General features: G+C 59.4%; 50 protein-coding genes, 2 pseudogenes and 1 riboswitch (1 of these 53 running past the window's edge). Of the genes and pseudogenes, 26 read left to right on the forward strand and 26 right to left on the reverse strand.

Annotated features, from left to right (window positions below; all coding sequences use genetic code 11):
- Positions 1 to 178: 178 nt before the first annotated feature.
- The 3 genes from ACTQX9_RS07260 to thiM are packed head-to-tail and all read right to left on the reverse strand — an operon-like array spanning position 179 to position 2,055.
- Positions 179 to 874: a thiamine phosphate synthase gene (locus ACTQX9_RS07260; protein WP_427719763.1), complete on the reverse strand. Its 696-nt coding sequence runs from the start codon at positions 872 to 874 to the stop codon at positions 179 to 181.
- Positions 871 to 1,212, reverse strand: a complete 342-nt coding sequence (locus tag ACTQX9_RS07265; protein ID WP_427719764.1) for a thiamine-binding protein — start codon at positions 1,210 to 1,212, stop codon at positions 871 to 873. Before ACTQX9_RS07265 ends, ACTQX9_RS07260 begins: the two co-directional genes overlap by 4 nt.
- A gap of 3 nt (positions 1,213 to 1,215) precedes the next feature.
- Positions 1,216 to 2,055, reverse strand: coding sequence for a hydroxyethylthiazole kinase (thiM, locus tag ACTQX9_RS07270; protein ID WP_441041834.1), 840 nt, complete (start codon positions 2,053 to 2,055; stop codon positions 1,216 to 1,218).
- A gap of 51 nt (positions 2,056 to 2,106) precedes the next feature.
- Positions 2,107 to 2,217: riboswitch (TPP riboswitch) on the reverse strand.
- A 161-nt stretch (positions 2,218 to 2,378) separates the two neighbouring features.
- On the opposite strand from thiM, the gene ACTQX9_RS07275 reads away from it, so the two are divergent.
- The 4 genes from ACTQX9_RS07275 to ACTQX9_RS07290 all read left to right on the forward strand — a co-directional run bounded on the left by ACTQX9_RS07275 (position 2,379) and on the right by ACTQX9_RS07290 (position 6,933).
- Positions 2,379 to 3,287: an HAD-IIB family hydrolase gene (locus ACTQX9_RS07275; protein ID WP_441041835.1), complete on the forward strand. Its 909-nt coding sequence runs from the start codon at positions 2,379 to 2,381 to the stop codon at positions 3,285 to 3,287.
- A gap of 10 nt (positions 3,288 to 3,297) precedes the next feature.
- Positions 3,298 to 4,194 (forward strand): LysR family transcriptional regulator, encoded by an 897-nt coding sequence (locus ACTQX9_RS07280; protein ID WP_441017188.1) that lies wholly within the window; start codon positions 3,298 to 3,300, stop codon positions 4,192 to 4,194.
- Positions 4,195 to 4,342: 148 nt separating this feature from the next.
- Positions 4,343 to 5,476 carry a 5-methyltetrahydropteroyltriglutamate--homocysteine S-methyltransferase gene (locus tag ACTQX9_RS07285; RefSeq protein WP_441540902.1) on the forward strand — a complete coding sequence of 378 codons (1,134 nt, stop codon included), beginning with the start codon at positions 4,343 to 4,345 and terminating at the stop codon, positions 5,474 to 5,476.
- Between the two features lie 122 nt (positions 5,477 to 5,598).
- Entirely contained in the window at positions 5,599 to 6,933 is a 1,335-nt protein-coding gene (locus tag ACTQX9_RS07290) for a uracil-xanthine permease family protein (protein WP_427794246.1), read from the forward strand.
- Between the two features lie 58 nt (positions 6,934 to 6,991).
- Here the strand turns inward: ACTQX9_RS07290 and ACTQX9_RS07295 are convergent, their stop codons facing one another.
- Positions 6,992 to 7,657: an alpha/beta hydrolase gene (locus ACTQX9_RS07295; protein ID WP_441055726.1), complete on the reverse strand. Its 666-nt coding sequence runs from the start codon at positions 7,655 to 7,657 to the stop codon at positions 6,992 to 6,994.
- A gap of 136 nt (positions 7,658 to 7,793) precedes the next feature.
- On the reverse strand, positions 7,794 to 9,107 hold the full coding sequence (locus tag ACTQX9_RS07300; RefSeq protein WP_441041839.1) for an NCS2 family permease: 1,314 nt from the start codon (positions 9,105 to 9,107) through the stop codon (positions 7,794 to 7,796).
- Positions 9,108 to 9,300: 193 nt separating this feature from the next.
- Here ACTQX9_RS07300 and ACTQX9_RS07305 point away from each other — a divergent pair, with 193 nt between their 5' ends.
- Complete coding sequence (locus tag ACTQX9_RS07305; protein WP_154517060.1) at positions 9,301 to 9,720, forward strand: peptide deformylase; 420 nt, start codon at positions 9,301 to 9,303, stop codon at positions 9,718 to 9,720.
- Positions 9,721 to 9,964: 244 nt separating this feature from the next.
- Positions 9,965 to 10,930: a choloylglycine hydrolase gene (gene bsh, locus ACTQX9_RS07310; protein WP_427719772.1), complete on the forward strand. Its 966-nt coding sequence runs from the start codon at positions 9,965 to 9,967 to the stop codon at positions 10,928 to 10,930.
- 79 nt (positions 10,931 to 11,009) lie between these two features.
- Here bsh and ACTQX9_RS07315 read toward each other — a convergent pair whose 3' ends face one another.
- From ACTQX9_RS07315 to ACTQX9_RS07325, 3 genes and pseudogenes are all read right to left on the reverse strand, one after another.
- Positions 11,010 to 11,171 carry a hypothetical protein gene (locus ACTQX9_RS07315; protein ID WP_441540969.1) on the reverse strand — a complete coding sequence of 54 codons (162 nt, stop codon included), beginning with the start codon at positions 11,169 to 11,171 and terminating at the stop codon, positions 11,010 to 11,012.
- Between the two features lie 38 nt (positions 11,172 to 11,209).
- Positions 11,210 to 11,353, reverse strand: a pseudogene (locus ACTQX9_RS07320) (KUP/HAK/KT family potassium transporter); the annotation flags it as partial.
- A 267-nt stretch (positions 11,354 to 11,620) separates the two neighbouring features.
- The gene (locus ACTQX9_RS07325) at positions 11,621 to 12,532 is read right to left on the reverse strand and encodes a DMT family transporter (protein WP_441540905.1); all 912 of its coding nucleotides are present in this window, start codon (positions 12,530 to 12,532) and stop codon (positions 11,621 to 11,623) included.
- A gap of 118 nt (positions 12,533 to 12,650) precedes the next feature.
- Between ACTQX9_RS07325 and ACTQX9_RS07330 the strand changes: the two genes are divergently transcribed.
- Both ACTQX9_RS07330 and ACTQX9_RS07335 read left to right on the forward strand, forming a co-directional pair.
- Entirely contained in the window at positions 12,651 to 13,508 is an 858-nt protein-coding gene (locus ACTQX9_RS07330; protein ID WP_441537314.1) for a LysR family transcriptional regulator, read from the forward strand.
- 202 nt (positions 13,509 to 13,710) lie between these two features.
- A complete protein-coding gene (locus ACTQX9_RS07335) occupies positions 13,711 to 15,192 on the forward strand; it encodes an aminotransferase class I/II-fold pyridoxal phosphate-dependent enzyme (protein ID WP_427747912.1) in 1,482 nt (493 codons plus the stop codon).
- Positions 15,193 to 15,418: 226 nt separating this feature from the next.
- Here ACTQX9_RS07335 and ACTQX9_RS07340 read toward each other — a convergent pair whose 3' ends face one another.
- Positions 15,419 to 15,829, reverse strand: coding sequence for a peptide deformylase (locus tag ACTQX9_RS07340; RefSeq protein WP_441540907.1), 411 nt, complete (start codon positions 15,827 to 15,829; stop codon positions 15,419 to 15,421).
- 214 nt (positions 15,830 to 16,043) lie between these two features.
- On the opposite strand from ACTQX9_RS07340, the gene ACTQX9_RS07345 reads away from it, so the two are divergent.
- Entirely contained in the window at positions 16,044 to 16,943 is a 900-nt protein-coding gene (locus ACTQX9_RS07345; protein WP_441540909.1) for a hypothetical protein, read from the forward strand.
- 389 nt (positions 16,944 to 17,332) lie between these two features.
- On the opposite strand, the gene pdxT is transcribed toward ACTQX9_RS07345, so the two are convergent.
- The gene (pdxT, locus tag ACTQX9_RS07350) at positions 17,333 to 17,920 is read right to left on the reverse strand and encodes a pyridoxal 5'-phosphate synthase glutaminase subunit PdxT (protein WP_441540911.1); all 588 of its coding nucleotides are present in this window, start codon (positions 17,918 to 17,920) and stop codon (positions 17,333 to 17,335) included.
- Positions 17,921 to 17,940: 20 nt separating this feature from the next.
- Complete coding sequence (pdxS, locus tag ACTQX9_RS07355) at positions 17,941 to 18,831, reverse strand: pyridoxal 5'-phosphate synthase lyase subunit PdxS (RefSeq protein WP_154517081.1); 891 nt, start codon at positions 18,829 to 18,831, stop codon at positions 17,941 to 17,943.
- 145 nt (positions 18,832 to 18,976) lie between these two features.
- Here pdxS and pdxR point away from each other — a divergent pair, with 145 nt between their 5' ends.
- Together pdxR and ACTQX9_RS07365 are read left to right on the forward strand one after the other, a co-directional pair.
- Positions 18,977 to 20,407 carry a MocR-like pyridoxine biosynthesis transcription factor PdxR gene (gene pdxR, locus ACTQX9_RS07360; RefSeq protein ID WP_441540913.1) on the forward strand — a complete coding sequence of 477 codons (1,431 nt, stop codon included), beginning with the start codon at positions 18,977 to 18,979 and terminating at the stop codon, positions 20,405 to 20,407.
- Positions 20,408 to 20,953: 546 nt separating this feature from the next.
- Positions 20,954 to 21,826, forward strand: coding sequence for a hypothetical protein (locus tag ACTQX9_RS07365; RefSeq protein ID WP_441540915.1), 873 nt, complete (start codon positions 20,954 to 20,956; stop codon positions 21,824 to 21,826).
- Between the two features lie 250 nt (positions 21,827 to 22,076).
- Here the strand turns inward: ACTQX9_RS07365 and ACTQX9_RS07370 are convergent, their stop codons facing one another.
- Positions 22,077 to 22,637, reverse strand: a complete 561-nt coding sequence (locus ACTQX9_RS07370) for a ferritin family protein (RefSeq protein ID WP_154517090.1) — start codon at positions 22,635 to 22,637, stop codon at positions 22,077 to 22,079.
- Between the two features lie 376 nt (positions 22,638 to 23,013).
- Here ACTQX9_RS07370 and ACTQX9_RS07375 point away from each other — a divergent pair.
- The 6 genes and pseudogenes from ACTQX9_RS07375 to ACTQX9_RS07400 form a co-directional block, all read left to right on the forward strand.
- A pseudogene (locus ACTQX9_RS07375) lies at positions 23,014 to 23,559 on the forward strand (iron-containing alcohol dehydrogenase); the annotation flags it as partial.
- Between the two features lie 8 nt (positions 23,560 to 23,567).
- Positions 23,568 to 24,947: an aldehyde dehydrogenase gene (locus ACTQX9_RS07380; protein WP_441540917.1), complete on the forward strand. Its 1,380-nt coding sequence runs from the start codon at positions 23,568 to 23,570 to the stop codon at positions 24,945 to 24,947.
- 123 nt (positions 24,948 to 25,070) lie between these two features.
- The gene (locus tag ACTQX9_RS07385) at positions 25,071 to 25,397 is read left to right on the forward strand and encodes an HIRAN domain-containing protein (protein ID WP_117655201.1); all 327 of its coding nucleotides are present in this window, start codon (positions 25,071 to 25,073) and stop codon (positions 25,395 to 25,397) included.
- Positions 25,398 to 25,415: 18 nt separating this feature from the next.
- Positions 25,416 to 25,595: a hypothetical protein gene (locus tag ACTQX9_RS07390; protein WP_154517096.1), complete on the forward strand. Its 180-nt coding sequence runs from the start codon at positions 25,416 to 25,418 to the stop codon at positions 25,593 to 25,595.
- A 51-nt stretch (positions 25,596 to 25,646) separates the two neighbouring features.
- The gene (locus ACTQX9_RS07395; protein ID WP_441540919.1) at positions 25,647 to 26,207 is read left to right on the forward strand and encodes a metallophosphoesterase; all 561 of its coding nucleotides are present in this window, start codon (positions 25,647 to 25,649) and stop codon (positions 26,205 to 26,207) included.
- A gap of 150 nt (positions 26,208 to 26,357) precedes the next feature.
- On the forward strand, positions 26,358 to 28,115 hold the full coding sequence (locus tag ACTQX9_RS07400) for a DUF2130 domain-containing protein (protein ID WP_441540920.1): 1,758 nt from the start codon (positions 26,358 to 26,360) through the stop codon (positions 28,113 to 28,115).
- A gap of 79 nt (positions 28,116 to 28,194) precedes the next feature.
- Here ACTQX9_RS07400 and ACTQX9_RS07405 read toward each other — a convergent pair whose 3' ends face one another.
- The 3 genes from ACTQX9_RS07405 to ACTQX9_RS07415 form a co-directional block, all read right to left on the reverse strand.
- Positions 28,195 to 30,876 carry a DEAD/DEAH box helicase gene (locus ACTQX9_RS07405; RefSeq protein WP_441540922.1) on the reverse strand — a complete coding sequence of 894 codons (2,682 nt, stop codon included), beginning with the start codon at positions 30,874 to 30,876 and terminating at the stop codon, positions 28,195 to 28,197.
- Positions 30,877 to 31,143: 267 nt separating this feature from the next.
- Positions 31,144 to 32,025 (reverse strand): tRNA (guanine(46)-N(7))-methyltransferase TrmB, encoded by an 882-nt coding sequence (gene trmB, locus ACTQX9_RS07410; protein ID WP_154517108.1) that lies wholly within the window; start codon positions 32,023 to 32,025, stop codon positions 31,144 to 31,146.
- Positions 32,026 to 32,144: 119 nt separating this feature from the next.
- Complete coding sequence (locus ACTQX9_RS07415; protein ID WP_441057144.1) at positions 32,145 to 33,017, reverse strand: class I SAM-dependent methyltransferase; 873 nt, start codon at positions 33,015 to 33,017, stop codon at positions 32,145 to 32,147.
- 267 nt (positions 33,018 to 33,284) lie between these two features.
- On the opposite strand from ACTQX9_RS07415, the gene ACTQX9_RS07420 reads away from it, so the two are divergent.
- From ACTQX9_RS07420 to ACTQX9_RS07435, 4 genes are all read left to right on the forward strand, one after another.
- Entirely contained in the window at positions 33,285 to 34,001 is a 717-nt protein-coding gene (locus ACTQX9_RS07420; RefSeq protein ID WP_441540924.1) for a helix-turn-helix domain-containing protein, read from the forward strand.
- Positions 33,998 to 34,897, forward strand: coding sequence for a DUF4097 family beta strand repeat-containing protein (locus ACTQX9_RS07425; protein ID WP_441540926.1), 900 nt, complete (start codon positions 33,998 to 34,000; stop codon positions 34,895 to 34,897). Before ACTQX9_RS07420 ends, ACTQX9_RS07425 begins: the two co-directional genes overlap by 4 nt.
- Positions 34,898 to 34,995: 98 nt before the next feature.
- Entirely contained in the window at positions 34,996 to 36,903 is a 1,908-nt protein-coding gene (locus ACTQX9_RS07430; protein ID WP_441540928.1) for an elongator complex protein 3, read from the forward strand.
- A complete protein-coding gene (locus tag ACTQX9_RS07435; protein WP_441540930.1) occupies positions 36,904 to 37,779 on the forward strand; it encodes a spermidine synthase in 876 nt (291 codons plus the stop codon).
- Positions 37,780 to 37,983: 204 nt separating this feature from the next.
- On the opposite strand, the gene ACTQX9_RS07440 is transcribed toward ACTQX9_RS07435, so the two are convergent.
- The 8 genes from ACTQX9_RS07440 to ACTQX9_RS07475 form a co-directional block, all read right to left on the reverse strand.
- Positions 37,984 to 40,428 carry a DEAD/DEAH box helicase gene (locus ACTQX9_RS07440; RefSeq protein WP_441540932.1) on the reverse strand — a complete coding sequence of 815 codons (2,445 nt, stop codon included), beginning with the start codon at positions 40,426 to 40,428 and terminating at the stop codon, positions 37,984 to 37,986.
- Between the two features lie 116 nt (positions 40,429 to 40,544).
- On the reverse strand, positions 40,545 to 41,843 hold the full coding sequence (locus tag ACTQX9_RS07445; protein WP_441042131.1) for an ATP-binding protein: 1,299 nt from the start codon (positions 41,841 to 41,843) through the stop codon (positions 40,545 to 40,547).
- Entirely contained in the window at positions 41,836 to 43,596 is a 1,761-nt protein-coding gene (locus tag ACTQX9_RS07450; RefSeq protein ID WP_441540934.1) for a TerB N-terminal domain-containing protein, read from the reverse strand. The genes ACTQX9_RS07445 and ACTQX9_RS07450 overlap by 8 nt, the downstream gene beginning before the upstream one ends.
- An 88-nt stretch (positions 43,597 to 43,684) precedes the next feature.
- Positions 43,685 to 44,401: a DUF554 domain-containing protein gene (locus tag ACTQX9_RS07455; RefSeq protein WP_427794195.1), complete on the reverse strand. Its 717-nt coding sequence runs from the start codon at positions 44,399 to 44,401 to the stop codon at positions 43,685 to 43,687.
- 88 nt (positions 44,402 to 44,489) lie between these two features.
- A complete protein-coding gene (locus ACTQX9_RS07460) occupies positions 44,490 to 45,449 on the reverse strand; it encodes a hypothetical protein (protein WP_441540936.1) in 960 nt (319 codons plus the stop codon).
- A 712-nt stretch (positions 45,450 to 46,161) separates the two neighbouring features.
- Positions 46,162 to 46,764 (reverse strand): hypothetical protein, encoded by a 603-nt coding sequence (locus ACTQX9_RS07465; protein WP_427796119.1) that lies wholly within the window; start codon positions 46,762 to 46,764, stop codon positions 46,162 to 46,164.
- 87 nt (positions 46,765 to 46,851) lie between these two features.
- Positions 46,852 to 47,361, reverse strand: a complete 510-nt coding sequence (locus ACTQX9_RS07470) for a hypothetical protein (protein WP_427719604.1) — start codon at positions 47,359 to 47,361, stop codon at positions 46,852 to 46,854.
- The gene (locus tag ACTQX9_RS07475) at positions 47,358 to 47,654 is read right to left on the reverse strand and encodes a hypothetical protein (protein ID WP_154517147.1); all 297 of its coding nucleotides are present in this window, start codon (positions 47,652 to 47,654) and stop codon (positions 47,358 to 47,360) included. The genes ACTQX9_RS07470 and ACTQX9_RS07475 overlap by 4 nt, the downstream gene beginning before the upstream one ends.
- Before the next feature lie 344 nt (positions 47,655 to 47,998).
- On the opposite strand from ACTQX9_RS07475, the gene ACTQX9_RS07480 reads away from it, so the two are divergent.
- The 3 genes from ACTQX9_RS07480 to ACTQX9_RS07490 are packed head-to-tail and all read left to right on the forward strand — an operon-like array spanning position 47,999 to position 51,624.
- Positions 47,999 to 49,600 carry an FAD-binding oxidoreductase gene (locus tag ACTQX9_RS07480; RefSeq protein ID WP_441540938.1) on the forward strand — a complete coding sequence of 534 codons (1,602 nt, stop codon included), beginning with the start codon at positions 47,999 to 48,001 and terminating at the stop codon, positions 49,598 to 49,600.
- 2 nt (positions 49,601 to 49,602) lie between these two features.
- Entirely contained in the window at positions 49,603 to 50,418 is an 816-nt protein-coding gene (locus ACTQX9_RS07485; protein ID WP_441032803.1) for an electron transfer flavoprotein subunit beta/FixA family protein, read from the forward strand.
- Positions 50,419 to 51,624: an FAD-binding protein gene (locus tag ACTQX9_RS07490; RefSeq protein WP_441540940.1), complete on the forward strand. Its 1,206-nt coding sequence runs from the start codon at positions 50,419 to 50,421 to the stop codon at positions 51,622 to 51,624.
- Here ACTQX9_RS07490 and ACTQX9_RS07495 read toward each other — a convergent pair.
- Positions 51,621 to 52,433: an HD domain-containing protein gene (locus ACTQX9_RS07495; protein ID WP_441540942.1), complete on the reverse strand. Its 813-nt coding sequence runs from the start codon at positions 52,431 to 52,433 to the stop codon at positions 51,621 to 51,623. The genes ACTQX9_RS07490 and ACTQX9_RS07495 overlap by 4 nt on opposite strands.
- Positions 52,434 to 52,947: 514 nt before the next feature.
- Here ACTQX9_RS07495 and ACTQX9_RS07500 point away from each other — a divergent pair.
- Both ACTQX9_RS07500 and ACTQX9_RS07505 read left to right on the forward strand, forming a co-directional pair.
- Entirely contained in the window at positions 52,948 to 53,970 is a 1,023-nt protein-coding gene (locus ACTQX9_RS07500; protein ID WP_427719609.1) for a 2-keto-3-deoxygluconate permease, read from the forward strand.
- A gap of 473 nt (positions 53,971 to 54,443) precedes the next feature.
- Positions 54,444 to 55,271, forward strand: coding sequence for a GGDEF domain-containing protein (locus ACTQX9_RS07505; RefSeq protein WP_441540944.1), 828 nt, complete (start codon positions 54,444 to 54,446; stop codon positions 55,269 to 55,271).
- Here the strand turns inward: ACTQX9_RS07505 and ACTQX9_RS07510 are convergent.
- Both ACTQX9_RS07510 and ACTQX9_RS07515 read right to left on the reverse strand, forming a co-directional pair.
- The gene (locus ACTQX9_RS07510) at positions 55,268 to 56,113 is read right to left on the reverse strand and encodes a hypothetical protein (protein ID WP_441540946.1); all 846 of its coding nucleotides are present in this window, start codon (positions 56,111 to 56,113) and stop codon (positions 55,268 to 55,270) included. The genes ACTQX9_RS07505 and ACTQX9_RS07510 overlap by 4 nt on opposite strands.
- A 135-nt stretch (positions 56,114 to 56,248) precedes the next feature.
- Positions 56,249 to 56,369 carry the end of a DMT family transporter gene (locus ACTQX9_RS07515; RefSeq protein WP_427728283.1) on the reverse strand. The gene runs 815 nt beyond the window's last position, so the window shows 121 of its 936 coding nt (coding positions 816-936); its start codon lies beyond the right edge, outside the window — the gene reads right to left on this strand; its stop codon occupies positions 56,249 to 56,251.

Raw genomic sequence — 56,369 nt, forward strand, 5'->3', positions numbered from 1 at the left:
CGGTGAGCCCGGCGCCGCGAAGCGCCCTGGCCCTCTCCACCATTCTCCTACTGTATGCCATGCGGACTCCGTTCCGGACCTCAACGGTCCAACTTTTTGTCCGCAGTCCCGGTCCAAACTGGGATGCGCTTTCCGCTATTGAAGATATGAGGCTGCGAATCAGCTGCTCGGCCTATGCCTATGCCTGCTGCCAGGTGTCGACAAGCTCCTTGGCTGCGGCGTGGGGGTCGTCAGCGCTGCAGACGGCGCTCACTACAAAGAAGCCCTCGACGCCGGTGGCCTTGAGCTGCGGCAGATCGGCTTTTTTGACGCCGCCGCCGACCACGATGGGAACGGGGCTTGCCGCATGGAGCGCGGCCAGGTCCTCAAAGCTCTTGGTGATGATGGAGCCATCTGCCGCGCGTCCACAGTCGCGCTTGGTCTCGGTCTCGTGGAGCGGGCCGATGCCCAGGTAGTCGACTAGGCTCATGTCGGCGGTCTTGACGTACTCGAGCATTTCCTCGCAACGGGCCGAAAGGCCCACGATGGCATCGGGGCCCAGAAGCTTGCGGCAGACATCGACGGGAATATCGCTCTGGCCCACATGCACGCCGTCGACGGCGATACCCTGTTCGCGTGCGGCGAGTACGCAGTCCAGACGGTCGTCGATAAGCAGGGCGACCTTGCCGGTCTTGCCGGCGCGAGCGATAGCCTGCGCGGCGTCGCCCGTCAGCGCGATGATCTCGCGGGCACTTGCCACCTTGGAGCGCACCTGGATGCAGGTAAAGCCGGCATCCAGCGCCTGCGCTACCACATCGCCCACGGGACGTCCCAGCGTGTTTTCGGGGCCGAGTACCAGATAGGCCGAGATATCAAGGTTGTCGCGGATGCTCATCGTGCTTCCTCCTGCTTTTTGATCTGCGCTTCCATGCGCTCGAGTTTGCCGGTCATGGTGTCGGTAAACCCGGGTCGAATATCGGCTTTGAGCACGACTTCGGTGCGGATGCCCTTGCTTGCCAACACAAAGGTTGCGTCGCGTACGACCTGCATGACCTCGTCCCAGTCGCCCTCGATCTCGGTGAACATCGAGGTGGTGCGGTTGGGAAGGCCGCTCTCGCGAATGACGCGCACGACCTCGGCGACCTCGGCGGACAGCTCGTCGCCTGTGCCGCACGGGGCGATGGCTACGGCGACGAGCGTGTTCATGTCGGCAGCGGTTGCGGGTTCGGACATGGCTTATGCCTCCTCGAGCTCGAGGTGGTTATTCGCAATATCCTGAGCGGTCGCGCGGTAGAGTTCGTCGATAAAGGCGACCTTAAAGCTTGCCGGGGCATCGGCGACAGAGGCGGCACGCGTGCCGGCAACGTTGTAGACAGCGGTACCGCAGATGGCTGCCGTAAACGGATCGGCGGCGCAAGCGTACACGGCCAGGACGCCGCCCTGCGAGCAGCCACAGCCGGTAATCTTGGACATGAGCGGGCTGCCGCCGTGGGACTTGGCCACGGTCGTGCCGTCGGTAATCAGGTCGACTTCGCCCGAGACCACTACGGCGCCGCCGGTGTAGCGGGCGAGTGCCACGGCAGCGCCGCGGGCGGCGTCGACCGTATCGGTGGTATCGACACCGCGCACGCGGCTCAGGTCAGCCGCCTCGCCTTCAAGACCCCATAGGCCGGCGAGCGCGATGATCTCGGAGGCGTTGCCGCGCACGATGGCGGGCTTGTACTGCTTGAGCTCGTTTACCAACTGGGTGCGCAGACTACCGATGCCCAGGCCCACCGGATCGAGCACCCAGGGCTTGCCGGCGTCGTGTGCCGCCTTGGCCGCACGGGGAATCGTCTGCTCGTAGATGGGGAAGAGCGTGCCCATGTTGAGATAGATGGCGCCGCCGCCGGCAACGAGCGCCTCGCCCTCGTCGGGCAGATAGACCATGGCGGCCGAACCGCCTACGGCGAGCTGCGCGTTGGCGACAAAGTCGATCGTCACCGTGTTGGTGATGGAGCCGGCCATCGGGTTGGTGGCGCGAATCTCCTCCACGGCCTTGACCACATTTTGTTTAAGCTGTTTCGAATCAATCACTGCACATGCCTCCTTGGCATAGAAAAGGGGCGCTGTGCATAGACAGCGCCCCTGTAAAGGCGGCATGCTCCCTACGCCAGCATTAACTGACAGGTTCAAAGGATTGGGCCCCATGCCCTCTCAGCCTTGTGGTTTGCACCGCCGGCACTCCCGCATCGAATCTGTTGTTCCCTATACTAGCGCACCTGCCAAAAAGGGACAGGTTTATTTTGGTAGGTGGCAACTGGGGCGTCGCATTTTCCCAGATAAAACCTGCCAAAATAAACCTGTCCCTTATTGGCAGGTCGCTACAATGGATACGGTGAAAATGACTGGGGGACTCTATGATCAAACTTGTGCTGACCGATATGGACGATACGCTGATTCCAGCCGGGCATGACGGCGCCAGCGACTACGCCATCGAGGGCATTCATGCCATGCAGGCGGCGGGCCTGCACTTTGGCCCGGTTTCGGGCCGTCAGCCGTCCGCGATGGGCTGGATGTTTCGTAATCGCTCCGAGTGCTTCTCGACCGGTGCGTTCTGCAACGGCCAGGTCATGTTTGTCGACGGCGAGGTGGTAGCCTCGCATGCGACCGACAATACCGCCCTTATTCGCTTGGCTGACTACTTGGAGCAAGAGACCGATGATACCTATCTGAAGGTCTACAGCCTGGGTGATGACTTTTGGGACAATGACGCCTATTGTGTGACGAGCGACCCCGAGCGCGTGCATCGCGCTATGGAGTCGGGCGGCAACGCGTGGCTCAAAGGCGAAGAGGCCCCGTGCCGTCCCGTTGTCGGTGACGCGCCGGTGTTCAAGGCGAATATCTGGAGTGCCCGTTCGCGTGAAGGGCTCGCGGAGCTACGCGAGCGCGTTGCCGCCGAGGTGCCGGAACTCTCGCTTGTGTTTCCCAACAACCGAGTGCGCCTGTTTGACATTCTTCCGGCTGGTTGGGACAAGGGCTGTGCCACGCTGGAGCTGGCGCGTGCTTTGGGCCTAACGCCCGACGAGGTGGCGGTGTTCGGCGATTCCGATAACGATCTGCCCATGATTAATGCCGTTCCCAACTCCGTTGCAGTCGCCAATGCCAATGAGGCCGTCACGGCTTCCGCGCGTTGGCATATCGGTGCTGCGGCAGACGATGCGGTTGCCGGGGCTCTGCATGAGATTGCCGCCTGCGCCGCGACGGGGGCGATGCCGTCGTTTATGCGCCAGGTGGACGCGACGGGTCATGGCGTCACGAACGTCTAGGGAGAAAGTCATGAAGCTTCAGCAGCTCAGGTATGTTGTTAAGGTTGCCGAATGCGGCAGCATTACCGAGGCCTCGCGCCGGCTCTTTGTGTCGCAGCCTTCGATTACCGCGTCGATTCGCGATCTCGAAAACGAGATGGGTGTGCACATCTTTGAGCGCACCAACAAGGGCGTCATTGTGTCCGAGGAAGGCGAGACATTCTTGGGCTACGCGCGCCAGGTACTCGATCAGGCCGACCTGCTCGAGGGCAAGTACAAGGGCGCATCCGAGCAAGTGCCGCACTTTAGTGTGAGCTGTCAGCATTATTCCTTTGCCGTTAATGCGTTTGTCGACGTGATCCGTGAGTTCGATGCCGCGCGCTACGACTTTACCCTGCGCGAGGAACAGACTCACGAGATCATCGAAGATGTCGCGCACATGAAGAGTGAACTGGGCATTCTGTACTTATCCGAACATAACCGCGAGGTTATCGAGCGCATGCTGGCGGCCAACGAGCTCGTATTCGAAGGACTCTTCTGCGCCACGCCGCACGTCTTTGTATGCGCCGACCATCCACTGGCGGACCACGCCAGCGTGACGCTCGATGACCTCGAGGAGTATCCGTTTTTGTCCTACGAGCAAGGCAGCTACAACTCGTTTTACTATTCCGAGGAACTGACCTCGACGTTTGAGCGCCGCAAGAATATCCGCGTGCGCGACCGTGCGACCTTGTTCAACCTAGCCATGGGTCTCAACGGCTACACGGTGTGTTCGGGCGTGATTAGCCACGAGCTTAATGGCCCCGGTATTATCTCGATTCCGCTCGATGTAGATGAATACATGGAGATTGGCATTATCACGCGCAAGAATACGACGCTCACGCGCTATGGACAGGCTTATGTCGAGGCCATCCGGAGGCATATCTAACCGGTAGCGTTTGATGTTGCTGTCTTGAGCTGTCGAAATGGCTATAGGAAAACTATATGGCAAACATATATAAACGCATATTTTACGATAACCAGGAGTGCGCTCATACTCTTTCTCGCCAAAGCATTCCATGCAAAAGGAGATTCCTATGAGCAATTCCACCCAGCTCAAAGCGCCGTTTCGCGCCGATATCGTCGGCAGTTTTCTTCGTCCGCAGGCCGTAAAGGACGCCCGCGCTGCCTATGCGGCAGGCGCGCTTGATGCCGAGGGACTTAAGGCAGTCGAGGACGAGGCCATTCGCGATTTGGTGGCAAAGCAAAAGGCCGCCGGCCTGCAGGTCATCACCGATGGCGAGTTCCGCCGCAGCTACTGGCACCTCGATTTTATGTGGGGTCTCAACGGCATCGAGCGCCGCACCTCGCGTACGGGCTATATGTTCCACGATGAGGAGACTACCGCCGACACCGCCGTGGTGACCGGACCTATTAGCGGCGAGAACCATCCGTTCGTCGAGCACTTCAAGTTTGTCAAGGCGCTCGAGGGGGAGAGCCAGGTCGCGCGGCAAACCATTCCGGCGCCGATCCAGACGTTCTCCGAAGTCACGCTCGACCGCTGCGATGGCCAGCAGGAGAGCCTGCGCGCCGTCTACAAGAGCGACGAAGAGCTCGCCGATGCCATCGCCGCGGCATACCGCACCGTGATTGCCGATCTGTATACCGCGGGTTGCCGCAACATCCAATTTGATGACTGCACCTGGGGCATCTATTGCGATACTGACTTTGTGTCCAAGACCGGCATGAGCCCGGTTGACCTGCAAAAGGTGAGCGAGCTGGGCGTGGCGCTCAACAATGCCGCCATCGCGGGCAAGCCTAACGACTTGGTGATCAATACGCATGTATGCCGTGGCAACTACCACTCTACTTATGCCTTTGAGGGCGGCTATGATCCCATCGCCCCGTACCTGTTTGCGCATGAGGACGTTGACGCGTTCTATCTGGAGTTCGACACTCCGCGCGCCGGTGGTTTTGAGCCGCTCAGGTATGTTGCGCCCGGTAAGAAGGTCGTGTTGGGCCTGGTGACCACCAAGGCAGCCGAGCTCGAGGACGAGGACGCGATCGTCGAGCGTATTCATGAGGCAGCAAAGTACGTGCCGCTTGAGAATCTGTATCTTTCTCCGCAGTGCGGCTTTGCCAGCTGCGAGATTGGCAACAAGCTGACCGAAGGCGAGCAGTGGGCAAAGATCGCGCTGGTCAAGCGTATTGCCGAACGTGTTTGGAAATAGCGGTACCGTTTGCAAGTGACGGCGCGTGCGAGACATGGTGTATCGCGTACAATGGTTCGGACCGTATCGTTCGGGCAGGTTATCCGCTATGCCCGAGCGCCCTTCCATTCGAAAGGACATCCATGTCCCAGTCCTCGACGCCCGCCGTCACCGATGCCATCTACGACGCTTCGTCGCTCGGCTGCCCGCGCATGTTCCTGCTCGGTCTGCAGCACCTGTTTGCCATGTTTGGTGCCACGGTGCTGGTGCCCGTGCTCACCGGCCTTTCGGTATCGGCAACGCTTTTGTTTGCCGGCTTGGGCACGCTGCTCTTCCACTTCCTGTCACGCGGTAAGGTCCCCGCATTTTTGGGCTCATCGTTTGCCTTTATTGCCGGTTATGCCGCAATCGCGCCCAACGGCGAGGCCGAGCTATTGCCCTACGCTTGCCTGGGCGTTGCCTGCGCCGGTTTGCTCTACCCAGTGCTTGCGGCGCTCTTCCGCGCGTTTGGTGCCAAGCGCGTCATGCGCTTCTTCCCGCCGGTGGTGACTGGCCCCATTGTCATTTCGATCGGTCTGATCCTGGCGAGTTCCGCTATTGCCAACTGCCAGACTAACTGGCTCGTTGCCGTGGTTGCCGTCGCCGTAATCGTCATCTGCAATATTTGGGGTCGCGGCATGGTCAAGATCGTGCCGATTTTACTGGGCGTCGTGGTGAGCTATGCCGTTGCGGCTGCGCTGGGCGAGGTCGATTTCTCCGGCGTCGCAGCCGCTCCCTGGCTTGGCTTGCCTGTCGTGTGGGACAACACGGTGTTTGCACTCTTTGGGCCGCAGTTCGATAGCGGCCTTGCCACGACGGCCATCATCACCATCATGCCGCTGGCCTTTGCAACCATGATCGAGCATATCGGCGATATATCCGCTATTGGCTCCACCTGCGAGCGCAACTACATCGCCGATCCCGGCCTGCATCGCACGCTGCTCGGTGATGGTCTCGCCACGATTCTGGCTTCGCTCTTTGGCGCTCCGGCCAACACCACGTATGGCGAGAACACCGGCGTGCTCGCCCTGACGCGTGTGTTTGACCCGCGCGTGATTCGCATTGCCGCGTGCTGCGCCATCGTGCTTTCGTTCTGCCCCAAGTTCGCTGCCGTGATCGCCGCCATGCCGGCATGCGTTATCGGCGGCGTGTCGCTCGTGCTCTATGGCATGATCAGCGCCGTGGGCGTCCGTAACCTCATCGAGAACCAGGTCGATTTCCAGAACAACCGCAACGTGCTGGTGGCCGCTCTGGTGCTCGTGCTTTCACTCGGCATTGCCTACAGCGCCGCCGGTGCCATCGTGCTGGAGCTGGGCGGCGTGACGATTTCGCTTTCGGGCCTTGCCGTGGGCTCGCTGGTGGGCATCGTGCTCAACGCGATTCTGCCTGGCAACGACTTTGAGTTCGCCGTTTCTGAACTTGAGGAGACTGTCGAGTAGTAGTTGTGTTCAGCTAAATCAAAAAAATGGCGCCCGTGCGTACGCGTGGGCGCCATTTTTAATGCGTCAGTATCCAGTGTATGCCGCGGGCCATGCGCACATCGGTTTGGGCAAAGTGGTTACCGGGGTTGAGCTCGAAGGTCGCGGGGATGCCTCGGTCGCCGAGTAGTTTTTCCATTGCGCGCGTGTCGTCGAGTACGTGCCGCATCATGCGGTTGGGCGTCTTGGTCTCCTTTTTGCCGAGTGATAGATAGACGGCGTTGGGCGCGGCTGGCATCGTGTGCCCGTGTGCGTAATCGACAAATCCGGGAAACCATAGGGACCCCGATGCGCTTGCGGCACGGTTAAAGGCATCGGTCTGCCAGAGCGACCAAAGCGAAAAGAGACCCGCCAATGAGTAACCGGCAATGCCGCGCCAGGTAGGCGGGCAGGGAAGTGATGGCTCGACCTCTGGGATTATCCGATTCAGCAGTTCATCGAGAAACTCGGACGCCTGACCACCAAAGGGCTCGGCATCGCGCACGGTTCCGTCGCATTCCCAAGGGCTCAGCTCGCGATTCCAATTGAGCCCGCCAATGGCGACCAGGGTGAATGGCGGGCAATCAAGCTCAAGACAACGGCTATAGACCTCGGTGCCGTCACCCATGACCGCGGGAAGGAAAATGACGGGCGCGCTTTCGACATGCCTTGAATGAATGGTTATCTGCTTTTGACGCGCTTCCATGACAAGCTTCTCTCTGCATTTCGACATCTACAAATACGATTGTCGCACGTCGGCGTAGGGACCGTCGCTAAAAGAAAGGCGCAGAGCCGCTTGATACGACTCTGCGCCTTGAGGTTTTGCTTTGGCAGCTTTGCCCTTACGCTACAAAGAAGTAGACGAGGAAGGCGAGTGCTGCGATCCACATGAGCGGCTTGATCTTGGAGGCCTCGCCCTTAAAGAGCGCGACAACCACGAAGGCGATAAAGCCCAGACCGATGCCGGCAGAGATGGAGTAGGTGAAGGGCACGCCGGCGACAATCATGAACGCTGGGAAACCCTGCGACACGTCGGACCAGTCGATCTCGGAGGCCTCGCTCATCATGAGGTAGCCGACGTAGACCAGAGCACCGCAGGTGGCGGCGCTGGAAACGATGGTGACGATGGGGGAGAAGAACGCGGCGAGAATGAACAGCACGCCGGTGGTGACGGAGGTGAGGCCGGTGCGGCCACCGTCGGCAGCACCAGAGGTGGACTCGACGAAGGTGGTGATGGAGGAGACGCCCATAAAGCCACCGGCAGCGGCGGCCACGGAGTCGACGACCAGGATGGGACGGATGTCCTCGACATTGCCGTCCTCGGTCAAGAACTCGCCCTGCTTGGCGACGGCCATCGCGGTGCCCATGGTGTCGAAGAAGTCACTCATGAGCAGCGAGAAGGCAACGACGAGCAGCATCGGGTCGGTCAGGACCTTCACGATGGCCATGTTGCCATCAGCAGTGCTGGCAAACGGGGCGCCAAAGGTCGAGAAGTCGAGCGGTGCGATGAGACCCTCGGGCGCATGGGTGACGCCCAGCGGGATACCGGCGATAACGGCGACGATGATGCCGATGAGCAGTGAGCCCGGCACGTTGCGGGAAGCAAGGGCAACCGTCACGACGATGGAGATGATGCCGACGATAAAGGTGGGGGAGGCGATATCGCCCAGGCCGACGAGCGTACCGGCGCCAGCGGTGATGATACCGGCGTCGCACAGGCCGATCATGGCGATAAACAGGCCCAGACCCACCGAGATGGCGTGGCGCAGGACCACGGGGATGGCGTCCATGATGGCCTCGCGCAGGCCGCAAAGGACGAGTAGCAAGATGATGATACCTTCGAGGAAGATAACACTCATGGCAACGTGCCAGTCACCGCCGCACATGGTGGCGGTGATGCCCGCAATCATGGCGTTGATGCCCAGGCCCGACGCACAGGCGAGCGGGCGGTTGGCGAAGATGCCCATGCAGATGGTCATGATGCCGGCGCCCAGACAGGTGGCGCAGGCGAGCGCTCCCGCATCGATGCCAGCGCCCGAGAGCACCGCAGGGTTGACGGCGATGATGTAGGCCATCGCCAGGAATGTTGTCAGTCCAGCGCGAAGTTCGGTCCCGATTGTGGACTTGCGCTCGCTGACGTGAAAAAGTTCGTCCATGCATACCCTTTCCTTGTTCGGCCCCGAGTTTAGGCCGATTGACACGAACTTACCTACTATATCGCCTTTGGAAGGTCGATGTTTCTCGCATGTTGAAGTTCGGCGCTTTGTAACAGGCGGACGGTATTTTTCGCATGAAAATGTGTAGGTACCGTATACTTAAGCAGTTACATTGAACTCTTTGGAGGAACGTATGATTAAAGAGCTCTGCCGCGACGAGGCTATCCTGTCCCAGCGTTGCGAGGTTGCGACTGTCGAGGACGAGTCGGTCGCACAGGACCTGATCGATACCATCAAGTCGCTCGAGGACGCCGGCTGCCTTGCCGCCAACCAGATTGGCGTCACCAAGAAGGTCTGCGTCTATCTGGACGACGCCGGCGAGCCCCACGTGCTCTACAACCCCCGTCTGGTGTTTGGCCTGGGCGCCAGCAAGATGGAGGAGAGCTGCCTGACGCACGACGAAATCACCAAGTCCACGCGCTATATCAAGTGCAAGGTTGCCTTTGACCAGATCGTCGACGGCAAGATGAAGGAGTGCCGCCGCGACTACACGGGCTTTGAGGCACAGATGATCCAGCATATGATCGATCACTGTCTTGGAAAGTTGGTCTAAGGGGACCAAAGTACCGCACCTTGCCGCTCAATCGTCGCTCGCGTACCTTAAGTACGCTTCGCTCCTCTTTCGTGGCAATCTGCGGTACTTTGACCCCTTAGACGACCTGCGAGGTTGACTTGGTTGAGTTTATCTTGCTTGTGTGGTCCGGGCGTGACGTTATTGTCATGTCCGGGCTTTTGTGTTTAGCGCCTATTTGTTTGGTAACAATGAGCTTAACAAGGACGTATGGCTAGGAGGCGCCATGTGCACGAGCATTCGATTTACCGATAATTCCGGCAACATGTATCTGGGTCGCAACCTCGACTGGAGCTTTAGCTACGGCCAACAGGTTCGCGTGATGCCCCGCGGGTTCCATATCCCGTATTCGTTTATCGACGATGCGTCGGCGGCACACGCGGTAATCGGCATGTGCATCGATTACAAGAACTATCCTATGTTTTTCGACTGTGGTAACGATGCGGGTCTGGCTGTGGCAGGGCTCAACTTTCCCGGTTATGCCGAGTATGCCGAGGACCCGGTTGATGGCAAGACCAATATCGCGGCCTATGAGTTTCCCCTGTGGGTGGCAGCGACGTTCTCGACGGTCGACGAGGTCGAGGCTGCGCTGCGCGACACGGTGATTGTTGCCAAATCTGCCGGAGAGGGGCTGGGTGTGTCGCTGCTCCATTGGATTATCGGCGACAGCCGGCGCAGCATCGTGGTCGAGATGATGGCTGACGGTCTGCATGTATACGACGATCCGGTCGACACCCTTGCCAATCAGCCGACCTTCCCGTGGCACATGGAAAACCTGCGCACCTATATCACCGCCACAAGCGATTTTCCTCAGACGGCGACATGGCGTGGCGCCGAGCTCAAGCCCTATGGCGCGGGTGCCGGCATGCGCGGTATTCCGGGTGACTGCTATTCGCCGAGCCGTTTTGTAAAGGCGGCATACCTCAATGCCAATTACCCGCAAAAAGACAGCGAGGCCGAGAACGTCATTCGCATGTTCCGCTCGCTCGAGGGGGTGGCGATGATCGAGGGTGCGTCCAAGATGGGTGACGGCAAGTTCGAGAAGACTATCTACACCGGATGCTTTAGCGCGCGCACGGGCAATTACTATTACTCAACGTATGAGGATCCGTCGATTCGCTACGTGAGCCTGATGGATGCCGAGGGCGCGAGCCCCGATAGGCTCGTGGTTCCCGAGCCGCGTCGTTCGTAGCCGGCGGTTTTACTGCAATGCAAAGCGGCCCTGCGCCTCCTGTGAGGCGCAGGGCCGCTGTCGTCGACGCGCGACGTCGTTAGAAGTTGGCGTCGTTGAGTTGTTCGCTCTCGAGGCCGTCGAGCTGTTGCTGTTCGGGCGTATCGGCGACGCTCCCGAGCAGCTCGGTGGGGTCGAAGTTCATGTCCCTACCGGCTTCGTTGATGTTGACAAGGTCGTTCGAGAAGATATCGACATCCATTTCCTCGGCTTCCTCGATCTGAACTTCGAGCTGGAGTTATTGGCGAGCAGCGCCGCGCCGCCGATCATGGCAGGTAGGATCAGCCACGGCGCCACTTTGCGCACCAGGCTAAACAGGGCGAAGATGCCGCCCTCGTTGTAGTTGTCGGCCTTCATGGCGATTACCACGTACTTGACCGTGCTGGTCTTGGAGGTTTGCCTCCAGTTTGGCGTGCGCCACGTGGACTCCCTTGGACATCCGGTTATCTGTCTTGGACAGATAACTTTTATGCCGTCTTTATACATACAAGAGCTGTTTGGCACATCGGGTAATTTCAGACAATAATCCCCATCTGGGGATTATTTATGTACGCAGGTAGCATTTCAAAACAGGGGCGCATCCGCTGTATGGCTTTGCTGCAATGTAATAACTGCGGACGCGCTCCTGCTTTGAAACTGAAGAGGGAACTTTTAGACGCGTGCTGCCTGAGCGATACCGGTCTTGGCGCCTGAGCGTTTACCGGCGAGTTCGCAAAAGATCGCGCCGCCGATGATAAGCACGGCGCCCATCAGGCGGACTGGTGTTATGACTTCGCCCAAAAGGGCGGACGAGAACACGACGGCCGAAAGCGGCTCGAGGTAGCCGACGACAGCGACGGTCTGCACGGGCAGTTTGGCGACGGCGCTAAAGTAGAGCAGACAACCGATGCCGGTGTTGACGACGCCGAGCATAGCGACGGCGCGCCAATCGATGGTTGCGGCGATGCTGGCGGACAGGAATGAGGGGGTGCCTTGGGTGACGAGTGTAAGGACCAGCGCGGTCACAAAGGCGGCGCTCACCTGGAGCGCGGAGTTCTCGAGGCCTTCGATGTGCGGCGCGCCCTTGCTGGCGATGACCATCAATGCATAACAGAAGGCCGAGGCGATTCCGCAGACGATGCCCGCAATGGGCATATTGCCGCCTAGACCTTGCGCTGCAATGAGAAAAGCGCCGCAGGCGACTGCGATAAACCCGGCGATTTTGCCACCGGTTAGTTTTTCGCCAAAGATAAACGGCGAGAGGGCCATGACGATGATGGGGCCGCAGTAGTACAGCAGCGAAGAAACGCCGACGCCGATCGTCTGATAAGCGCGGAACAGAATAATCCAGCTGGCGCCCAGCGCGGCTCCCGAGAGGAGGAGGGCTGCGGCTTCGCGGGGGCGAGAAGGCGCCTGCAGCTTATGGCGTTGGGTAATGGCGAGGATGGCGACAAGCGAAAGGGCTCCCAGAAAAGTGCGTAGCAGCACGATATCGGAGCTCGGGAGTGCGATGGCCGCAGCGATGATGCCGTTGGAGCCAAACAACAACAATGCTGCTAAATACGTAATCAATCCGTTGTTCATGCGCTGCCGTCCCCTCTATATCCGTGCATGTTCACTATGGTTGAACTGGCTTTAGAAGAAAAGCGAATATAATGCATGGAAAACATGACAAAAACTCATGCAAAGGTGGAGGTATGTCGTGGAAACGAATATTCAAAAGATGCAGGTGCTGCTGGAGACCGTGCGCGCTGGAAGCTTTACGCGTGCTGCCGAGCGCCTGAGCTACTCGCAATCGGGCGTGAGCCGCATGGTGGCCGATCTTGAGGCCGATTGGGGCTTTAAGGTACTCGACCGCAGTCGTGAAGGTGTTGCTCTTTCTGCTGACGGGCGGCAGGTCATGCCGGCTGTCGAGGCGCTCTGCGAGGAATTCGTTCGCTTGCAGCGACGGGTGGATGAGATGCGCGGGCTCATGCGCGGCAAAGTCTGCATCGGTACGTTTTCGAGCGTGGCGACCCACGTGCTGCCGCCGGTGATTGCGCGTTTTCGTGCTGATCATCCAGACGTCGATTACGAGTTGCTGATGGGCGACTATTCAGAGATTGAACAATGGGTGGCAGAGGGTCGCTGCGATCTGGGCTTTATCCCGCGTGAGCCCCGAGAAAACGGCATGACATCGCTGCCTTTGGTGCGTGACGAGTTAATGGCGGTAGTGCCGTCAGGCTCGTTGTTTGCTACGGCGGAGGTTGTCTCTCTTGCCGACTTGGCCAACGAGCAGTTTATTCTGCTAGAACGCGGCACCGATGACGAGATTACGCCGCTGTTTCGTCGGGCGGGACTGGCAGTGCACTCAAAACTGTCGACCTGGGATGACTATGCGATTATGGCTATGGTCGAGGACGGCCTGGGTGTGAGCATTCTTCCCGCGCTCATCATGCGCCGCTGTCAGTTCGATGTTGCCGTGCGTCCGCTCGAAGGGCATCCCCATCGGCAGATCAATGCTATATATCGAACGGCCGATGTTTCGCTTGCCGCCGCCCGTTTTCTCGAATACCTCTAAATGGGCGCACGTCGTTATCGCCTTGGGATAAATCTTGAGGTTTAGGTCATGTTATTTTTGAAATTGAACTTTTAGAAATAGCACGGCGCTATACTGCTTGCTAAATTGAACCTTGGTTCAATTCGTGTTCTATAAATTGAACTTTGCCAGCAAGGAGGTTCCTGTGACCCAAGAGACGTTTAGCGATCGTCTGCGACAGGCTATGTCCGATCGCGACGTTCGCCAGTCGGACGTAATCCGCGCATCGGAGATGCTCGGCAAAAAACTCGGCAAGAGTCAGATGAGCCAATATGTGAGCGGCAAGACGATTCCGCGGCGCGATGTGGCAGAGCTACTCGCCCGCATTTTGGAGGTCGATGTTACCTGGCTGCTCGCCGGTGACGCCGATCAAGGCGAGACATCATCGACCCACAACGTTTCCAAGCCCGAACCCCATCCCTCAGATCAAATTGCAAGGAGCACCACCATGCGTACTTTTTCTAAATCCACCAAACTCGAGAACGTTCTGTATGACGTGCGCGGCCCCGTTGTCGACGAGGCAGCCCGTATGGAGGACGAAGGCGAGTGCATCCTCAAGCTCAACATCGGTAATCCGGCGCCCTTTGGTTTCCGCACGCCCGATGAGGTCATTAAGGACATGCGCCAGCAGCTGCCCGACTGCGAAGGCTATTCCAACTCGCGCGGTCTGTTCTCTGCGCGCAAGGCGATCATGCAGTATTCGCAGATCAAGGGCCTGCCCAACGTTCAGATGGAACATATCTACACGGGCAACGGCGTGTCCGAGCTCATTCAGCTTTCGATGAACGCGCTGCTCGACAATGGCGACGAGATTCTGATTCCCAGCCCCGATTATCCGCTGTGGACGGCGTGCGCAACTCTTGCCGGTGGACATCCCGTGCACTATCTGTGTGATGAGCAGGCCGATTGGTATCCCGATCTGCAGGATATGGAGTCCAAGATCACGAGCGCGACCAAGGCCCTCGTCATCATCAACCCCAACAACCCCACGGGCTCGGTCTATCCGCGCGAGGTGCTCGAGGGCATCGTTGAGATCGCGCGCAGGCACCAGCTCATGATTTTTGCCGACGAGATCTATGACCGCCTGTGCATGGACGGCTACGAGCACGTCTCCATTGCATCGCTCGCCCCCGACCTGCCCTGCATTACGTTTAGCGGCCTGTCCAAGTCGCATATGATCGCGGGCTATCGCATTGGCTGGATGGTGCTTTCGGGCAACCAGCGCTGCATGAGCGACTTCATCATGGGCATCAACATGCTCTCCAACATGCGCCTGTGCTCCAATGTGCCGGCCCAGTCGATCGTCCAGACGGCGCTTGGCGGCCATCAGTCGGTCAACGACTACATCCGCCCCGGCGGTCGTGTCTACGAGCAGCGCAACTTTGTGTATGAGGCGCTCAGCAAGATCGACGGCATCTCGGTGGTCAAGCCGCGCGCGGCATTTTATATCTTCCCCAAGATGGATGTTAAAAAGTTCAACATCACCGATGACGAGCAGTTTGCCCTCGACCTGCTGCACGAGAAGAAGATCCTCATCACGCGTGGCGGCGGCTTCAACTGGGCTGAGCCCGATCACTTCCGCATCGTGTACCTGCCGCGCATGGAAGTGCTCAAAGAGTCGCTCGAAGACCTCGCCGATTTCTTTGATCACTACCGCCAGTCCTAATTGGTTCCGCCGTTCTACCGAACGGCGGACCGCTTGACGCTACGCGAGCCGCATTCACGCCAATCTGACGTTCAATTTCGAGGGCGCGACCAGAAGGTCAGCGCCCTCTCATTTCACGTCACCTTGGCGCAAATGCGGCTCGCTCGCTGTCGTGTGCTCAGCTTGCGTCGTTACCATGATCCAAAGGGGACGGAGGAAAACAGATCATTTTCCTTGACTCGCGGAACTATATAACGACGCCGTTGCAGTGGTCGATTTCGTGCTGGATGATCTCGGCGGTGTAGCCCGAGAAGTTTTTGATGCGGTGGACGAAGTTCTCGTCCAAATACTCCACCTTAATGCGACGATAGCGGGTGCAGGGACGCTCGCCGATCAGCGAGAGGCATCCTTCGCTGGTCTGATAGGCATTGACCTGCTCAAGAATTTGAGGGTTGTACATCAGGAGCGTCCTGTTGCCGTCCTTTACGCAGATGATGCGTTTGCGCACGCCGATCATGTTGGCGGCGAGCCCCACGCACTCGTGCTCATGCTCGTGGAACGTATCCAGGAGGTCCTGCCCGATCACGGCATCGTCGGGCCCTGCGTCTTTGGAAGGCAGGCGCAAAAAGAACTCGGATTTCATGATGGGCTTAATCATGGCGGGCTCCTTAAGGTGGACACGTTTGGTTCAGGCCATGATACCGCGACATGTCGCATTAATGTGTGCATATAGATTCTGCAGCTAGATTGGATGGCGACACCATAAACTAATGGACGTTTTGCCGAGAGGCATGAATGTTTAAAGCGCAAAGAGTGCGCGACGGGCCCCGCGAATGGGGCGATGATGCCCGAGAGGGCCAAGAAGGAGTCTCATGTCCGAGAACGAAAAGATCATGAACGAGACCGAGAACGAGACCATGGCTGCCGAGGTCGAGGCAGTCGAGACCGTGGAGACCGAAGCTACCGAGGTTGAGGCTGCTGACGAGGTTTCCGCCGAGGAGGAGGCCGAGGTTGTCGAGGCCGCCGTTGATTACGATGACGAAGAGCTGATGGACAAGATGCAGAAGGCCGCCCGCCTGCTGCGTAGCCGTCGCTTTGCTATTTCCAAGGAGGAGGAGGCCAAGGCCGAGCGTATGGCGAACATCGAGCGCGCCATCAAGCTCCTTGACCTCAAGCCCAAGATGGAGCAGAAGGAAATGTCCGACCTGCTGGGCATGCGCCTTCGTGAGCTCGATGGCCTGATGGCCGAGGCCGAGGCTGCCGATCTGGTCGGCCGCATCGACAACGCCGAGGGCGATATGCGCAAGATCGTCGTCTTCGCTGCCGAGGATGCCGCTGAGGGCCTGGTCGAGCTTGCCAACAAGAAGGAGAAGCTCCTGCCCGAGCTTTCTTACGTGGAGGCCACCGAGCTGATGGCTGCGCTCGATAAGGTTATCGCTCCGCTCGTCGCCATGGGTCTGGACGAGGATCGCGGTCCTCGCGGCGGCCGTGACGACCGTGGTGGCCGTGGCGGCGACCGTGGCGGTCGCGGCGGCTTTGGCGACCGCGGTGGCCGTGGCGGCGACCGTGGTGGTCGCGGTGGCCGTGGCGGCTTTGGTGACCGTGGCGGCGATCGTGGCGGTCGCGGCGGCTTTGGCGGCAACCGTGGTGGCTATGGCGACCGCGGTGGCAACCGCGGCGGCTTCGGCGGCAACCGTGGCGGCGACCGCGGCGGTCGAGGCGGCGACCGTGGCGGCCGCAACGGCGGTGGCTTCCGCGGCAACCGTTTTTAGTTACGGCGTTTTACCAAACGCCGTAACGGGCCGACGCTGCAAGCCCGCCAGAGCGGCAATCTGCCTTTCAACTTCGGCGGCATGACCAAAAGGTCAATGCCGCCTTGTTTCAAGGCGCCCTGCTCGGTCTAGCGGGTTTTTGCTGTCGTTGCCAAAACATCGGCGTTGCCTTGATCCAAACCTGCCAAAAAGGGACAGGTTTATTTTGGTCGGTATTATCTGGGCAAACGTGGCCGTCTCTCGCAATGTAGTCGTTGAGAACGTCCCCAACGACTACATAGTATGAGAGTGGATAATCTCCCGGTTTGAGCCTGCATCCAAGCTCAAAGTGGGAGATTTCCACTCTCATTTGCTATGCGTCCGAAAATCCACGTTCGTTTGTTTTCTGCCTACATTTGGAGGAAGAGCTCGTGGAGGCGGGTGTCGTCGTCGAGCTCGGGGTGGAAGGTGACGCCGAGCTGATTGTCTTGACGGGCGGCGACGATGCGGCCATCGACTTCGGCTAGGGCCTTGGTATTGCCGTGCACCTCGACGATGCGGGGTGCGCGGATAAACGTTAACGGCACTTCACCGTCGATACCGTCTACCTGCCTCTTGGTGCGAAAACTGCCGAGCTGCCTGCCATAGGCATTGCGCTCAACGAGTATATCCATGGTTGCCAAGCGCGGTGTTCCCTTGTCATCGTGGGCGGCAAGGTCGCGCGCCAACAGAATCAGACCGGCACAAGTTCCCAGTACAGGCATGCCTTCAACAATGCGGGTACGAAGATCTTCGAGCATATCGAGTTCGGCAAGTAGCTTGCCCTGAACGGTGGACTCGCCGCCGGGAAGTACCAGACGGTCAAAGTTCTGCTGCAAATCGGCCGCCTGCCTCAGCTCAATACAGTGTGCGCCCAGCTCGGATAGTCTTGCTTCGTGCTCGGCAAAAGCGCCTTGGACCGCCAGCACGGCGACCGTTTGGTCTGCATAATCGCTCATGGGCGATCCTTTCTGCTGGACTAGCGCCCGCGCTCTTCCATGATAATCTCGATCTCGTCGGCGTTGATGCCCACCATGGCCTCGCCCAGGTCCTCCGAAAGCTCGGCGATGAGTTTGGCATCGGTGAAGTTTGCCACGGCCTTGACGATGGCGGCGGCGCGCTTGGCCGGGTTGCCGCTCTTAAAGATGCCCGATCCCACAAAGACGCCCTCGGCGCCCAGCTGCATCATCAGCGCGGCGTCGGCGGGGGTCGCTACGCCGCCGGCGGCAAAGTTCACGACGGGAAGCTTGCCCGTGGCGTGGACCTCGCGCACCAGCTCGACCGGAACTTGCAGTTGCTTGGCTGCCTCAAAGAGCTCGTCATCGCGCAGGGCAACAACGTCGCGGATCTGCTTTTGGATCTTGCGCATGTGACGCACGGCCTGGACGACATCGCCCGTACCCGGCTCACCCTTGGTGCGAATCATCGTGGCGCCCTCGGCAACACGGCGCAGCGCCTCGCCCAGATCGCGGGCGCCGCAGACAAACGGCACGTCAAACTGGGTCTTGTCGATGTGATAGACGTCGTCGGCAGGGGAGAGAACCTCGGACTCGTCGATGTAATCGATCTCGATGGCCTGCAGGACCTGCGCCTCGACAATGTGGCCGATGCGGCACTTGGCCATAACGGGGATGGAGACGGCCTCTTGGATACCCTTGATCATCTTGGGGTCGCTCATGCGTGAGACGCCGCCTGCGGCACGGATGTCGGCCGGGATGCGCTCGAGTGCCATGACGGCGCAGGCGCCCGCCTCTTCGGCGATGCGTGCCTGCTCGGGCGTGGTGACGTCCATGATGACGCCGCCCTTGAGCATCTGCGCGAGCTCGCGATTGAGTTTGACGCGATCTGCCTTGCTGGTCTGTTCTGCCATGGTTGCTCCCTTGGTTGGCATGTGCATTGCTTGACGGAACATCCTATCGGGGAGCTGGGTATGGCGAAATACTCAGTTTTAGAGATAATAATAAGGCCAGACTAATACCAGATTGAATGACTCAATAAGGTCAGGTGATAAACTCATGCTTGACTACAATTTGGAAAAACGCGGCGAAGCATCGCTCTATGAGTATATTTACCAGCAAATTCGAGATGATATCGTTGCTGGACGCATTGCGGCGGGGGAGCATCTTCCGTCTAAGCGCGCCTTTGCCAATCATCTGGGAATCAGTGTCATTACCATCGAGAATGCATATAGCCAGTTACTTGCCGAGGGCTATATTTGCTCAATGCCGCGTCGTGGCTACTACGCTTGCGAGCTTCCGGATGCACCGGTTTTGGCTTCGGCTGCAGAGGGCATCGACCGGGATGCCGTCTCTGCGGGTTCCGGCGCGCATGATGTCAACGGACAGGTCGAGCGATTCGATGCACTTTCTCCTTCTGCTTTGGAGGCGGCGCGGCTTTGGCAAAGCGCGCTGCGGGCGACACTGGCATCCGAAGACGAGCGCGAAATCTTTTCGACCGCGCCGGCACAGGGCACCACTCGGCTACGACGCGCAATTGCCCACCATCTGCGCGGGACAAGGGGCATGAATGTCGACCCCAACAACGTTGTTATCGGTGCGGGCGCCCAGCTGCTCGATACCATGTTGGTTCAGTTGCTTGGCGCCGACAAGGTGTATGCCGTTGAGGACCCGGGCTATTTGCGCCTGACGCGCATCTATCAGGCTATGGGTTGCAAAGTTCGACATATCCCGTTGGATGATGAGGGCGTAGACTTGAGCGCTCTGCAGAAAACGGGGACCGATGTCCTTCACCTGATGCCGTCCCATCAGTATCCGACCGGCCTTGTGACGAGCATTGCGCGTCGCTATGCGCTGCTGAGCTGGGCCGCCGAGCGACCAGGTCGATATCTCATCGAAGATGACTTTGATTGCGAGTTTCGTCTGGCCGGCAAGCCGATTCCCGCGCTTGCTTCGATCGATGCCGCTCAATCGGTCATCTACACCAACACGTTTTCGAAGAGCCTTTCATCGGCGTTGCGTCTAGCGTACATGGTGTTGCCCGATGAGCTGATGGAGCGGTTTAGGTGCAACCTTGGTTTCTACGCCTCGTCGGTGAGCTCTGTCGACCAGGTCGCTTTGGCTCGTTTGCTGGAATCGGGTGATTACGAGCGACATGTGAACCGCGTGCGCGTTCGCGCTCGTGAGGCGCGTGATGGCCTGGTGGCGCTTGTACGGAATGCGTTTCCAGCAGGAGAGGTTTCGATCGAGCATGCAGACGCAGGTCTTTACTGCACCGTGGTTGCGGAGCGGGGAACGGGCGGAAGCTCTTTTGCGCAGGCCCTCACGCGCTCGAGCATCCCTTTTATCGATATCAGTAACTGTTATTGGTGTGCCGATGGCGCATCTGTCCCTGAAAACTCAACTCAAATTCTTGTCCAGTATGACGACCTGAGTCCGGAGGTGCTTAATACCCTGGAATCGCAGCTAATGGGGCACTCTGTAACCTAAGTGAGTAGACTTTTGGCACTTTGGCGACCAGACAGTTTTGTAACAAGCTATCTACCTGTGGTTTTGAGAAGTGGGATCATCGGTCTGCTCGGGATGTTCCAAAAAGTCTACTCACTTGCCGCGCAAAGCTTCCGCATGAGAAAAAAAGGGGGTTTTCAACAGGGCTTCGTCCAGTTCTCGGTAAGCTTTTGGCCAGTTGGGGAGGGCTGTTGAAAACTTTGCAGTTCGTTCGGCGCCATTTTTGGTGCGTTCGCGCCAATGAGAGACCGACTGGGTTGAAATTCGTGCTTTCCTGTGCCTATGAAGGATCTACTTTGTGACATATCGGCTTTTAGGTACTGGCGTTTGCCCCCTCAAGTCCGCGCTTTGTGTCCTCCGCTTCCGCGGCCGGATGAAGACCGGCAGCGATATGACCTCGTCCGCAACCCGACGGCTGCGGTCGCGCTCGGTTTTCCGTTGTATACATTGGTTCGGACGAGAAACAAACGGACTTGCCCTGCCAACATTAGGCAGCGGCTGTTTCTTGGTGAACTCCCCAGGGAATCCGTGCTGGAAACGGAGCATGGATTTTTGGTCACGTCTCCTCTACTAACGGCATTTATCATGTCGCGACATCTGACGGATCTCCAACTTCTTCTGGTATTGGCGGAGATGTGCGGCTTGTTTGCGGTATGCGCCCTGCCGGCGCCACTTGAGGTGGAGCTTTCGCATGCAATTGATTCGGGTGCGATTTCGACAACGTTGGGTTGGGTGCGCTGCCCGTCCGAGGGCGGCACCGCCTCAAATTTATGGCGTCGCGACGCTTTGGTTTTGGATGGGGACCTTGACCGTTTTTGTTCAGATGTTTGCGGGATGCGTTACGGCAATCGATTTATGGCGGTATCGCATCTCGTTCCATTGGGTGCCGCTTCGCCTTTTGAGGTCGAGGCGTATTTGTTGCTTGGACTGCCGCGAGCCCTGGGAGGTGAAGGGTTTTGCGGCATAGAGCTCAATGTCAAAGTGATGCTAAGCACAAGTGCTCGAGCGATTGTAGGAAAGACCCGCGTATATATCGACCTACTTCTTTCCTCGCCGGACGGGAGGCGGCAGGTGGCCATTGAATGCCAGGGAAAGGCCTCGCACGGGCGCGCGGGGGATGGCTTGCGTGACGCTGACCGCATGACGGCACTTCAAGCCATGGACTACGATGTGCTTCTCCTGACACACGGACAGATATCCGATGAGGATAGATTCCGTGCGATCGTTAAGGCCGTATGCAGGATGCTCGATGTTGAATATCGTGATAAAAGCTTGGATGAGCAAAGGGCTGAGGCATTACTCCGGTCTGAACTATTCGTTGACTGGACAAAATTGGGAGTAATCGACGGAAAGATGTCCATTGGACACAAAACAGCTCGATCGTGGACAGCGCGGATCTAAGTGAGTAGACTTTTGGCGTGATGGCGACCGGGCCGTTTTGCAACAAGTCATTTACCTGCGGCTTTATAGAGCAATATGGATGGTCTGCTCGGCAAGTTCCAAAAAGTCTACTCACTTAGTTTTTGACGAGAAGTCGATGCCGAAGGTGGCCCTATTTCAGGGCGTTAACGAGTTTATGAGACACGAAAAAAGGCCCGAACCATGCGGTCCGGGCCCTTTAAAGTTAGAGATTATCTCTCAGGCGGTTGGCTTAGCCAAAGTAGCGCTTGAGCAGGCCGGCGAAAGCCTTGCCGTGGCGGGCCTCGTCGCGAGCCATCTCGTGCACGGTATCGTGGATGGCATCGAGGCCAGCGGCCTTGGCACGCTTGGCAAGATCGGTCTTGCCGGCGGTGGCGCCGTTCTCGGCCTCAACGCGCATCTCGAGGTTCTTCTTGGTGGAGTCGGTCACGACCTCGCCCAGGAGCTCGGCGAACTTGGCGGCGTGCTCGGCCTCCTCGTGGGCAGCCTTCTCCCAGTATAGGCCGATCTCGGGATAGCCCTCGCGATGGGCGACGCGAGCCATGGCCAGGTACATACCGACCTCAGAGCACTCGCCCTCAAAGTTGGCGCGCAGGTCGGCAACGATGTCCTCGGAGACGCCCTCCATCTTGGCGACGCCCACGACGTGCTCGGCAGCCCACTCGAGCTTGCCCTCCTCCTGCTTCAGGAAACGAGAACCGGGAACGCCGCACTGGGGGCACTTAAAATCCTCGGGCAGCTGGTCGCCGTCGAACTCTTCCACATAACCGCAAACGGGGCAAACAAATTTCATGATTCGATCCTTTCGATGGATGGCGATGGGGCGCTTGTCCGATCCCGTAAGGGCCCTCTCCGGACGTGCGTCTTGACGAGTTCTATTATCCATAAATGCAACAAAATGTGAAGCCTATTAGGAATGATTTTTGATAAAACAATTTTGAGATATGAAGATGTTGATTGATTAACGATTGGCAGGCCGCCTGCGACCTCCGATGAGTAGAATCGGTCGAACAAATGTTGACCAATCAACAAATGAGGGAGTTTCCTTTATGCATCTAGCCCGCTGCGCCTGGTGCCGAACGTATCAAACGGTTTTTTCGCATCGCATTGCCGGTGCTGCCCTATACCGAGCCACGCATTCTGGAGCATGCTGAGAGAGTGCATGCCAGGCCATTATCGGCTTTGGCGGTGGCTCGGCCATGGACTGTGCCAAGGGCGTGGGAGCACGCATCGCACAGCCAAACAAGCCCATCAACAAGATGCGCGGTCTGCTGCGCGTCCACCGTCTCCTGCCGCTGCTTATTGCGGTTCCCACTACCGCCGGTACGGGAAGCGAAGTTGCGCTCGCGGCGGTTATCACCGATGACGAGACGCACTACAAGTACCCCATTAACGACTTTGTGCTTATCCCGCGCTTTGCGGTGCACGACCCCGAGTTTACGCGCGGTCTGCTCGCCTCCATTACGGGGCAGACGGGCATGGGCGCCCTGACACATCCCGTCGAGGCCTTTATCGATTGGGTCGATCGAATGAACGCCGCCTTGGACATTCCCAAATATGTGACGGGCATTCGCCGCTCTGACATTCCCGAGATGGCGGCGCATGCCGATGCCGAGGCCAATCCGCTGTACCCCGTTCCACTTTTGAAGGACCGTTTGGAGCTGATGCGCATGTACGAGGTCGTCGCGGGTGGTATGTTTGAGGGCGAGAACTAGGAGGGTCCATGAACACCGAGGAAATTGCGCGCATCGTCGGAGACCAGCGCGTCTACTTTAAGACGCACGCCACGTTTGATGTCGATGCTCGACGTCGTGCGCTCGTGAGTTTACGCGATGCGGTGCGGGCCCACGAGGCCGATATTGCCCATGCGCTCAAGACCGATTTGGGAAAGTCGCATGACGAGGCGTATATGTGCGAGATCGGCACGTCGCTTTCCGAGATTCGTCATCAGATCGCACATGTGGCTCGATGGAGTCGTCCGCGCCTGCGTCCGTGCGACCTTGCCAACGCCGTGAGTGTGTGCAAAACGCAAGCCGTGCCCTATGGCGTCACGCTCATCATGGCCCCGTGGAACTACCCGTTTTTACTAACGCTCGAGCCGCTCGCCGGCGCCCTTGCCGCGGGCAATACTGTGGTCATCAAGCCGAGCGCCTATGCTCCGGCATCGAGTGCGGTGCTCAAGCAGATCTGCGAAGAGGCATTTGATCCGTGCCTGGTGACAGTTGTCGAGGGCGGGCGCGCCGAGAACGAAGCGCTGCTCGATGAGTGCTGGGACAAGATCTTCTTTACCGGTAGCGTTCCGGTCGGCAAGCTCGTCATGGAGCGCGCAAGTAAAAACCTTACGCCCGTGACGCTTGAGCTGGGTGGAAAGAGTCCCTGCATCGTGGATGCGACGGCAAACTTGAAGGTTGCGGCACGGCGTATCGCCTTTGGTAAATGGCTCAACGTGGGGCAGACCTGTGTGGCGCCCGACTACCTGCTGGTCGATACGCGTGTGCACGACGAGTTGCTGGGCCTCATCAAGGAAGAGGCGCGCCGTATGTTTGGCGAGCATCCGCTCGACAACGAGGATTACGGGCATATCGTCAATGCCAAGCATTTTGCGCGCGTGCATGGGCTGATCGATCCCGATAAGGTCGTGCTTGGAGGTGCTGCGCGCGAGGCTTCGCTCAAGATTGAGCCGACAATTTTGGACGGCGTGGCCCCCGATGACGCCGTGATGCAGGAGGAGATTTTCGGTCCCATCTTGCCGGTGCTGACGTTTGAGAGCCTAGACGAGGCCGAGACGTTTATTACGGATCGTCCGACGCCGCTGGCCCTGTATATCTTTAGCCAGGACCGTGAGGTTCAGCAGCGCTTTGTGCGTTACGTGCCCTTTGGTGGCGGTTGCGTCAACGACACGATCATGCACCTGGCTACGAGCCATATGGGCTTTGGCGGCATGGGAGCGAGCGGTATGGGGCAGTACCATGGACGCGAGAGCTTCAATACGTTTAGCCACAAGAAGAGCATCGTGAACAAGGCAACGTGGCTGGACGTGCCATTTCGCTATGCCCCTTACGCAAACTGGAAGCACAAATTCGTGCGCATGTTTGTGCATTAAAATCAGATGGCGTAGGGACAAACGGTCGAAAAGACGCAGGCAGGATGAATTTGTGTCCGCACGGACCCGTAGACTTCTCAATAAGGTTAAGCGCCGTTTTATCCGGCCGTTAGGGGAGTTGCTATGTACGAGCCTTCACGTGTTCTTCTGTCGTTTCACATTGCGGGATTTCAGTATGCCGACGGCGCTTTGGTCCTGGGCGATCTTAAGGCGGGCGATAAACTGACGCTGTGCGCCGAGCGCGATAATCCCCATGATCCCGAGGCGGTTGCGATCTACTACGGCAACACCAAGCTTGGCTATGTTCCGGGAAACGAGGTCGGTCCGCTGTCCTTGATGATGTATTACGGCCATGAGGACGTATTTGAGGCCCGCGTGCAGCAGGTTGCCCCCGAGCGTAGCCCGTGGCACCAGGTGCGCGTTGGCCTCTATGTGGTGGATGCCCGCTAATCGGTAAGGGAGGCTGCCATGTTTGATGACGATGACCTGTTCGATTTGACGGACGATTCGTTTGAGTGGGATATGCTACTCGACGACGATGAGCTGGAGCAGGACCGTAAGATGCGACAGGACAAGAAAACTCAGGGTGATGCGTCGAAAAAGAAAGACAAGCGCCGTCGCGGACTGTTTGGCGGGCTCTTTGGGTAACTGTCGCATCGCTGCGTCTGTATACTTAGCACGAGTTGGACGCGTTGCGAAATGAGGACTGAGACGATGATGTGGTTTACCGCCGACCTGCACCTGGGCGACACGAATATCTTGCACGACATGGACCGACCGTTTGGCTCGGTTGAGGAGATGAACCGCAAGGTCATCGATGCCATCAATGAGTGCGTGGCTGCGGATGACCGCCTCTATATTCTGGGTGACTTTACCTATCGTTTGCCCCTGGCGGAGGCGGTGCGCCTGCGTAAACGCATTGAATGCCAGAACGTGACGCTCATCCGTGGTAACCATGACGGCGACTGGGAAGATCCCGACGTGCCGCAGATTTGGGAAGACGTGCGTGATTACCTGGAGATTGCCCCCGGCTATGCCAAGGGTCATCGTCTGGTTATGAGCCACTACCCCATGCTCAGCTGGAATGGCAAGGCACGTGGCGCCATCATGCTGCACGGGCATATCCACAGCAGGGGAGACCGCACCAATGCGCGCAACCGCGATCGCGAACGTCCTACCTTTCGCTACGATGTCGGCCTCGATGCCAACGAGTACAAGCCCGTAAGCCGTGACCAAATCCTAGGCTTCTTTGGACTGTAATTCTCGAACCGTCATACAAACCGCCACAAAGGGGACGGGCACCTTTGTGGCGGTTCTGGCGCCGTTGCCATTATGGCGGCGGCGCCTTTTTTGTCCGTGTGGCGCGGTAGAGTGTAGGCGGTTGATATTTGCGTCCAGCGAGGAGCTGCTATGAACGAGATCAAGTGCCCGCATTGTGGCGAAGTTTTTAAGGTCGACGCGTCCGGCTATGCGGATATCGTCAAGCAAGTGCGCGATGCCGAGTTTTCTCGCGACCTGGATGAGCGTGTGAAGGCGGTCCAGCGCGAGGGCGAGCAAGCGCTGGAGCTTGAGCGCTCGCGTTCGATGGCTGCCTTGCAAAAGGCAGAGTCCCAGCGCAACGCTCAGCTTACCGAGCAGAAGAACGCTGCAGCTCAACAGCTGGCACAAGAGGTTGCCAAGCGCGATGCTGAGCTCGCCGAGCTGCGCGCCAAGCTCGAGGGCGCTGCCGCAGAGCGCGAGAGTGCAAGCCAGCGCGCGGCGGTAGAGGCACGAGCCAACGCTCAAAAGGAGAATGCCGAACTCCAGCGCGAGATCGACAATTTGCGTGCGCAGCTGGAGCGCAAAGATGACGAAGCCAAGCTCGTCGAGTCGGCGGCGCGCAATGCCGCTCAAAACGATTTAGCTGCACGTGATGCTCAGATTGCCGAGCTGCAGGCCAGGCTTGCCGCGGCGGACAAGGCCCAGGAGATGGCGCTTGCCGCTGCCGCGGCAGAGTCGCAGCGTGAGCTCGATGCCGCTCGCAGCGAGGCCGAGCGCGCGCTTGCTGACTATCGCGCGAAGGTACAAGAGAAGTTTTCCGCCGCAAAGGCTCAGTCTGAGCGCGAGGCCGAGGGCCTTCGTGCACAGCTTCGTGAGCAAGAGCTTTCTGCAAAAATGGAGCTGTCGAAGGCGGTCGCCGCGGCGGAGCGAGAGCGCGATGAGGCGCGTGCCAAACTGACGAGCGAGCTGGCGGTGCGCGATTCTCGCGAGGAACAGGCCAAGGCGGCACACGAGCTCGAGCTTGCGCAGGCCAAGCGCGCGAGCGATGACCTGATTCGCTACAAGGATGAAGAGATCGAGCGCCTTAAGGACATGAAGGTCCGTCTGTCCACCAAGATGGTGGGCGAGTCGCTCGAGCAGCATTGCGAAACCGAGTTTAACCGTCTGCGCATGACGGCATTTCCCAACGCGTACTTCGAGAAGGATAACGATGCGTCCGAGGGTACCAAGGGCGACTTTATCTTCCGCGAGTGCGACGCGAGCGGCAACGAGGTCATTTCGATTATGTTCGAGATGAAAAACGAAAACGACGAGACCGCGACCAAGCATAAAAACGAGGACTTCTTTAAGAAACTCGATCACGACCGTCGCCAGAAAGGCTGTGAGTACGCGGTGCTCTGCACGCTGCTCGAGCCCGAGAGCGAGCTCTATAACGTAGGGATAGTCGACGTGAGCTATCGCTACGAGAAGATGTACGTGATTCGCCCGCAGTTTTTCATTCCCATGATCACGCTCCTTCGCAACGCCGCCATGGGCTCACTGCGCTATAAGCAGGAGCTAGCGGAGTACAAACAGCAGAATATCGACGTCACGAACTTCGAAGCCAAGATGGAGAAGTTCAAGAATGATTTCGGTCGCAACTACGAGATCGCGAGTCGCAAGTTCCAAACGGCAATCGATGAGATCGACAAGACGATTGGCCATCTGCAGAAAACCAAGGAGGCATTGCTGTCCTCCGAGAACAATCTGCGCCTAGCCAACAAGAAGGCCGATGATCTTACCATTCGCAAGCTCACGTGGGGCAACAAGACCATGAAGGCGGCGTTTGACGAGGCGCGCGGGGCTGCGCCAGAGACAAACGATGAGCCAGCCGAGGCGGATTCGTATGAGGTCGAGGATACCGAGTAAGGCATAGCGTATAGTGCAAAAACGGGGCCGCTGGCGATATTGCCAACGGCCCCGCTTCGTTTCGTTCCAATATGTTCGACTAGTCCTCGAGCAGGTCTTCGATAAAGCCGACGCGGTAGTTTTTGAAGATGACTTCACCGCCGTCTTGCGTGGCGTCCAGATCGACATCGCCCATGATGCCAAAGTCGTGGTCGCCGTCCTCGTCGGCAAAGATCTGGTGCACGTGCCATACGTGCGCGGTCTTCTCGTCGGACTCATCGATGGAAATCATCGCGGCGCTGCGGGCATCTCCGTCGGTGAGGATTTCCTCGTGCAGCTCATGGTAGGCATCGAGGGCCTTTTGCCAGCGGATCTCGCTCATGCCCCAGTCGTCGTCGAGCTCGCCCAGGTCGCGAACGTGCTCACGGGCGGCAAGGGTCACGCGGCGGAAGAGCGCATTGCGCACCAGCAGCGTGCAGCCGCGGCGGTCCGCCACGACCTCGTCGATGCCCTGTGGCGGCACGGCATCGAGGGCTGCCGGGTTGCCGGCGTTCTCCCACTCGTCCACCAGGCTCGAGTCCACCGAGCGCACCACAAAGCCCAGCCACGAGATAATGTCGCGCAGGTGCTCGTCGCGTTTCTCGATGGGTACGGTGCGGTCGAGCGAACGGTAGGCCTCTGCCAGGTAGCGAAGCAAAATGCCCTCGGAGCGGGCGATGCCGAGCTTTTGAATGTAACCCTTAAAATCGCTCGCGCTTTCCAGCATATCGCGCAGGACACTCTTGGGAGAGAGCTGGTAGTCGTTTGCCCAGGGCACTTCCTGGCAGTACTTGTCAAAAGCGGCGTCGAGCAAATCCTCGAGCGGCTTTTCGTACGTGACGTCTTGAATGCGCTCCAAGCGTTCCTCATACTCGATGCCGTCGGCCTTCATCTCGGCCATAGCTCGATCGCGTGCGGCGCGCTCCTGTGCGCGCAATACCTGCTTGGGGTCCTCGAGCGTGGCCTCGACCATCGAGATGAGGTCCATGGTATAGGTCTCACTTTCGGGGTCGAGCAGCTCCAGCGCGGCAAGCAAAAACGGCGAGAGCGGCTGGTCGAGCGCAAAGTCCTCGGGCAGGTCGACCGTCAGCGCGTAGTCGATGTCCGGCGCGGCGTCAGCCGGAGCGTCGGGTGCGGGCGGCACCTCGGTGCGCACGACGACGCCGGAGTCGATGAGCGTGGCGAAGATCTCGTCGGCGCGAACCTCAAGCTTGGCCTTTTCTTCGGGGGTCTGCAGGCTTGTCTCGATGAGGTCGTGTACGCGGGCTCGGGCATTGCCGCCCTGCTCGACCACACTAATCACCATAGAGTGCGTGATGCGCAGGCGTGGCTTGAGTGTTTCGGGTTGCGTCTCGATCAGGTGCTCAAAAGTTTGCTTGTTCCATGAGACAAAGCCCTCGGGCGCCTTTTTCTTTTTAATCTTACGGAGTTTTTTGGGGTCGTCGCCCGCCTTGGCCATAAGCTTGGCATTCTCGATCTCGTGCTCGGGTGCCTCGGCGATTACCATGCCCTCGGTATCGAAGCCCGAGCGACCGGCGCGACCGGCAATTTGATGGAACTCGCGGGCGCGCAGGCGACGCATTTTGTAACCATCGAACTTGGTGAGCGCGGTGAGCACCACGGTGTGGATGGGTACGTTGATGCCGACGCCGAGCGTGTCGGTGCCGCAAATGACGGGCAGTAGGCCCTGCTGCGCCAGGCGCTCGACCAGCAGGCGATAGCGCGGCAACATGCCAGCATGGTGCACGCCGACGCCGCATCCAAGCAGGCGCTTGAGAATCTTGCCAAAGGCCGTGGAGAAGCTCGTTCCCTTTGCCGCTTCTTTGATGGCTTCGCGCTGCTCCTTGCTGGCGATGCCAAAATTGGCGAGCGACTGTGCCGTCGCAAGGGCGGCATCCTGGCTAAAGTGCACGATATAGAGCGGGGCCTCGCCACGGCGCATGGCGAGCTCGACCGTGCCCTCGAGGGAGGTCGTCACATAGTCGTAGCTCAGCGGAACAGGACGCGGGGCATCGACAACCAAGTCGCAAGCAGCGCCGGTGTGCTCCTCGAGCGAGGCGGCGATGGCGGTGACATCGCCGAGCGTGGCGCTCATGAGCATAAACTGCGTGTGGGGCAGGGTGAGCAGCGGTACCTGCCAGGCCCAACCGCGATCGGGGTCGGCAAAGTAGTGGAACTCGTCCATGGCCACGCAGCCCACGTCGGCGCCCTCGCCCTTGCGCAGCGCATCGTTGGCAAGGATTTCGGCCGTGCAGCAGATGACGGGCGCCTTGGTATTGATATGCGTATCGCCGGTGATCATGCCGACGTTATCGCGGCCGAGTACCTGTACCAGGTCGAAGAACTTTTCGCTGACCAGGGCTTTGATGGGGGCCGTGTAATAGCAGCGCTTGCCCTGAGCCATGCCCATAAAGAGCATGCCCAGCGCGACGAGCGATTTACCCGATCCGGTCGGTGTGCCTAAAATGACGTGATCGCCGGCGGCCAGGTCCATGAGGGCCTCTTCTTGGTGATCCCACAGCTCAATGCCACGGTCGCTCGTCCATTCAAAGAAGCGTTCGAAGGCCTGATCGGGCGTGAGCCATGGTTCGGGCTCGCTGCCGTCCTCGGGCTCCCACCAGGTGGGAGAGAGCGCGCCGAGCGAGCCAAACTCGGCTTCGGTTCCCGTGCCGCCCGAGAACGAGCTGGCGGCGCCGGCACCGGAGACGGTGCTGGCGGCGGTATCTGTCGTGGTCTGTGCCATGTGTTTGCTTTCTCTCGCGATTGTCCGCCAACTATTATGGCGTAGCGTCGCATCGATGCTTTCGCAGGCAAGAAAATGCAGGAAATGGGCGTTCTGCCCAGCTGTTTGGTGCAGTTGCCAACTAAGTGAGTAGACTTTTTGCAATATCGCGAGCACATGGCTTTTGCGCAAAGGCTCTACCTGCGGTTTTATTATTGGTTACGTGGGTTGTGCTTGGCTATTGCAATAAAGTCTACTCACTTAGATTTGAGGGTCGTTTGCTGGTGCCTATTTGCGCTTGTTTGCCGAAGCCGCGACCATCAGAGGTCCCTGGGACTCCTGCGGTAAGCGCTTCTTGCCCTTGCGGGCGCGGTTTTTAAAATTCTCGACGGCCTCTTCCATGCCGAGGGGCACGTAGGTGAGCTCATCGAGATTGTCGGGCAGGTAGCACGCAAGGCTTTGCTCCTGCGCGCGCCCCGCCGTGAGCTGTTCGTCGCTGGGCAGCGCGTCGGGAGTGGCGCAAATGCCATAGACGGCGGCACCCATCTCGCGCGTGCGGCGCTCGTATTCGGTCTCGGGATGCTCGGGATGGTCGCGGCGAACGTCGTCACTTACCCAAAGTGTGTCGTAGCCGGCCGCGGCAAACTGCCCCAGGGCGTAGTCGCGCAATGGCTTGCTGTCGGTGCGCAGCGTGACGGTGGCGCCGGCTGAAAAAAGCGGGCGGTAGAGCATCAGATGGTCGACATGGACGAGTCGTTTTTTGGCGTACTTGGCCTTAGGCTGCGGCGTGGGAAAGTTGATGGTGATGGCATCGAGCTCGCCTGTGGCAAACAGCTGCGGCAACGATGCGGCGCCTCGGGGCAGGACGAGTGCGTTGGTCAGTTCCTGCTCGCAGATTTTCTGTGCGGCATAGGCGATGCAGATGGGCTCCTGGTCCATGCCGATAAAGAGCGTGTTTGGCTCGTGGGCCGCGCGCTCTACAAGGTACGTTCCCTTGCCGCAGCCAAGATCCAGGTGAAGGTGTTCGAAAGACTTGCTGCCTGCGGGCGCACAGGCCTCGCGCCAATCTCCGGCATAGATTTCAGGGTTCGTCTCAATCGCATCGGCGTAGCGCTCCAGGCGCTCTTCGAGCACAAAGTTCTTAGGCGTGCGAACGTGGACGGCTCCCATGAGGCTCCTTGGTCATAAGTATGGAACGCATAGCTGCGCGTTCCGTCAATGGGTTGAAAAAAGGGTAGGCATAGCTTGCCCGAAAGATGCGGTGCGGCTCGACGGCGAGTCGTCGGTGCCTACAGGCGCTTGAGAATCACGTAGCGGTTGAGCTCGCCACTGCGACCGTCGGCATGGAAGCGCTCAAGCTCGCGTACGGGGACCTCGCCGCTCTTGTAGAACGTGCGCACGCCGCGCACCAAGTCGGTGATCTGCTGATCGTCAAAGTGGTGGCAATAGCGGTAAGCATGGCGGTCGTTTTGCCAGCCAATGAGGTGGTCGCCGGCTTCAAACTGCGCTGAATCGTAACCCTCAAACGGCGGGGTGAGCTCGGCGCGGGCCTCGGCTCGAACGGCCTTGCGCGCCATGCGCTCGTCGTTCATAAACTCCCAAAAGCTAATGGCGATGATGCCGCCCGGGCGCGTCTGCCGCACCAGGGCGTCGAGCACGCGTACGCGGTACTCGCACGACGGCACGTGGTGCATAAAGCCAAAACAGACCGAGATATCGGCGAGCGGGGCGTCGAAAAGCACGTCGGGTGTCTCGGCGGGGTTGAGCTTCATGAGGGCATCGAGCACGTCGAGTTCCTGGAAGTGCAGGTTGGGAATGCGCAGGGCGTGACCGCGTGCATCGATGGCCAGGTCTTGGCACGAGTCGACGCCATAGAACTCAAACGGGCAGCTGGCATCTGCCGAGGAGTTTGCGCCGTCGACGCCCTTGGCGGCAAGTGCGCCGCCGGCGGCAAAGTTCTCGAATCGCATATTGCCGCAGGCGAGATCGAAGACGCGGACGGGATGCTCGATTGTGGCGACGTCGAGCTGCTCGAGCGCGATATCCATGGTGCGTACCCAGCCGGGCCACGGGGCCTGACGCGTATCGGAAAAGGAGGCGGAGTGCTCGCGATAGAACGTGTTGTTGAGCTGGATGAGCGATGAGGCGAAATCGCGGTTCACGGCGCGGGACTCCCTCCGTTGGCGGTGCGGAATAAACAGTACGACCATACTACCGTTAACGCCGCAACGGGGACAACCGGGCTAGGTGCCATTGCTTTGTTTGGACACATTTCCGCAGCTCATATGCACTCGCAACCGCCGGTTGTCAAAAATCTCACTAGAATAGGCGGCATGCTTTTGGCGGTGGCGGATAGATTTTTAACTGTGCAAGGCGCCTTAAGAACAAAAACGGTCCGGCGGCACGGCTGGCATCACATAGGAGGAACCATGAATGTAGAAACTGCGCAGCGGCTCGCCGACCTTCGCCGCAGCAAAGGCTTTAGCCAAGAAGGGCTGGCGCGAAAGCTGGGGCTGTCGCGCCAGGCGGTCAGTAAATGGGAGCGCGCGGAGAGCTCGCCCGATACCGAGAACCTGATCTCGCTCGCCAAACTCTATAGCGTGAGCCTGGACGAGCTGCTCAATCCGAGCGACGAGATCGAGGACGATATCGAGTTTGAGAACGAGGACCGCGCCCGCCAGCGCGAGGCCGAGGCCGCGGAGCGCGCCCGCACCCATGAGGCGGCGGCACGTGCCACCGAGGCGGCAACACAGGCGAGTGATGCTGCGGCCAAGGCGGCACAAGCGGCAAGCTGGAGTGCGCAGGCCGCCAACGCCGCTACGGCGCAGGCGACGAGTGGCGGTGCAGTTGGCTCGACTCCGGCGAAGGGCCCGTTCCAGTCGTTCCCGTATTGGGCCGTGTGCTGGCTACTGTTCTTTTTGCTGATGTTCCCGTTTGGCGCCGGCCCCTTTGCTGCGCTCATCTTTTTTACGATCCCTATCTATCACTGGGTGGCGCGTGCGCTCGATGGCGATTGGGCGCGCGGTGATATTCAGGTTGGTCCGGCACCGGTGACAGCTAGGGCTCAGAATGTTTCCGCTGCGGTTGATACTGACGTGGCTACCGCGACCACCGCTGAGCCGATTGCCAAAGAGGGTGATGAATGATGAAGCTTTCGCATGAATCCAAGGTACGCTTGGGCGTTGGCGTCGGAGCGTTTGTGCTCATCATTGGGCTTGTCTTTGGCATTTCGCGGCTATTGGCTCATTCCGATATGGTGCGTACGACCGGTATTCTATCTGGCCATTTGTCTGATTTTGACGATATGTTTGACGAGGACGATTCCTTGAATAGCGGTAACTATTCCGCTCGGCCTCAGCAACTTTCGAGTGCGACTTTTGATGCCGATGAGTTCCGCTACCTCGATTTCGATATCAATGCGGCTTCGGTGGACGTCAAGGTTGTTGATGGCAACAAGGCTCGCGTTATAGAGCGGGGGCGCGTTGCCGAGGGTATGGATGCCTCCAAGGCCGCGAAGCAAAACATCGCATCCGTCGAGGACTCGACGCTCAAGGTTTCCCAGTTTGGAAGTGATGACGGTAAGGCAATCGATCGCTCAGTTACGGTTGAGCTGCCACGCCGTGTTGCCGAACATCTGAAGGGAGTCAACGCGCACGTGGGCTCGGGTGATCTGCAGATTGCCGGTGTCATCTGTGATGGTTTCGATCTTGTCCTGGGTGCGGGAGATGTAGAGTTTACGGGCAGCGTGACTGATGCGCTCAGCGCTGAGGTCGGTTTGGGCGATGCGACGTTCGAGCTCTACCAGGCCCCCGCGAAGTCGATGGACGTGAGCGTGGCCTCGGGCGATGTGGAGATGACGGTTCCGAATTCTACGGGCTTTAAGGCGAGCCTTACCGTGGGCAGCGGCGACTTCGAGAGCGATTTCCTTCCGCTTGGCTACGATGGCGAGACTATTTTGAATCATGAATTCGATAACGGCGATAAGTCTGCCACGTATCGTTTTAAGGTCGGTTCGGGCGACATGTCGTTTGATCCGGAGTGACAGACGGCTATCGAAGACTTATAAACCATAGCTGCGCTGTTTGATGAAGGCGCCGGAGCCGCGACGGGCTTCGGCGCCTTTGCCTTTACAATGGGGGCATGGAACAGATTATCTTGAACATACTTAAAGCCCTGCGTCGCGGCGAGACCGTGGACGACAAGGCGCTCGTCAAGCTGATACATGCCGAGGCGCGCCGTGAGGGTGCCGACAAACGCGATTTGGCCAAGCGCCGTCTGCTGCCGTTCTACCAGCGGGTTAAACGTGAGGAGCCGGCTCGTTGGGCTGGGTGGAATGTCGATGCCGAGCTAGAGCGTCAACTGCTGCAGGTGCTACGCATGAAGCCGCGCCGCACGGCCTCGGGCGTGGCGACCATTACCGTCATCACCAAGCCGTGGCCGTGCTCGGGCGATTGCCTGTTTTGCCCCAACGACCTGCGTATGCCCAAAAGCTATTTGCATGCCGAGCCCGCGTGCGCCCGTGCTGAGCAAAACTGCTTTGATCCGTATCTGCAGGTGAGCGCTCGTCTGACCGCGCTTTCGCAGATGGGGCATGCGACCGATAAGATTGAGCTCATTGTGCTCGGTGGTACCTGGAGCGACTATCCGCAAGGGTATCAGACGTGGTTTATGTCGGAGCTCTTCCGTGCGCTCAATGACGATGCCGTGGCTGGTGTGGCTGCCAACCCCATGTTGGCGCGTCCGGGCATCAGCCGTGCCGAGGCGGGGCGTCTGCTCGACGATGCACCCGCCGATGCGCTGCCGCCGGTGGTGGCGGAGCGTCGCGAGCGCTATCGGGCTGCCGGCATTGCGATAGACGAGGCCACGCTCGCTGCCGGCGTTGCCGACGAGCAGGAGCGTGTGGATGCTGCCGTGGGCGGCTATAACCGTGCGGTGCGTCGTTTGTACGGCCCCGGTACGCCATGGGGCGAGGTCGCCGAGTGGCAGACGGCAACGATGGAGGAGCTCGAGCGTCAGCAGCACATCAATGAGACGGCGAAGCATCGCGTGGTGGGACTCGTTATCGAGACGCGCCCCGATGCCGTAACGCCGCAGGCGCTTACGCTCATCCGCCGCCTGGGCTGCACCAAGATCCAGATGGGCATCCAGAGCCTCGACCAGCACCTGCTCGATATCAACGAGCGTCGCATTTCGGTGGGCCAAATCGAGCGGGCGTTTTCGCTTGCGCGCCTGTTTGGCTTTAAGATCCATGCGCATTTTATGCTCAACCTGCTGGGCGCCACGCCCGAGGGGGACAAGCGCGACTACGAGCGCTTTATGACCGAGGGGGCCTTTATGCCCGACGAGGTCAAGGTCTACCCGTGCGCGCTCATCGAGGGCTCGCGTCTGGTGGGCTGCTACGAGCGCGGCGAGTGGCGCCCCTATACCGAGGAGGAGCTGCTCGACGTGCTAGCCGATGACATCGTGGTGACGCCGTCGTTCTGCCGTATCAGCCGCATGATCCGCGATTTTAGCTCCGACGACATTATGGTGGGCAACAAGAAGCCCAACCTGCGTCAGCTCGTCGAGAACCGCCTGGCTGCTCGGGGCGACGGTGTGACGGTGCGTGAGATTCGCTATCGCGAGATCAGCACGGCGGGTGCCGACTTGGATGAGCTGACCCTTGACGAGGATGTGGCGTACGAGACGCCGGTGACGCACGAGCGCTTTTTGCAGTGGGTGACGCCGCAGGGCAAGATTGCGGGCTTTTTGCGCCTGTCGCTGCCCGACCATTCGTTTGTTGCCGCGCATGCGGACGAGTTGCCGACGATGCCGGACGAGGCGATGATTCGCGAGGTGCACGTGTACGGCATGGCGGCGCGCGTGGGCGACCAGGGCCAGGCGGCGCAGCATCACGGGTTGGGGCGTTTGCTCGTAGAGCGTGCGTGCGAGATTGCCCGGGATGCGGGGTATGCGCGCATCAACGTGATTAGCGCGATTGGCACGCGCGAGTACTATCGCCATCTTGGATTTTATGACCATGGCCTTTACCTGCAAAAGGAGCTCTAGATGAACAAGCCGAGTGTTTCTGCCGGCGTTGTTGCCGGCGTTGCTCTGGGAGCCGCGGCGCTGGGCGCGGCTGCCGTCGCCGTTCGCGCTGCCTGCCTGCAGGTCGCGCGAACCCGCAATGGATTGGCGCGTGTGAAACGCGTGCACGATGAGGGCGGCGATGAAGTCCGCGTATTGGTGCAAGGCAGTGTCTACCAAAGCGCGAGTTACGTCGGCGAGCGCTGGGCGGAGCCCGTCTTTGCGTATTATCGCGCGTTTGACGACGTGTTTGAGGCCGAGGATGCGATGCGTGACGTTTATGGTCACGGTATCAGCCGTATGCTTATGCTAGGTGGCGGCGGGTTTGCCTATCCCAAATTTGCGCTGATGTCGCACGAGGGCCTGCGCATGGACGTTATCGAGTATGACGGAGAGATCACGCGCCTGGCGCGCCGCTGGTTCTACCTAGACGAGCTAGAGCGCGCGGCGGGCGATCGCCTGCGGGTGATAACCGCTGAGGCTCGCTCGTATCTGGGTGTGACGAGTGTGGGCCATCGTCGCTACGACGTGGTCGTGAGCGATTGCTTTGGCGGTGCCGAGCCCGTAGGCGAGCTGGCGACGGTTGAGGCGTTGCGTTTAGTGCGGGGCAGCCTGAACCCCGGGGGTATCTACGTTGCCAATATCGTGAGCGCAAACGAGGGGAGCGATGTAACGTTCCTGCGCGACTGCGCTGCCACGGCACTCGAGGTATTCGCCCACGCCTGGGTGGTCCCCTGTGGCGATACAGAGTTCGGCGGCGAGGAAAACTACCTGCTCATCGCCAGCGACGGGAACTATGCCTTTGCCGAAGCCGTGCCCTTTGACGCCGACTTCCTCGGCGCCGTCCTTCACGACTAGCGCGTCTTTCTGCGACCAGTCTTTCTGGGACGGGGCTTTTTAGCTGCTTTCGGATGCCGGCTCGCTCCACATCGGGAGCAGTCAATTTGGGACGGGGCTATTTTAGCTATCCCTGCCACTAATCGGCCAAACCTTTCGCTTTACCTGCAAGGGCAGCTAAAATAGCCCCGTCCCAAATTGACTGCTCATATAGTCAGCCCCGTTTTATGCGTGGTCGCGCCAGCTGCGGACACGCTGCTTCATGCCATCTATGTCGAGCACGCCTTCGGCAAAGCCCTTACGCACGAGCTCTTCGGGAACGAACTCATCGTAACGATCGAAGTAAGGCACCTCGCCGGGATAGACGAGCTCGATGGGATCGAAGTCCTTCTCGGCCTCGGCGGCGAGTACCTCAAAGAACGTCTCTTCGTCGGCCTTCATCTTAAACTGCATAAAGTACGGGCGCGACGGGTCGAGTCCGCGAAGGCCCAGCTCCGCGGCACATTTAATCTTGAGCATGCGCTCGAGCGCCAAAAAGGCATAGCTGCCCAGCCAGGGGAAGAGCACCCAGGTGTCGCCGCCCAGGTTAATGAGTGGCCTAGTGCCCGCACCCGAAATCTCGGCCGTATGGCGAGCCTGCGCCAGACGGGCTCGCGCGTTGCCCATAAGGTATGGATATGTCGCGTGCTCGTTGAGCGCCTTGCGCATGCGCTCGAGTACATGCGTGTTGATGTCGCCGGGGCAGTCGCCAAAGTAGGCCGGCACACGGCCCTTGACCTGCGTAGCAAAGACGGTGTGGCGCTTCCAGTCCACTTCCTCGACAATCCAGCAGTGCCCGGCGATGGCGATGCGTTCACCGGGCGGTGGGGGATTGACGATCGTGCCCAGCTCGGCCGACTCGCTGCGGACGGTGAACTCCTCGTTTTCCTGGAACACGGCGTAGAACTTAAAATTGTTGATGATGCGCTCGCCCGCGAGGCCCACGATGAGTCCGCCGCCCTCGGTGACCTGGATATGGTCGATCTTAATGAGGTGACGCAGCAGCACGCGATAGTCATCGGCTGAGACGCGGTGGAAATAACTGAGCGTGAGCACGCGCTGGGCAAGTTCTGCCGGCGTGAGCTCTCCGGTGCTGGCAAGCGTCGACATAGTCTGGTGATAGAGCAGACTGTAGGGGAGTCGATCGAGCTCGGGCGGCTCGACCCACTTTTCCTCGCGATAGAGTTGTACGAGTGCGATGCCCTGCAGGAGCTTCCACGGAATGGTTTCGGGCATCATCGTGCGCGGCTCGGGCTCTTCCTCGCGCATGACAAACCACATCTCGGGCGGAAGGTCGCGGCGTCCCGTGCGGCCCATTCGCTGCAAAAAGGAACTGACGGTAAATGGCGCATCGATCTGAAATGCACGCTCCAGACGGCCGATATCGATGCCAAGCTCAAGCGTAGAGGTGGTGACGGTCGTCTGTGCCTGCTCCTCATCGCGCATGAGCTCTTCTGCCGTCTCGCGCAACGATGCCGAAAGATTGCCGTGATGGATGAGGAAACGGTCAGGCTCGTGTCGGCTCTCGCAGTAGCTGCGCAGCATGGAACATACGGCCTCTGCCTCCTCGCGCGAGTTGGCAAAGACCAGACACTTGCGCCCGCGGGTGTGTTCGAAGATATAGCCCATGCCGGGATCGGCGTTGTCGGGTGCGGTGTCGGTGGGGTTGAGGAGCGCTTGCTCGGCGGCCCGGGGGATGTCGACTTCGCCCTCGGGGGCCGAAGAAGTTTGGCGGTCCTTGGGAGCGGCCTTGCCCCGTGCTCGCTCACGACGTTGACGGCGCTCCTCCTGTGTGGGCTGTCCGCTGTGGCTCGTGCCTTGGGTGTCGGCCGGCAGCGCCGTGGGTGCCGCTGCCTCAATGCGCTCGGAGGCAAGCACTTCGGCCTCTTGAGGACCCATGCTCTCGAATCCCCGCTGCTGTGCCTGGGGACCCGAGTTGTAGAAGTGCTCCATGGAGATGCGCCACACGCGGCGCGGTTCCTCAAAACGGGGGATAACGCAGTCACGTCCCGTTCCCTGTGAGAGAAAAGCGCCCGTGCGCTCGGGGTCGCCGATGGTGGCCGAAAGGCCAATGCGTCGAGGCTGCACGCCGGCCATGCGCGAGAGTCGCTCGATAAGGCAGAGCGTCTGCCCGCCACGGTCGCCGCGCATGAGCGAGTGGACCTCGTCGATGACCACATAGCGCAGGTCGCAAAACATGCGCGGGATCGCCATGTGCTTATGGATCAGGAGCGCCTCGAGTGACTCGGGCGTAATCTGTAAGATGCCGCTCGGCTTTTTGATGAGCTTAGCCTTGTGCGACTGCGAGACATCGCCATGCCAGTGCCAGACAGGGATATCGGCCTCTTCGCAGAGGTCGTTAAGGCGGACGAACTGATCATTGATGAGCGCCTTGAGGGGGCCGATGTAGAGGGCGCCCACGCTCGCGGGCGGCCTCTCCCAAAACTCGGTCAGGATGGGAAAGAAGGCCGCCTCGGTTTTGCCGGAAGCCGTGGATGCCGTCAGGAGCACATTGTCTTGTGTGTTAAAGATGGCATCTGCCGCCGCAACCTGAATGGAGCGGAGACTCTCCCAATCGTGGGAGTAGATGAAGTCTTGGATAAACGGGGCGTAGCGGTCAAAGGCGTTCACGGGGCCTCCTTTCAAAAGCGAATCTCTCAACGCGGCGGGCAGTGGCTTGCTGCATGACTGCTTCAATGTTTGCCCAGATAAAACCTGCCAAAATAAACCTGTCCCTTTTTGGCAGGTTAGATGGCGAATTCGGCGAAGTTGCGGTCGGCGCCTGCGGTGCCGGTGTCGTCTGTTGCGGCTGCTGGTGCGTCACCGCCGACGCTTTGCAGCAGCTCGGCCACGTTGGCGTCGGGGTTTTGGCATAGGATGTCGAGCAGCTCGATAAAGTCACGAATGACTTCGCGCGGCGTCAGATGCGTGTCGGCTCCCACGCGACCGAACTCAATCTTGAGGAAGTCCACCAGGTCGCTCTCGGTAAGCGTGGGCGTCCAGCCAAAGTAGCCGGCGTGAATTTGCATGAGTTTTTCGATCAGCACCAGCAACTCTTCGTAGGTGAGTGGCTGCAGACGGATGATGGGCGCGAGCATGTCCTTAAGGTCCTCGCGTGCAAAGCGGCCCTGAGCGAGTCGGCTGCGCAGGGCCTCGTAGGAGAACACGCCGCGGCGGCGGTCTTCGATGGAGGTTGGCGTGCCGCCCATGATCATGCCCAGGTACTGCGCCTTGCCCTGGAGCGTGTCATTGTACATGGTCAGGATCTTCTCGTAGTTGTATTGGCGCGTGATCGCGTTGGGAATCTTATACAGATTCACGAGTTCGTCGATGAGCACCAGCATGCCCTTGTAGCCGCTGCAGACCAAAAAGCGCGCAATGAGTTTAACGTAGTCGTACCAGTCGTCATCGCTGATGATGGTTGAGGAACCCAGTTCGGCGCGAGCCTCGCTCTTGGTGCGGTATTCGCCGCGGATCCATTTGGTTACGCGGCTCATGGCCTCTTCATCGCCCTCGGATACGGCCGTGCGGTAGCGGCGGAGCATGCGGGCGAAGTCGAAGCCGTGGACCATCTCCTCGAGCGGGGCCAGTTGGGCATTGACGACCGACTCGTCGACGTCGGCACACGAGGCGACCCAGCGATCCAGAATAAGGTTGAGCGCACCGCCCTCGGGGCGCGTCTTGGTCGATATGTTGCGGATGAGCTCACGGTAGGTGGCAAGGCCCTGCCCCTGACCGCCCTGCAGGCGGCGCTCGGGCGACAGGTCGGCATCGGCGACGACGAACCCCTCGCCCATGGCGTGCGTGCGGATGGTCTGGAGCAAAAAGCTCTTGCCTGCGCCGTAGCGACCGACCAGAAACCGGAAGCTCGCGCCACCGTCGGCGATGAGACTCAAATCGGTGAGCAGGGCGCGGATCTCGACCTCGCGCCCTACGGTGATATAGGGAAGGCCGATGCGCGGGACCACACCGCCCTTGAGTGAGTTGAGAATGACGGCAGCGACGCGCTTGGGCACGCGGGGTGCTGCGGATGCGGTATCACTCATGGTCTAGGTATCCTCTCACGTCTGCTTCGTAATCCTCGATAATTTGCGGTCCTGCCGCGCCGAACTCGATAACGGTGTCTCCCACCAGGTCAAAGAGCGTCTCGTTGATGCTGTCGACGAGCATATCCTCGCTCTGGCCCGACCTCTCCACTGCCGATGTCGCTTGCGCTGTGTTTTGCTCGAGGAGCGCGCGAAGAAAGGCATCTTCGGCGGGCGCGAGTTTGTTCGTAGCTTCGGCAGACGCGGGCGTTACGGGTGCGGGCGCAGGCACGAGGAGCGGTGCCATGACGCCAAACTCTTCGGCGGAGACAGTCGGCTTGTCGGGTTCGTCTTGCTGTATGGTCATCTCGCCAGGTTCGGCAGTCATGCCGGGCGCAGACTCGCGGCCCAGCTGCTCGATAAACGTTGCCTCGGCTTCCACGGGCGTGCCGTCCTCGCGCTCCTCATCAATCAAAAGCGCTTCACGCGTTTGCGCGGCGGCGCTCCGAATGTGCCCCAGCTGGCTCAAATCGATATCGATCTTGACGGGCTGGTGTGCGGCATCCCACGAAAGCCATGCCACGATCTCGTCATCGATGATTTTGGCCAGATATTTGGGGACCTTCTCCTCCTTCAGGGGGCGGGCGGGGGCTAGGGCCAGGCGCAGACGTTGGTCGCAGGCGCGCATCATTTCGCCAAGCTTGCTGCTCTTTTGCCTGCTGCTGTGAATTCGCATGCATTCCCAAAAACCGTTTTGGCAGCGGTAGATATGGATGGGGTCAAGACGGTATTCGCAGTCCTCGTGGCGCTCGGGCGCAAAGAACACGGCCGAGGCAAACATGGTATAAGGCATGGCCGTCTCCTCCCCAAACAAGCTCGCCACGATACCGGTCTTTCGGTGCGTGTCATAGTAGCGCGCCATGCGGACGTACACGGCACATGCCACGTGGCGTAGGTCGCGATGGTGGCTGCGATCGAGTCTAGAGTTATCGAGGTTATACGTGGAGAGGGCGTTGATAGCGGCCATGAGTCGCTCCTCGCCCGCCTCGTCGGGCGGGAGGGGGAGCGTAGGCTCGGAGGTCTTACGACGCGCAGGCGGCAGATCCGACGGCGTCGGTGCAGGTGCAAGGTCTCGAGCCGCGCGCCGCAGCTCGATAAGGGCGTTATCGAACATGACGGTTTTAGAGTCGCGAAGCAGTTTGGGGTCGAGCCCGTGGAAAACGGCGTAATCTTGCAACCACACGCGTGCAAACCGGTCGATGCCGGGCTCGAAGGCACGATAGGCATTCCAAAAGGCCTTGATCTTGCTAAAGCCATCGAGTGGGTCATCTACGCCAATGCCGCAGATCAGCTCATAGAGATACAGGAAGGCAAAGGACGTAGACGTTTCCTCGACAGTTCCGCGGCGCACTTGGGCACGCCAGGTAAAGTAGCCGCGCAACTGTCGATCGCTCATGGCATTGTAGGTGGGAAAGTACGACTTAAAGGTGCCGTTGTAGGGACAATCGTCCTCGAAGTCGGCCATCAGCAGGCCTTGGCGGTAAAAGAGCTCCGCCTCCGATAGCCAACGTCCCGCGCCGCCTTTGGGATCATCTTGCCAGCGCGATATCTCGCGCATCTTGCGGTACTGGTCGGGGAGGAAGTTCTGCATCTGTCGACCGGTCTTGAGAATCGGCTCGTCAGCATAGATTTCGTTTGAGAAGCGGGCGGACTGATGGGTCCGGGCCTCGGCCATAATGCGCTCGATGAGCATCTTGACGTCCTGGTCGGCCACCGCTTCTCCTCTCCTAACGCAGCTTCGGTGACCTCATATCATAGCACAGCATCAAACAGGTGTTCGAGAAACCGCTACGTAGATAGATTTAGAACAAGAGGGCGTAGATGACCGCCACGACGACGGAGGGGAGCATGTTGGCCGTGCGGAAGGTCTGAGGTCGAATAAGGTTAACCCCAACACAGAAGATGAGCATAGAGCCCACAAGCGAAAGGCTGTCGAGGGCTGCGGTGGTCATGATGGGGGAGAGTGCGCCGGCAAAAAGCGTGATCGTGCCCTGGAATACGGCAACGGGCAGGGCCGAGAAGATGCAGCCGCGGCCAAGCGAGGCCGTCATGGTGCAGACGATGATGCAGTCCAGCGCGCCCTTCAGGGCAAGCGTGGACCAGTCGCCGAGCAGACCGTCCTGAATCGATCCTACGATGGCCATGGCACCGATACACACGGTGAGCGATGCCGAGACAAAGGCGTTGGTGAACTCGTTGTCGCCTTCGCTGCCGGTTTTGCGCTTGAGCCATTCGCCGAGGTTCTCGATGGCGGCCTCCAGGTTGATGGCCTCGCCGATGAGCGAACCGAGGGCAAATGAGACGATAAGCATGGTGGTGCCGGTGGTCGCCAACGCCTCTCCATCGATAACGAGCATCTTTTGCATGGTGCCGCCCAGGCCGATAAACAGAACACACAACCCCGACGCCTTCATGAGCGTGTCTTGGATGCGAGGCGAAATGAAGCGCCCACCCATAAGGCCAAGCAGACCGCCCGCGATCAAAAGCGCGACGTTGATGATCGTTCCTAAACCCGGCATGGACCCTCCTGTAATTGATGCCAACGCGGCAATCGTAGCAGAACGGGGAGGGGGCGCTCAGTATCCGAGCCAAGCGGCGGTTAGCGGTCTAGGACAGGATGGGGCTAAAGTCGAAGCGCAGCGTCATGAGGTGCTGTGGGGATTCGATGGCTGCGGCAATGATGTCGGCATCTCGTGCGCGATCGAACCCTTCAAGTTCCATTTGATAGGGGACGTCTTCTTGAATACCGATGCGACGAGGAACCAAAAGCTTGGTTCCGTCGAATTCTTCGGTTCGCGTTCCGTCTGCTGCAACGGAATAAAGGTGTAACTTGGCGGTCGTTGTGGCATCAAGTGCCGAGATAGCTTGGATATCGTTCGATGCGCTCTTTGCTCCCACTGCTGTAAGTGCCGTAGGCGCGACGACTTCGCCCGAAGGCAAAAAGACGGTATTGGGGAATGCGATGAGGATATTTTTGCGGCGGGGCGCATTGGCAGCGACTGGCTCAATGCTTGCAGCATCGACGGTTTCCGTGTGGTCGAGCGCGACCATCATGCAACAGTTGCCTTCGTCGACACCTGGGGGAGCGGCAAAGTCCAGGCCGTCTTTCGGTTGGGAATCGCCTAGTTCGGTGGCGCTTCCGCTTGGCTTCTCGAGAGGAACCGCAGCGTTGTCTTCTGATGATGCATCGTCAACATGTGCCGGTGCGTCTGCGACCTCGTCTTTGGGGGATTTGTCATTATCGCTCGATATAGGAGCGGCAATCTCGACGGACCCCACTCCGTGCCATGTCATTTGGAGCAGCGCCGGATCGGTGAGAATGCGCTGCACGCCCGGCGCCTGGGCATCGATATTGATGGGGGCGGGTTCTGATCCGCGCGTGAGGTTAAGCGAGCCCTTCTGCCTGGTGCTTTGAGCCTTTTGGTCGTCCGCGTCGCCAGCGTAGAACAGCAAAGGCGCATCTCCCGTTGCGATGGCTTCGGTGTCCGCCTTGGTCAGCCGCAGCGACGCCGTAAAGGAGATGATGGCTGCGCGCCATCGACATTCGAGGGAACGCAGCCCAGGCATACACCCCCTTCTTCATGGGCCGCGCTGTCGAAGACGACTTTTGCCCCGTTCGCCGAGTCATCGACCGAGGCAATATCGATGCGCAGCTCTAAGTCGCATGGGTCGCCATCGGCGTCGACTGCAGCCGATTTCCATGTGCAGATGGCGCAACCTGTCCGGGGGCCGTTCTCCTTGTCCGGTCGATTGATATCCACGACTATCGAGTCGACCGTATTGCGGTGAAGGCATCCCGAGGTTCGGACCGTGGCATGTGCGAGCGAAAAACGTTGGCAGGCGACGATACCCGACGAATTCGACGCGGGGTTCAGAGCTTGCGGTAAGGAGCTTGCGGTAAGGAGCTTGCCGTGGCGGACGTCGCCCAAGCGGCGAGAGGCGTACCGCTCGCCAGTGCGCTGCAGAGCGCGGCAACGGGCAAAAGGTTTTTGGGTGCCATGGTTCTCCTATTTATTCCGCGTACTCCGGTCGTGCTTGGCTATTGGTTGCGTTTGATGTGCAGGCCAAGGCACGTCAGTCCTGCTCCCACCGTGGCGACGCCTACCGCAATGAGTTGCCGGGTGTCGCTCGTCTGGACGAGCGGCTCGTGACGGCTGCCGCGATTAAGGCCCGAAAGATCGACGGTCACTTCTGTGGCCGCCTGCGCTTGCTCTTGTTGAGCAAAGGCATTGCGGGTGCGGACGCCAAGATGCCGACGATGGCGGCCAGTGCAATCGCCTTAGGACGTGGCGTGCGCACCGGGCTCGACCGTCCAGGTGATGCTTGCCACTTGATCTCCCGTACCGGTGGCGTGGTAGATGTCACGCGTGACGCGGGCGACGTGGCCACTCACATTGAGCCTAATTTTGTCCGTTCCGTCGGCAATGTCCTTGTACTTCATGTCGAAGCTTGCGTCTTTGGAAAGATCGAGGCCCGTAGTCTGAGTCGCCGAGCTGGCATCCTTTTCTGCCTTATCGGGGCCAACCTTAAAATCGATGGAGTTCTGGGCCGAGCCCGTCTTTGCGTCTGCAACGATTGTCCAGTCGTTCTTGGCCGTGACCTTCATGTTGGTGACGTGGATGCCGTATGCCGAGAGGTTGTCGATGGTAATCGTCTTGTCGGAGGGTCCTACAAGCGTTCCGTCGGCTTTGGCGGCAAAAGGGATGACCGTTGGCGCCTTAAACGAAACATTGCTAATGTCGGCCTTCACCGTCACATCGGTGGTTCCAACGCGCACCTCTGCCATGGCCGCCGTTGGCGCGGCGCCCATCGCAAGTGCGAGCGTAAGCCCTGCGCCCACGGCGAGTGCCCTGGCTCCGCTCAGGTTCATGGGTGTGTTCATAATCGATCCTTTCTGCTCGTCACGGACTGTTTCCGTGATGGTTGGACGAATGGGGACAGGGTGCTGCCCCTGCGAGCGCGTCGGCCACTAGCCTTCTGCCTGTGCCACCCGCACTTTGACACGCGTCGGATTGCCGTGGGTGTCGTAGGTCTTGGCATCGAGTGCCTGAATCTCGATATATGCCTCGCCTTCTTGGATATCGCCGGCGGGGCAGGTCTCAACCGTCTTGCCGGCTTCGACCACACCGGACTCATAGATGGTCTCGTCGTTTTGAATCACGCGGAAGCGCTGGGGAAACTTGTTGTCTTGGACGTTCTGCACGTTGACGCGCAACTTGCCGCCTTCCTGCAACTGTGCGACCGGCGCGACCGAGATCGTCATCATGTTGTCGCGGACGATGGCGTCGAGCTCATCCTGGATTTCTTGGCGCGATTTACCTTCTGCCGTCGTGACTGAGGCGCCCGCTTCGGGCACGGGCTGCGACTGCCAGGCGTATAGCCCTACGGCGATGAGGGCGCAGACGACAGCCAGGCAGACAACGACGAGTTTCTTGCGACGCCCCAGTCCTGCAAGGCGGGGCGGCTTCTTCGCACTCATGCGGCGTCCTTGGTGGTGTAGACACGTGCGAACGTGGACGGGTCCGCTCCAAAGAGCATGTGAAGCATCAGGCGGCGCGAGTAGATGAGCTCGTCGAAGTCGTGAGGGAGCTCGATGTTGTGGATACGCGCGATGTGGTGGGCGAGCGCCGAGAACGACTCGGGGTCGCAGATCACATCGGTGGTGACGTGGTAGACCTCCGTACCTGGAAATGCATCTTCGTCGAAAGGCAAGAGATAGGGGTCGTCATCGACTTCGATGGCGAAACCGTATTGGGGCCAGTAATATGCCATGGAAACCTCCCTGCTCTGGGGCCAAAACTCCTATTGGTTTGGCTGTCGATGCCGACCGTATCAGCCGCAACTTGCCCAATAACTAACCAATTGCTTGACGAGCCGATATCTCCGCAGGTAAAAGCATGTGAAAAAAATCTCAACTATTTTTGACCGATAAATGCACATGTTGTGGCTGCGCGGCAACGTGTGGCAAAAGCGTCGCTTGTCTCGAAAATTCCACCGTTCGCCGAATTGCGCGAACGTTAAAAACGTCAATTATGGAGACGGTCTCGAACATGTCGGTGAAACGATGCGGTAACATTTCCCTGCAAACACTGTAGTTAGCTAAAGGGGGAGTTCGCGTGTCTGCAACCATCAAACCCTTCACCGACGAGTTCGAAGAGTATGGTCGCGATGAGTCTCGCACATCGGGCGAGGCCTCGAGCATCTCGTTTCCGACAACGGAGGACGAGGTCCGCGCCATTATGGAAAAGCTCCATGCCGAGCGTGTCCCGGTGACGGTTCAGGGCGCCCGGACCGGTCTTGCCGCCGGCGCCGTGCCTCATGGCGGTCACATTCTCAATACTTCCCGCATGAATCGCTACCTAGGCATTCGCCGCGATGAGCAGGGCCGCTTTCTTTTGCGCGTGGCGCCCGGCGTCGTGCTGTCTGAGCTGCGCAAGCAACTGGGCAAGAAAGTGCTGCCGACTGCCGGCTGGGACCAGGCATCGCTTGAGGCCTACGAGGAGTTCCAGGAAGCTCCCGAGCAATTCTTTCCTACCGATCCCACCGAGGCATCTGCCTGCCTGGGCGGTATGGCGGCATGCAACGCTTCCGGCGCCCGTAGCTACGCTTACGGCCCCATGCGCCCTCACGTCACGGGCCTTCATGTCGTGCTGACCGATGGCGACCTGCTCGAGCTTCACCGTGGCGAGGTTTTTGCACAGGGTCGTCGCCTCTCGCTCGTCACGGTGAAGGGCCGCACGCTCGAGCTCGACCTTCCCGACTACACCATGCCCAAGACCAAAAATGCTTCGGGCTATTTCGTTGCTGACGATATGGATGCCATCGATCTGTTTATCGGTGCGTGTGGAACACTCGGCGTCATCACCGAGCTCGAGATTGCCCTGCAGGCGGCGCCTGCGGTCGTTTGGGGCGTGAGCTGCTTCTTTGACAGCGAAGACAAGGCCGTGTCCTTCACCGATTCTGTACGTCCCGTCCTGTCCCATGCGGCTGCCATCGAATATTTCGATGCGGGCGCCCTGGATATCCTGCGTCGTCAGCGCGAGCAGTCGACTGCGTTCGCCTCGCTGCCGGCGCTCGACAAAGACGCCAAGGTCTGTGTCTACGTGGAGCTCGACTGCGACGACGAAGCCCAGGCGACTGAGGAGCTGTATCACTTGGGGTGGGTACTGGAGCTTGCGGGCGGCAGCGACGATGCGACATGGGTCGCGCGTACCGAGGTCGATCGCGAGTGTCAGCGATTCTTCCGCCATGCGGTGCCCGAGAGCGTCAACATGCTCATCGACGAGCGTCGCCGTACGGACCCCACCATTACCAAGCTGGGGTCGGATATGTCGGTGCCCAACGCGCACTTGGCCGATGTCATCGCCCTTTATCGCCGCACGTTGGCCGAAAGTGGGCTTGAATCTGCCGCCTGGGGGCACATCGGTAACAACCATCTGCATGTGAACATTCTGCCGCGCGATGCGCAGGATTACTGCCGCGGCGAAGAGCTCTTTGCCCAGTGGGCTTCCGAGGTCACGGCCATGGGCGGCGCCGTCTCCGCCGAACACGGCGTCGGCAAGATCAAGGCGGGCTTCTTGGAGACGATGTACGGTCACGAGGCCATGATCGAGTCGGCGCGGCTCAAGCTCCAGCTCGATCCTGCCGGACAGCTGGGCCGCGGTAACCTGTTTTCGGAGAAGCTCTTGGATGAGCTCGTCCAGAAAGGGGGCGCGTGAAGATGAGCGATTTCCATATGGTGGTGTGCGTCAAGGCGGTGCCGGGCAGCACCGAGGTCAAGATGGACCCCAAGACCAATACCATCGTGCGCGATGGCAAGCAGGCGGTCATTAATCCCTTTGATGCGAGCGCTTTGGAATGCGCGCTGGCGCTGAAGGACGACTTTATCGGCTTTGGCATGGACGTGCGCGTAACGGTGGTGTCGATGGGCATCCCCGCGACTGAATCGCTATTGCGCGACTGCATCGCCCGAGGCGCCGATGACGCACTGCTGCTAACCGATCGCGCCTTTGCAGGTGCCGATACCCTGGCAACCACCTATGCCCTCAAGTGCGGCATCGAGGCGCTCGACGAGGACTTCGACCTGCTCATCTGCGGCAAGATGGCGGTGGACGGCGATACGGCCCAGATTGGTCCCGAGCTTGCCGGTGCCTTCGAGATTCCCTGTGTGACCGACGTGAGCTGCGTGCAGAGTGCGGGCTTTACGACCTGTGGTTCAGTGGCGCTTGTTCACGGCTGCGATGCCGGCGAGGAGACGGTCTATCTTGAGATGCCGTGCGCGATGACGACTGCCAAGGAGATTGGCCAACTGCGCATGCCGAGTATCGCCGGTATTCGTGCGGCCGAGGAGGCGGACGTGCGCGTGGTCAACGCTGCCGACGTGAACGCCGACCCCGCGCGCTGCGGTCTTGCCGGCTCGCCGACACAGGTCGTACGATCGTTTGTGCCCGACCGCGACCAAACGTGCGAGACCGTTGACGGAACGGCGTCCGAGCAGGCGGCGAAACTTGCCAAGATTATCGAGGGGATGGCATAGATGAGCGGACTGATTATCGATAGCGAAGCCTGTATCGGCTGTGGTCGCTGCGTTCGCGCCTGTGCCTCGGGCGGCATCGTAGTGGAAGGCGAGCGGTCCAACCGTTGCGCCCGCGTAACCGACGGCTGCATCCTATGTGGCGGGTGCGTCGACGCTTGCCCCGTCAATGCCATTTCGATCGAGCGCGAGGAGGCCGCCGGCGCGGTTGACCTCGATGCATATCGAGACATTTGGGTATTCGCGCAGACCGACGAGCACGATACGGTGGCTCCCGTTGCCTTCGAGCTCATGGGCAAGGGCCGTGAGCTTGCGGATACACGCGGCTGTCGCCTGGTGGCGCTGGTCGGCATGGGCCCCGAGGGTTCTCTCGGTGACCTGGAGCATCTGGTTTGCGCCGGTGCAGACGAGGTCCTGATCTGTCGCGACGAGCGTCTGCGCCAGAACGATGTGGAGGTCTACGCCCGCCTCATCTGCGATTTGGTGGCAGAGCGCAAGCCCGAGGCCATTCTGTACGGAGCGACCGCCTTTGGCCGCGAACTGGCACCCGGCGTTGCCGTGCGTTTGCAGACGGGCCTTACGGCTGACTGCACCGTGCTTTCGATGGATACGGAGACGGGGCTGCTGCAACAGACGCGTCCGGCGTTTGGCGGCAACCTGATGGCCACCATCGTCTGCCCCAATCATCGTCCCCAGATGGCAACGGTGCGCCCCGGCATCTTTAAGGCGCCCGACTTTGACTACGGCCGCTCCGGCACGATCACCCAGATAGCACTTGCGGATGATGCTAAGGCTCGTGTCGAGATCTCGATTCCCGCCGAGGAGTGGGGACAGCAGGCTTCAATCGCCGATGCCGAGCGCCTGGTCGTGGTAGGTCGCGGCATTGGTTCCAAGAAAAACCTGCCGCTGATGCGAAGGCTCGCCGAGGCTCTGGGAGCCGAGCTTGGCTGCACGCGACCCGTCGTGGAGGCCGGCTGGTTGGAGTATCGCCATCAGATTGGCCAGACGGGCGTATCGGTTTCGCCCAAGATTCTTGTGAGTATCGGTGTTTCGGGCGCCATCCAGCATCTTGCCGGCATCGGTGGGGCGGAATGCATTATCGCCATCAACGAGGACCCGGATGCCCCCATCTTTGGTGCTGCCCAGTACAAGGTTGTCGGTGATGCCGTCGAGGTCGTCGAGGAGCTGCTAGTCCAGCTTGAGCGCTAGGCGCGCGCCAGCCAGTCGCGCATCTCTTCCCTAAGACGGCTCCAGGTTGCCTGTGTGGCGGGGTCGGTAAAGGGCTGCGTAATACCAAAGGGCGCGTCGAGCAGGCGGTAGATATCGCCCTGCTCGCGCGCCAGCGCGCGGCTCGCCGGATAGACGAGCTCAAACATAAAGCAGATGAGTCCTACCAGGTAGTCCGCGGGCTCGTCGCGTTCATCACGTGCGACGCAGCGGTGCTCGTCAAAGGCGGCCAACGTCGGCGCCGAGAAGTGGCTGGCGAGAAATGCGTCCTCATCCACCTTGAGGATGGTGTCGACGGTGCTGTCGGCGATGGTGCGCATAATGTCGATTTTGTCGCCATCGCGCACGATATCGCAGAAGCACCGTGTACGCTCGTCGAGTTGTGCCGGCAGGCGAAAGTCACTGTGATAGGCGATGCTCGCGCGGATGAGCTCGTCTTCTGCCGGGCTGTCGATAAAGTCGCGGATACTTGTTGCCGCGGGCGCGTCTGCAGGGTTTTTGCCAAAGAGGACCTCGAGGCCCAACTTCGCATGGCTCATGCTCTCGGCATCCTTAAACGTGTCCCAGCGTCGCAGCTGCTCAAAGCGGCCCATATCGTGCAACAGCCCACAAAGCCACGCCAGGTCAATGTCCTGCGGTGACCAGCCCTGCTCGCGTGCCACGGCATCACATGCCTCGGCAACGTGGTACGTATGCTCGATTTTGAGCGCGATACGCGGATTGGCGGCATCGTAGGCATCGGTGTAGGTCCTGAAGGCCGCGATTGCCCCCGTTCGATCGATAGCTGTCATAATGACTTCCTAAAAAGCTGTGTCTTTCTGTGTCTTTCGATCCGGTGGCAATTGTAGGTGAACTCGGTTGCCGCCGGGCGATGATTCTGCCATGTCGTCGAATGCGGCTCGGAAAGCTTGTCGGGACGAGGAACGCTATGGTGCTCAAAATCGTTAAAACCGTCTGGCCGGTGATGCTTACCTATGTTGCGATAGGTGCGCCGTTGTCGATGTTCCCACCGCTATTGCGGGTTTTGTCTGCACATCGCTCTTTATTTGCCTGTTCTTTTCGCAGCGGCTGTCGGCGTCGTTGCGGTGGCAATCAAGACAAAGTCGATGTTGTGGTGCTGCGTCTCGGGTATCGGGCTCTATATCGTTTTGAGCCTCGTATAGGAGTGGGGTTCTTTTACCGTCCGGGCCCAACGAATCGAATATCTCACCGAGCCGATCTGCTTCTTCTGGTACCATGGTCAAACTTTACTGTAGCAAAGCATGACGTGGGCTTTTGTCCTGCGTCGGCGGAAATGGGGGTTTCATGGCACAGGAAGCGATCGCCAACGAGCAAAAGAAATTCAAAGTACCGCGCATTCCGGGTGACATCATGATCTACCCGATGATCGTCGGCCTTTTGCTCAATACCTTCTGCCCGCAGGTCTTCGAGATCGGCGGCTTCTTTACCGCCGCCTGCCGCGGCGGTTCCAATACCATCGTCGCCGCGATCCTGTTGTTTGTGGGCGCCGGCATCAGCTTTAAGTCCACGCCGGGTGCCATCAAGACCGGCATCGTCGTACTGATTCCTAAGCTTGTGGTGGCAGCCGTGCTGGGCTTGAGCGTTGCGTATTTCTTTAACGACAACTTTTTGGGCCTGAGCTCGGTTTCCATCATCGGCGGCATTACGTTTTGCAACATGGCGCTCTACACGGGCATCATGGGCGAGTTTGGCGACGAGTCCGAGCAGGGCGCCGTGGGCATCCTGTTCTTCACGGCGGGCCCTGCGGTTACCATGATCATTCTTGGTGTCTCTGGTCTTGCCAACATTCCCGTTGGCACCATCATCGGTTCCATTCTGCCGCTCGTGATTGGCATGGTTTTGGGCAACCTCTTCCCGTTCATCAAGAACCTGCTGGTTCCCGGCACCAATCCTGCGATCGCCGTCATCGGATTTCAGCTCGGTGCGTCTATGAGCCTGTCGAGCTTTATCACCGGCGGCATTTCCGGCATCTTGCTGGGCCTTGTCACGTTGTTTGTCGTCGGTCCCATCACCTTTGCGTTCGAGCGCCTGTGCGGCGGTAACGGCAAAGCCGCCGTGGCTTGTTCCACCATCGCCGGCACGGCTATGACCACGCCGGTTGCTCTTGCCGAAGTCGCGCCGCGCTATGCCGAGCTTGCGCCCGCCGCATACGCTCAGATCGCCACCGCCGTCATCATCACGGCAATCATGGCTCCGATTCTGACCGGTTGGGTCGATAAGAAGTTCTACCAGGGCAAGGAAGACCTGTCGCCCGCCGGTGTCGAGGCCATCGAGGAAGCCGTCGCGGCCGACATCGATGGCGAGTAGCCATCGGCGCCCATCAATGATGCTGGCGTGCAACTCGCGCCGTGAGAGCGCCCGGGCGCTCTGGTATTATTCCCTCATTCCCCTCTGGATTGGGGGAGTTATGGTGATGCGTGCGGCTCGGAGAAGCGCTGTCGGTTTGATGACGGGGAGATGGGCCTGGTGGTTAAGGCGCTCAAGATTGAGATATTCCTGCTAAGCATGATTGTTCTTATCGGGCTTGCCGTGCGGAGTCGTCGCTCCTTGTTCTCGAGCACCCAGCAGCTATTGTTTAGCACGCTTGGCTACACCTCTGCCGCGTACATATTATTCGATATGATCTGGGTGCTATTGGATGGTGTGGACGGCACGTTGGGCATTGCTGTCAACTGGATTTCCAACGTGGTTTCGTTTTCGCTCTTTGCCATCGTGTGTCTCATTTGGTTTATTATTCCGAGACGGTGCAGGGTTCTCGCCTTTTGGCCTCGCGCTATAGGGTGGTGCTTGTAGCGTCGCCTACGGTTCTGGTGGTCGTGCTGGCGTTTACCAGTTACTGGACGCACGCCCTGTTCTATATCGATTCGCAGGGCGTGTATAGTCGCGGCTCTGCTTATATGATCCAGCCCATTGTCAGCTACTGCTACGTTATACATACGTCCCTACATGCGTTTGTGCAATCTCGCAGGGTCGAGAGCCTGCAGACGAAGACCATCTTTCGAACCTTGGCATTTTTCGCCATTCCGGCCCTGGTGGGCGGTACCTTTCAGGTCGTATACTCGGTGCCCGGCCTTTGTGTCGGCATAATGATTAGCATATTGTTGCTCTACATTGTCTTCCAGGAGCAGCTCATCTCGACCGACCCGTTGACTGGCCTCAACAATCGCAACCGTTTTGAGACCTATATACTGTCGCTCTTCTCAAATGTGGATCAGGCCGAAGACGTGTATCTGCTTATGATGGACGCCGACGGCTTTAAGCAGATTAACGATCGCTATGGACATGTGGAGGGCGAGCATGCTCTTCAGGTCATATCCGCTGCACTCAAAGAAGTCTGCTCGGCGTCTGGTAGCTTTATCGCGCGTTATGGCGGCGATGAGTTCGTGGTGCTTCAAAAGGCGATGGCGGAGCAGGATATCTTGCATCTGTGCGCGGCAATCAACGACGAGCTCGCGCGCGCCGAGGTTCCGTATCTGTTGCGGATGTCCATCGGCTACGCACGGGTTGGTGATGGCGTCGATACCTGGCAAGACTTGCTCCGTGCTGCCGACGCGGAGCTCTACCGCGTAAAGCGCGAGAAGAAGAAAGCCGGCGTCCAGATACGCTAGAAAAAAGGGGCGCACGACCGTTGCGATGGTCGTGTGCCCCTTCTGCGCTTTCGGGGACTAGTATCGGCTGTCGAAGATGCGCCTCGTCTTTTTCTCGGAGCGCGGCAGCTCACCAGGCGCGGCGTGGCATCGCCATGGTTTTCGATGGGGTTAAACGCGTCTGCGGCCTTGCCGCTGGAGTAGGCGTCTGCAATCTGCGGCAGGCGCTCGTTAACCTCGCCATGGGCGGCAAACGAACGGCGCGGGAAGATAACCCATTTGGGATCCTTCTCAAAGGTGCCAGCGGGATGTGCGACGGTATGCTCGGGTACCTCCAAATAGGTTGAGGCGTGACATACGCGGGTGGTGGGGCGCACGATAACGGGCGTATGGTAGCGCTCCGAGATTTCAAATGCCTCTTGCATCATCGCGTAACCCTGCTCCAGATTTTGCGGATCGAGCACGGGGATCTTCGCAAATGCGGCAAAGCGGCGCGTATCCTGCTCGGTTTGAGAGGAGATGGGGCCGGGATCATCGGCAACAAACAGCACCAGACCGCCCTTGATGCCCACGTAGTTGAGGCTCATGAGCGGGTCGGAGGCAACGTTTAGTCCAACTTGTTTGAAGGTAAAAAGGCAGCGCGCTCCTGCATACGATGCACCTGCCAGCACCTCGAGCGCGGCTTTTTCGTTGGTCGACCACTCGAAGTGGACACCCTCGGCACTACCTTGGGCCTTGAGTTTGGCAACTGTCTCGACAAGTTCCGTCGACGGCGTGCCCGGGTAGCCGGCGACCACGCGAACGCCCGCCGCAAGCGCGGCATACGCAAAGGCCTGGTTTCCCATAACCAGTTTCTTATGCATCTGTATCCCCTCGATGTCGCCGGCGCGTTACGGCAAGACGGCGTCTGCCGCCGCGACTCGGTACGAAATCAACGAGATACAGTGTACTCTATTAAGCTAAAGTGAGAGCTGCCCTTTTCAAAACGGGGTGGTTTGTTAGGCCTTTTTAGGTTTGTTGACAATGATGATGCCACTACAGACCAAGAGCAGGGCCACAATTACGGTAACAGGGCTCGTGCCAGCGCCCTCTCCGAGCAACAACGCGCTCAACAGCACG

The sequence above is a fragment of the Collinsella sp. LCP19S3_F2 genome, from assembly GCF_052121015.1.
Classification (GTDB): domain Bacteria; phylum Actinomycetota; class Coriobacteriia; order Coriobacteriales; family Coriobacteriaceae; genus Collinsella.

What these genes read in the sequence shown, in the direction of transcription:
- ACTQX9_RS07300 (WP_441041839.1), bottom strand. Translation starts at nt 9,107, where the DNA reads ATGGACGAACTTTTTCACGTCAGCGAGCGCAAGTCCACAATCGGGACC.
- ACTQX9_RS07370 (WP_154517090.1), bottom strand. Translation starts at nt 22,637, where the DNA reads ATGAAATTTGTTTGCCCCGTTTGCGGTTATGTGGAAGAGTTCGACGGC.
- ACTQX9_RS07425 (WP_441540926.1), top strand. Translation starts at nt 33,998, where the DNA reads ATGATGAAGCTTTCGCATGAATCCAAGGTACGCTTGGGCGTTGGCGTC.
- ACTQX9_RS07390 (WP_154517096.1), top strand. Translation starts at nt 25,416, where the DNA reads ATGTTTGATGACGATGACCTGTTCGATTTGACGGACGATTCGTTTGAG.
- ACTQX9_RS07305 (WP_154517060.1), top strand. Translation starts at nt 9,301, where the DNA reads ATGATTAAAGAGCTCTGCCGCGACGAGGCTATCCTGTCCCAGCGTTGC.
- ACTQX9_RS07325 (WP_441540905.1), bottom strand. Translation starts at nt 12,532, where the DNA reads ATGAACAACGGATTGATTACGTATTTAGCAGCATTGTTGTTGTTTGGC.
- ACTQX9_RS07435 (WP_441540930.1), top strand. Translation starts at nt 36,904, where the DNA reads ATGAACAAGCCGAGTGTTTCTGCCGGCGTTGTTGCCGGCGTTGCTCTG.
- ACTQX9_RS07465 (WP_427796119.1), bottom strand. Translation starts at nt 46,764, where the DNA reads ATGAACACACCCATGAACCTGAGCGGAGCCAGGGCACTCGCCGTGGGC.
- ACTQX9_RS07265 (WP_427719764.1), bottom strand. Translation starts at nt 1,212, where the DNA reads ATGTCCGAACCCGCAACCGCTGCCGACATGAACACGCTCGTCGCCGTA.
- ACTQX9_RS07475 (WP_154517147.1), bottom strand. Translation starts at nt 47,654, where the DNA reads ATGGCATATTACTGGCCCCAATACGGTTTCGCCATCGAAGTCGATGAC.
- ACTQX9_RS07280 (WP_441017188.1), top strand. Translation starts at nt 3,298, where the DNA reads ATGAAGCTTCAGCAGCTCAGGTATGTTGTTAAGGTTGCCGAATGCGGC.
- ACTQX9_RS07455 (WP_427794195.1), bottom strand. Translation starts at nt 44,401, where the DNA reads ATGCCGGGTTTAGGAACGATCATCAACGTCGCGCTTTTGATCGCGGGC.
- ACTQX9_RS07340 (WP_441540907.1), bottom strand. Translation starts at nt 15,829, where the DNA reads ATGATTAAGCCCATCATGAAATCCGAGTTCTTTTTGCGCCTGCCTTCC.
- ACTQX9_RS07485 (WP_441032803.1), top strand. Translation starts at nt 49,603, where the DNA reads ATGAGCGATTTCCATATGGTGGTGTGCGTCAAGGCGGTGCCGGGCAGC.
- ACTQX9_RS07295 (WP_441055726.1), bottom strand. Translation starts at nt 7,657, where the DNA reads ATGGAAGCGCGTCAAAAGCAGATAACCATTCATTCAAGGCATGTCGAA.
- ACTQX9_RS07335 (WP_427747912.1), top strand. Translation starts at nt 13,711, where the DNA reads ATGTCCGATCGCGACGTTCGCCAGTCGGACGTAATCCGCGCATCGGAG.
- ACTQX9_RS07420 (WP_441540924.1), top strand. Translation starts at nt 33,285, where the DNA reads ATGAATGTAGAAACTGCGCAGCGGCTCGCCGACCTTCGCCGCAGCAAA.
- ACTQX9_RS07500 (WP_427719609.1), top strand. Translation starts at nt 52,948, where the DNA reads ATGGCACAGGAAGCGATCGCCAACGAGCAAAAGAAATTCAAAGTACCG.
- ACTQX9_RS07470 (WP_427719604.1), bottom strand. Translation starts at nt 47,361, where the DNA reads ATGAGTGCGAAGAAGCCGCCCCGCCTTGCAGGACTGGGGCGTCGCAAG.
- ACTQX9_RS07510 (WP_441540946.1), bottom strand. Translation starts at nt 56,113, where the DNA reads ATGCATAAGAAACTGGTTATGGGAAACCAGGCCTTTGCGTATGCCGCG.
- ACTQX9_RS07395 (WP_441540919.1), top strand. Translation starts at nt 25,647, where the DNA reads ATGAGGACTGAGACGATGATGTGGTTTACCGCCGACCTGCACCTGGGC.
- pdxT (WP_441540911.1), bottom strand. Translation starts at nt 17,920, where the DNA reads ATGAGCGATTATGCAGACCAAACGGTCGCCGTGCTGGCGGTCCAAGGC.
- pdxR (WP_441540913.1), top strand. Translation starts at nt 18,977, where the DNA reads ATGCTTGACTACAATTTGGAAAAACGCGGCGAAGCATCGCTCTATGAG.
- ACTQX9_RS07315 (WP_441540969.1), bottom strand. Translation starts at nt 11,171, where the DNA reads ATGGATGTCGATATCTTCTCGAACGACCTTGTCAACATCAACGAAGCC.
- ACTQX9_RS07445 (WP_441042131.1), bottom strand. Translation starts at nt 41,843, where the DNA reads ATGAGTGATACCGCATCCGCAGCACCCCGCGTGCCCAAGCGCGTCGCT.
- ACTQX9_RS07495 (WP_441540942.1), bottom strand. Translation starts at nt 52,433, where the DNA reads ATGACAGCTATCGATCGAACGGGGGCAATCGCGGCCTTCAGGACCTAC.
- ACTQX9_RS07405 (WP_441540922.1), bottom strand. Translation starts at nt 30,876, where the DNA reads ATGGCACAGACCACGACAGATACCGCCGCCAGCACCGTCTCCGGTGCC.
- ACTQX9_RS07400 (WP_441540920.1), top strand. Translation starts at nt 26,358, where the DNA reads ATGAACGAGATCAAGTGCCCGCATTGTGGCGAAGTTTTTAAGGTCGAC.
- ACTQX9_RS07460 (WP_441540936.1), bottom strand. Translation starts at nt 45,449, where the DNA reads ATGCCTGGGCTGCGTTCCCTCGAATGTCGATGGCGCGCAGCCATCATC.
- ACTQX9_RS07275 (WP_441041835.1), top strand. Translation starts at nt 2,379, where the DNA reads ATGATCAAACTTGTGCTGACCGATATGGACGATACGCTGATTCCAGCC.
- bsh (WP_427719772.1), top strand. Translation starts at nt 9,965, where the DNA reads ATGTGCACGAGCATTCGATTTACCGATAATTCCGGCAACATGTATCTG.
- ACTQX9_RS07380 (WP_441540917.1), top strand. Translation starts at nt 23,568, where the DNA reads ATGAACACCGAGGAAATTGCGCGCATCGTCGGAGACCAGCGCGTCTAC.
- ACTQX9_RS07385 (WP_117655201.1), top strand. Translation starts at nt 25,071, where the DNA reads ATGTACGAGCCTTCACGTGTTCTTCTGTCGTTTCACATTGCGGGATTT.
- ACTQX9_RS07285 (WP_441540902.1), top strand. Translation starts at nt 4,343, where the DNA reads ATGAGCAATTCCACCCAGCTCAAAGCGCCGTTTCGCGCCGATATCGTC.
- pdxS (WP_154517081.1), bottom strand. Translation starts at nt 18,831, where the DNA reads ATGGCAGAACAGACCAGCAAGGCAGATCGCGTCAAACTCAATCGCGAG.
- ACTQX9_RS07430 (WP_441540928.1), top strand. Translation starts at nt 34,996, where the DNA reads ATGGAACAGATTATCTTGAACATACTTAAAGCCCTGCGTCGCGGCGAG.
- trmB (WP_154517108.1), bottom strand. Translation starts at nt 32,025, where the DNA reads ATGGGAGCCGTCCACGTTCGCACGCCTAAGAACTTTGTGCTCGAAGAG.
- ACTQX9_RS07290 (WP_427794246.1), top strand. Translation starts at nt 5,599, where the DNA reads ATGTCCCAGTCCTCGACGCCCGCCGTCACCGATGCCATCTACGACGCT.
- ACTQX9_RS07345 (WP_441540909.1), top strand. Translation starts at nt 16,044, where the DNA reads ATGTCCGAGAACGAAAAGATCATGAACGAGACCGAGAACGAGACCATG.
- ACTQX9_RS07490 (WP_441540940.1), top strand. Translation starts at nt 50,419, where the DNA reads ATGAGCGGACTGATTATCGATAGCGAAGCCTGTATCGGCTGTGGTCGC.
- ACTQX9_RS07260 (WP_427719763.1), bottom strand. Translation starts at nt 874, where the DNA reads ATGAGCATCCGCGACAACCTTGATATCTCGGCCTATCTGGTACTCGGC.